This window comes from Rhizobium pisi, from assembly GCF_003938655.1.
Classification (GTDB): domain Bacteria; phylum Pseudomonadota; class Alphaproteobacteria; order Rhizobiales; family Rhizobiaceae; genus Rhizobium; species Rhizobium pisi.
Genome location: NZ_RJJT01000009.1, coordinates 223,740 through 278,337, shown reverse-complemented (window position 1 = coordinate 278,337; position 54,598 = coordinate 223,740). Strand labels below are relative to the sequence as shown.

General features: G+C 61.8%; 58 protein-coding genes and 1 pseudogene (2 of these 59 only partly in view). 30 read left to right on the top strand and 29 right to left on the bottom strand.

Translation table 11 applies throughout. The features are described from left to right. From ssuD to EFD55_RS15130, 6 genes are all read left to right on the top strand, one after another. Positions 1–23, top strand: the 3' end of a protein-coding gene (gene ssuD, locus EFD55_RS15155) for an FMNH2-dependent alkanesulfonate monooxygenase (RefSeq protein WP_125845867.1). The gene continues 1,153 nt to the left of window position 1, outside the view; only the last 23 of its 1,176 coding nucleotides appear in the window; the start codon falls outside the window, past its left edge; its stop codon occupies positions 21–23. A 384-nt stretch (positions 24–407) separates the two neighbouring features. Further along, positions 408–731 (top strand): ArsR/SmtB family transcription factor, encoded by a 324-nt coding sequence (locus tag EFD55_RS15150; protein WP_125845866.1) that lies wholly within the window; start codon positions 408–410, stop codon positions 729–731. Further along, positions 728–1,138, top strand: a complete 411-nt coding sequence (locus tag EFD55_RS15145) for an SRPBCC family protein (RefSeq protein ID WP_125845865.1) — start codon at positions 728–730, stop codon at positions 1,136–1,138. Before EFD55_RS15150 ends, EFD55_RS15145 begins: the two co-directional genes overlap by 4 nt. 55 nt (positions 1,139–1,193) lie before the next feature. Further along, positions 1,194–1,415 carry a hypothetical protein gene (locus tag EFD55_RS15140; RefSeq protein ID WP_125845864.1) on the top strand — a complete coding sequence of 74 codons (222 nt, stop codon included), beginning with the start codon at positions 1,194–1,196 and terminating at the stop codon, positions 1,413–1,415. Positions 1,416–1,426: 11 nt separating this feature from the next. Continuing rightward, on the top strand, positions 1,427–1,912 hold the full coding sequence (locus EFD55_RS15135) for a DUF1801 domain-containing protein (RefSeq protein ID WP_125845863.1): 486 nt from the start codon (positions 1,427–1,429) through the stop codon (positions 1,910–1,912). 14 nt (positions 1,913–1,926) lie between these two features. Further along, on the top strand, positions 1,927–2,382 hold the full coding sequence (locus EFD55_RS15130) for a DUF1801 domain-containing protein (protein WP_125845878.1): 456 nt from the start codon (positions 1,927–1,929) through the stop codon (positions 2,380–2,382). A gap of 15 nt (positions 2,383–2,397) precedes the next feature. Here the strand turns inward: EFD55_RS15130 and EFD55_RS15125 are convergent, their stop codons facing one another. The 4 genes from EFD55_RS15125 to EFD55_RS15110 form a co-directional block, all read right to left on the bottom strand. Further along, positions 2,398–2,877 (bottom strand): SRPBCC family protein, encoded by a 480-nt coding sequence (locus EFD55_RS15125; protein WP_125845862.1) that lies wholly within the window; start codon positions 2,875–2,877, stop codon positions 2,398–2,400. Further along, entirely contained in the window at positions 2,874–3,215 is a 342-nt protein-coding gene (locus EFD55_RS15120) for an ArsR/SmtB family transcription factor (protein ID WP_125845861.1), read from the bottom strand. Before EFD55_RS15120 ends, EFD55_RS15125 begins: the two co-directional genes overlap by 4 nt. Continuing rightward, on the bottom strand, positions 3,212–3,898 hold the full coding sequence (locus tag EFD55_RS15115; protein WP_125845860.1) for a glutathione S-transferase family protein: 687 nt from the start codon (positions 3,896–3,898) through the stop codon (positions 3,212–3,214). The genes EFD55_RS15120 and EFD55_RS15115 overlap by 4 nt, the downstream gene beginning before the upstream one ends. Before the next feature lie 103 nt (positions 3,899–4,001). Then, positions 4,002–4,820, bottom strand: coding sequence for a class I SAM-dependent DNA methyltransferase (locus EFD55_RS15110; protein WP_125845859.1), 819 nt, complete (start codon positions 4,818–4,820; stop codon positions 4,002–4,004). Positions 4,821–4,935: 115 nt separating this feature from the next. Between EFD55_RS15110 and EFD55_RS15105 the strand changes: the two genes are divergently transcribed. Next, positions 4,936–5,661: a DUF2270 domain-containing protein gene (locus EFD55_RS15105; protein WP_125845858.1), complete on the top strand. Its 726-nt coding sequence runs from the start codon at positions 4,936–4,938 to the stop codon at positions 5,659–5,661. A 56-nt stretch (positions 5,662–5,717) separates the two neighbouring features. Here the strand turns inward: EFD55_RS15105 and EFD55_RS15100 are convergent, their stop codons facing one another. The 4 genes from EFD55_RS15100 to EFD55_RS15085 form a co-directional block, all read right to left on the bottom strand. Further along, positions 5,718–5,984: an usg protein gene (locus EFD55_RS15100; protein WP_125845857.1), complete on the bottom strand. Its 267-nt coding sequence runs from the start codon at positions 5,982–5,984 to the stop codon at positions 5,718–5,720. Between the two features lie 210 nt (positions 5,985–6,194). Next, complete coding sequence (locus tag EFD55_RS15095; RefSeq protein WP_125845856.1) at positions 6,195–7,025, bottom strand: ABC transporter permease; 831 nt, start codon at positions 7,023–7,025, stop codon at positions 6,195–6,197. Next, the gene (locus EFD55_RS15090) at positions 7,022–7,828 is read right to left on the bottom strand and encodes an ABC transporter permease (protein ID WP_125845855.1); all 807 of its coding nucleotides are present in this window, start codon (positions 7,826–7,828) and stop codon (positions 7,022–7,024) included. Before EFD55_RS15090 ends, EFD55_RS15095 begins: the two co-directional genes overlap by 4 nt. Before the next feature lie 113 nt (positions 7,829–7,941). Further along, complete coding sequence (locus tag EFD55_RS15085) at positions 7,942–8,715, bottom strand: transporter substrate-binding domain-containing protein (RefSeq protein WP_125845854.1); 774 nt, start codon at positions 8,713–8,715, stop codon at positions 7,942–7,944. A 331-nt stretch (positions 8,716–9,046) separates the two neighbouring features. Between EFD55_RS15085 and EFD55_RS15080 the strand changes: the two genes are divergently transcribed. Then, complete coding sequence (locus EFD55_RS15080; RefSeq protein WP_125845853.1) at positions 9,047–11,329, top strand: OmpA family protein; 2,283 nt, start codon at positions 9,047–9,049, stop codon at positions 11,327–11,329. A gap of 120 nt (positions 11,330–11,449) precedes the next feature. Here the strand turns inward: EFD55_RS15080 and EFD55_RS15075 are convergent, their stop codons facing one another. Beyond that, complete coding sequence (locus EFD55_RS15075; RefSeq protein ID WP_125845852.1) at positions 11,450–12,208, bottom strand: alpha/beta fold hydrolase; 759 nt, start codon at positions 12,206–12,208, stop codon at positions 11,450–11,452. 44 nt (positions 12,209–12,252) lie between these two features. After that, positions 12,253–14,028, bottom strand: a complete 1,776-nt coding sequence (locus EFD55_RS15070; protein ID WP_125845851.1) for a cytochrome c biogenesis protein DipZ — start codon at positions 14,026–14,028, stop codon at positions 12,253–12,255. Positions 14,029–14,388: 360 nt separating this feature from the next. Here EFD55_RS15070 and EFD55_RS15065 point away from each other — a divergent pair, with 360 nt between their 5' ends. The 6 genes from EFD55_RS15065 (at position 14,389) to maiA (ending at position 19,071) form a co-directional block, all read left to right on the top strand. Continuing rightward, positions 14,389–15,435 (top strand): alpha/beta fold hydrolase, encoded by a 1,047-nt coding sequence (locus tag EFD55_RS15065; RefSeq protein WP_125845850.1) that lies wholly within the window; start codon positions 14,389–14,391, stop codon positions 15,433–15,435. 122 nt (positions 15,436–15,557) lie between these two features. After that, positions 15,558–16,298 carry a response regulator gene (locus EFD55_RS15060; RefSeq protein WP_125845849.1) on the top strand — a complete coding sequence of 247 codons (741 nt, stop codon included), beginning with the start codon at positions 15,558–15,560 and terminating at the stop codon, positions 16,296–16,298. Then, positions 16,295–17,617 carry an ATP-binding protein gene (locus EFD55_RS15055; RefSeq protein WP_125845848.1) on the top strand — a complete coding sequence of 441 codons (1,323 nt, stop codon included), beginning with the start codon at positions 16,295–16,297 and terminating at the stop codon, positions 17,615–17,617. The genes EFD55_RS15060 and EFD55_RS15055 overlap by 4 nt, the downstream gene beginning before the upstream one ends. Before the next feature lie 191 nt (positions 17,618–17,808). After that, positions 17,809–18,225 carry an organic hydroperoxide resistance protein gene (locus EFD55_RS15050; protein WP_125845847.1) on the top strand — a complete coding sequence of 139 codons (417 nt, stop codon included), beginning with the start codon at positions 17,809–17,811 and terminating at the stop codon, positions 18,223–18,225. Between the two features lie 40 nt (positions 18,226–18,265). Beyond that, complete coding sequence (locus EFD55_RS33170; protein ID WP_165504825.1) at positions 18,266–18,439, top strand: hypothetical protein; 174 nt, start codon at positions 18,266–18,268, stop codon at positions 18,437–18,439. After that, on the top strand, positions 18,436–19,071 hold the full coding sequence (gene maiA / locus EFD55_RS15045; RefSeq protein WP_125845846.1) for a maleylacetoacetate isomerase: 636 nt from the start codon (positions 18,436–18,438) through the stop codon (positions 19,069–19,071). Before EFD55_RS33170 ends, maiA begins: the two co-directional genes overlap by 4 nt. 48 nt (positions 19,072–19,119) lie before the next feature. Here maiA and EFD55_RS15040 read toward each other — a convergent pair. Together EFD55_RS15040 and EFD55_RS15035 are read right to left on the bottom strand one after the other, a co-directional pair. Continuing rightward, a pseudogene (locus EFD55_RS15040) lies at positions 19,120–20,099 on the bottom strand (aldo/keto reductase). Between the two features lie 14 nt (positions 20,100–20,113). Further along, positions 20,114–20,509, bottom strand: coding sequence for a (R)-mandelonitrile lyase (locus tag EFD55_RS15035; protein WP_125845845.1), 396 nt, complete (start codon positions 20,507–20,509; stop codon positions 20,114–20,116). A 161-nt stretch (positions 20,510–20,670) separates the two neighbouring features. Here EFD55_RS15035 and EFD55_RS15030 point away from each other — a divergent pair, with 161 nt between their 5' ends. After that, positions 20,671–21,564: a LysR family transcriptional regulator gene (locus EFD55_RS15030; protein ID WP_125845844.1), complete on the top strand. Its 894-nt coding sequence runs from the start codon at positions 20,671–20,673 to the stop codon at positions 21,562–21,564. Here EFD55_RS15030 and EFD55_RS15025 read toward each other — a convergent pair. From EFD55_RS15025 to EFD55_RS15010, 4 genes are all read right to left on the bottom strand, one after another. Next, complete coding sequence (locus EFD55_RS15025) at positions 21,552–22,793, bottom strand: multidrug effflux MFS transporter (protein ID WP_245438470.1); 1,242 nt, start codon at positions 22,791–22,793, stop codon at positions 21,552–21,554. The two genes, EFD55_RS15030 and EFD55_RS15025, sit on opposite strands and share 13 nt — an antisense overlap. 321 nt (positions 22,794–23,114) lie before the next feature. Continuing rightward, a complete protein-coding gene (gene mobB, locus EFD55_RS15020) occupies positions 23,115–23,633 on the bottom strand; it encodes a molybdopterin-guanine dinucleotide biosynthesis protein B (RefSeq protein ID WP_125845843.1) in 519 nt (172 codons plus the stop codon). Continuing rightward, positions 23,630–24,259 (bottom strand): molybdenum cofactor guanylyltransferase MobA, encoded by a 630-nt coding sequence (gene mobA, locus EFD55_RS15015; protein ID WP_125845842.1) that lies wholly within the window; start codon positions 24,257–24,259, stop codon positions 23,630–23,632. Before mobA ends, mobB begins: the two co-directional genes overlap by 4 nt. A gap of 21 nt (positions 24,260–24,280) precedes the next feature. After that, positions 24,281–25,189: a DMT family transporter gene (locus EFD55_RS15010; RefSeq protein WP_125845841.1), complete on the bottom strand. Its 909-nt coding sequence runs from the start codon at positions 25,187–25,189 to the stop codon at positions 24,281–24,283. A gap of 341 nt (positions 25,190–25,530) precedes the next feature. Here EFD55_RS15010 and EFD55_RS15005 point away from each other — a divergent pair, with 341 nt between their 5' ends. Then, entirely contained in the window at positions 25,531–26,298 is a 768-nt protein-coding gene (locus tag EFD55_RS15005) for an SDR family oxidoreductase (RefSeq protein WP_125845840.1), read from the top strand. A 42-nt stretch (positions 26,299–26,340) separates the two neighbouring features. Here EFD55_RS15005 and EFD55_RS15000 read toward each other — a convergent pair whose 3' ends face one another. From EFD55_RS15000 to EFD55_RS14990, 3 genes are read right to left on the bottom strand one after another with little or no spacing between them, the layout of a single operon-like run. After that, positions 26,341–27,093 (bottom strand): ABC transporter ATP-binding protein, encoded by a 753-nt coding sequence (locus EFD55_RS15000; RefSeq protein WP_125845839.1) that lies wholly within the window; start codon positions 27,091–27,093, stop codon positions 26,341–26,343. Beyond that, positions 27,087–28,157, bottom strand: a complete 1,071-nt coding sequence (locus tag EFD55_RS14995; protein WP_125845838.1) for a FecCD family ABC transporter permease — start codon at positions 28,155–28,157, stop codon at positions 27,087–27,089. The genes EFD55_RS15000 and EFD55_RS14995 overlap by 7 nt, the downstream gene beginning before the upstream one ends. Before the next feature lie 7 nt (positions 28,158–28,164). Beyond that, positions 28,165–29,301, bottom strand: coding sequence for an ABC transporter substrate-binding protein (locus EFD55_RS14990; RefSeq protein WP_125845837.1), 1,137 nt, complete (start codon positions 29,299–29,301; stop codon positions 28,165–28,167). Between the two features lie 115 nt (positions 29,302–29,416). On the opposite strand from EFD55_RS14990, the gene EFD55_RS14985 reads away from it, so the two are divergent. Further along, positions 29,417–30,202: a class I SAM-dependent methyltransferase gene (locus EFD55_RS14985; RefSeq protein ID WP_125845836.1), complete on the top strand. Its 786-nt coding sequence runs from the start codon at positions 29,417–29,419 to the stop codon at positions 30,200–30,202. Positions 30,203–30,560: 358 nt separating this feature from the next. Here EFD55_RS14985 and moaA read toward each other — a convergent pair whose 3' ends face one another. Then, positions 30,561–31,607 (bottom strand): GTP 3',8-cyclase MoaA, encoded by a 1,047-nt coding sequence (moaA, locus tag EFD55_RS14980; RefSeq protein ID WP_125845835.1) that lies wholly within the window; start codon positions 31,605–31,607, stop codon positions 30,561–30,563. A 136-nt stretch (positions 31,608–31,743) separates the two neighbouring features. Between moaA and EFD55_RS14975 the strand changes: the two genes are divergently transcribed. Both EFD55_RS14975 and EFD55_RS14970 read left to right on the top strand, forming a co-directional pair. Further along, on the top strand, positions 31,744–32,118 hold the full coding sequence (locus EFD55_RS14975) for a gamma-butyrobetaine hydroxylase family protein (protein WP_125845834.1): 375 nt from the start codon (positions 31,744–31,746) through the stop codon (positions 32,116–32,118). Between the two features lie 29 nt (positions 32,119–32,147). Next, entirely contained in the window at positions 32,148–33,338 is a 1,191-nt protein-coding gene (locus EFD55_RS14970) for a low temperature requirement protein A (RefSeq protein ID WP_125845833.1), read from the top strand. Positions 33,339–33,341: 3 nt separating this feature from the next. Here the strand turns inward: EFD55_RS14970 and EFD55_RS14965 are convergent, their stop codons facing one another. Continuing rightward, positions 33,342–33,809, bottom strand: a complete 468-nt coding sequence (locus tag EFD55_RS14965) for a MarR family winged helix-turn-helix transcriptional regulator (protein ID WP_125845832.1) — start codon at positions 33,807–33,809, stop codon at positions 33,342–33,344. 46 nt (positions 33,810–33,855) lie between these two features. On the opposite strand from EFD55_RS14965, the gene EFD55_RS14960 reads away from it, so the two are divergent. Together EFD55_RS14960 and EFD55_RS14955 are read left to right on the top strand one after the other, a co-directional pair. Next, entirely contained in the window at positions 33,856–34,836 is a 981-nt protein-coding gene (locus tag EFD55_RS14960; RefSeq protein WP_125845831.1) for an alpha/beta hydrolase, read from the top strand. A 37-nt stretch (positions 34,837–34,873) separates the two neighbouring features. Further along, positions 34,874–35,485 carry a pyridoxamine 5'-phosphate oxidase family protein gene (locus EFD55_RS14955; protein WP_125845830.1) on the top strand — a complete coding sequence of 204 codons (612 nt, stop codon included), beginning with the start codon at positions 34,874–34,876 and terminating at the stop codon, positions 35,483–35,485. A gap of 53 nt (positions 35,486–35,538) precedes the next feature. Here EFD55_RS14955 and EFD55_RS14950 read toward each other — a convergent pair whose 3' ends face one another. Then, positions 35,539–36,606, bottom strand: coding sequence for a GGDEF domain-containing protein (locus EFD55_RS14950; RefSeq protein WP_125845829.1), 1,068 nt, complete (start codon positions 36,604–36,606; stop codon positions 35,539–35,541). A 229-nt stretch (positions 36,607–36,835) separates the two neighbouring features. Here EFD55_RS14950 and EFD55_RS14945 point away from each other — a divergent pair, with 229 nt between their 5' ends. Beyond that, positions 36,836–37,045, top strand: coding sequence for a hypothetical protein (locus EFD55_RS14945; protein ID WP_125845876.1), 210 nt, complete (start codon positions 36,836–36,838; stop codon positions 37,043–37,045). A gap of 113 nt (positions 37,046–37,158) precedes the next feature. On the opposite strand, the gene EFD55_RS14940 is transcribed toward EFD55_RS14945, so the two are convergent. Further along, positions 37,159–38,766, bottom strand: a complete 1,608-nt coding sequence (locus tag EFD55_RS14940) for a fumarate hydratase (protein WP_125845828.1) — start codon at positions 38,764–38,766, stop codon at positions 37,159–37,161. A gap of 260 nt (positions 38,767–39,026) precedes the next feature. Between EFD55_RS14940 and EFD55_RS14935 the strand changes: the two genes are divergently transcribed. Continuing rightward, the gene (locus tag EFD55_RS14935; RefSeq protein WP_125845827.1) at positions 39,027–39,854 is read left to right on the top strand and encodes a cadherin-like domain-containing protein; all 828 of its coding nucleotides are present in this window, start codon (positions 39,027–39,029) and stop codon (positions 39,852–39,854) included. Positions 39,855–40,181: 327 nt separating this feature from the next. Here the strand turns inward: EFD55_RS14935 and fumC are convergent, their stop codons facing one another. After that, positions 40,182–41,573 carry a class II fumarate hydratase gene (gene fumC, locus EFD55_RS14930; RefSeq protein ID WP_125845826.1) on the bottom strand — a complete coding sequence of 464 codons (1,392 nt, stop codon included), beginning with the start codon at positions 41,571–41,573 and terminating at the stop codon, positions 40,182–40,184. On the opposite strand from fumC, the gene EFD55_RS14925 reads away from it, so the two are divergent. Then, positions 41,572–41,901 carry a hypothetical protein gene (locus tag EFD55_RS14925; protein ID WP_125845825.1) on the top strand — a complete coding sequence of 110 codons (330 nt, stop codon included), beginning with the start codon at positions 41,572–41,574 and terminating at the stop codon, positions 41,899–41,901. The two genes, fumC and EFD55_RS14925, sit on opposite strands and share 2 nt — an antisense overlap. 91 nt (positions 41,902–41,992) lie before the next feature. After that, positions 41,993–43,903, top strand: a complete 1,911-nt coding sequence (locus EFD55_RS14920; protein ID WP_125845824.1) for a L,D-transpeptidase family protein — start codon at positions 41,993–41,995, stop codon at positions 43,901–43,903. Between the two features lie 114 nt (positions 43,904–44,017). Here the strand turns inward: EFD55_RS14920 and EFD55_RS14915 are convergent, their stop codons facing one another. Next, complete coding sequence (locus EFD55_RS14915; protein WP_125845823.1) at positions 44,018–44,722, bottom strand: HAD family hydrolase; 705 nt, start codon at positions 44,720–44,722, stop codon at positions 44,018–44,020. A 247-nt stretch (positions 44,723–44,969) separates the two neighbouring features. Between EFD55_RS14915 and rpiA the strand changes: the two genes are divergently transcribed. From rpiA to EFD55_RS14900, 3 genes are all read left to right on the top strand, one after another. Then, on the top strand, positions 44,970–45,668 hold the full coding sequence (gene rpiA / locus EFD55_RS14910; RefSeq protein ID WP_125845822.1) for a ribose-5-phosphate isomerase RpiA: 699 nt from the start codon (positions 44,970–44,972) through the stop codon (positions 45,666–45,668). 15 nt (positions 45,669–45,683) lie between these two features. Next, complete coding sequence (locus EFD55_RS14905; protein WP_125845821.1) at positions 45,684–46,247, top strand: DUF2059 domain-containing protein; 564 nt, start codon at positions 45,684–45,686, stop codon at positions 46,245–46,247. Between the two features lie 93 nt (positions 46,248–46,340). Then, entirely contained in the window at positions 46,341–46,625 is a 285-nt protein-coding gene (locus tag EFD55_RS14900; protein ID WP_125845820.1) for an acylphosphatase, read from the top strand. A gap of 15 nt (positions 46,626–46,640) precedes the next feature. Here EFD55_RS14900 and EFD55_RS14895 read toward each other — a convergent pair whose 3' ends face one another. Continuing rightward, positions 46,641–46,859 carry a hypothetical protein gene (locus EFD55_RS14895; RefSeq protein WP_125845819.1) on the bottom strand — a complete coding sequence of 73 codons (219 nt, stop codon included), beginning with the start codon at positions 46,857–46,859 and terminating at the stop codon, positions 46,641–46,643. A 177-nt stretch (positions 46,860–47,036) separates the two neighbouring features. On the opposite strand from EFD55_RS14895, the gene gor reads away from it, so the two are divergent. Continuing rightward, entirely contained in the window at positions 47,037–48,422 is a 1,386-nt protein-coding gene (gene gor / locus EFD55_RS14890) for a glutathione-disulfide reductase (RefSeq protein WP_125845818.1), read from the top strand. A gap of 10 nt (positions 48,423–48,432) precedes the next feature. Here gor and EFD55_RS14885 read toward each other — a convergent pair whose 3' ends face one another. Beyond that, complete coding sequence (locus tag EFD55_RS14885) at positions 48,433–49,722, bottom strand: VWA domain-containing protein (protein WP_125845817.1); 1,290 nt, start codon at positions 49,720–49,722, stop codon at positions 48,433–48,435. Between the two features lie 222 nt (positions 49,723–49,944). Between EFD55_RS14885 and EFD55_RS14875 the strand changes: the two genes are divergently transcribed. Beyond that, positions 49,945–51,318 carry a class II 3-deoxy-7-phosphoheptulonate synthase gene (locus EFD55_RS14875; RefSeq protein ID WP_125845816.1) on the top strand — a complete coding sequence of 458 codons (1,374 nt, stop codon included), beginning with the start codon at positions 49,945–49,947 and terminating at the stop codon, positions 51,316–51,318. 90 nt (positions 51,319–51,408) lie between these two features. On the opposite strand, the gene EFD55_RS14870 is transcribed toward EFD55_RS14875, so the two are convergent. Then, positions 51,409–53,247, bottom strand: coding sequence for an ABC transporter ATP-binding protein (locus EFD55_RS14870; protein ID WP_125845815.1), 1,839 nt, complete (start codon positions 53,245–53,247; stop codon positions 51,409–51,411). 211 nt (positions 53,248–53,458) lie between these two features. Next, positions 53,459–54,598 carry the 3' portion of a pilus assembly protein TadG-related protein gene (locus EFD55_RS14865; protein WP_125845814.1) on the bottom strand. The gene runs 597 nt beyond the window's last position, so 1,140 of the gene's 1,737 nt are visible here — the last part of the coding sequence; its start codon lies beyond the right edge, outside the window — the gene reads right to left on this strand; it ends in the stop codon at positions 53,459–53,461.

Sequence of the window (54,598 nt, the reverse complement as noted above, 5' to 3'; positions counted from 1 at the left end):
TGAAAGTCGTCTCCGGCTCCTGAGTTCGAGCAAAGGCGCAGAGCCCGATATCGCCGGAAGCCGCTTACGGCTTCCGGCGTTGTGGTGTTGCATGAGCAGATGGTGAGGTATCTTGCTGAGAATGCTCCCGGGTAGGGAGATAACTTCCCTATTCCCCAATATTCGATTTTAGATTCCCAGAAGATGAGCCGGCTATCTTTATGTGTTGAGAGGCCGTGAACCCACGGAGGCGAGAGCGCATCGATGCATAGCCGATGAGCTATACTCAATCCTAAGATCGTGTCTCGCAATCAGCGCATATTTCCTGTTCGGCAATGCTCCGACCAAGGTCAGAACGTTTCTCGGCTTGACTTACTCATAGCTCGATGGCTATAGATTAACCCATAGTTGGATGGCTATGGATTTCGATGTCGAACGCTCAAGATATGCTCTTCAGAACGCTTGCCGATCCCACGCGGCGAGCCCTTTTCGAGCGGCTGTGCCGGGAAGGGGAGAAGACGGTCGGGGCGCTGACGGAGCGAGCCGGGGTTTCGCAGCCTGTTGTCTCGAAGCATCTCGGGATCCTGAAGCAGGCCGGGTTGGTGCGTGACCGACATGAAGGACGCCAGACGCATTATAGCGCGCAGCTCGGTGCGCTTGCGCCGCTCGTCGACTGGACAAGCGAGATGGCGAGCTTTTGGCAAAGCCGTTTCGACGCTCTCGAAGATTTGCTGAAGAGGATGGATCAATGAGCGATATCTCGACCGAAACACGTTCCGTCGTCATCGAACGGGAGATGCCTTTTCCCGCCGAGAAGATCTGGCGGGCGCTTACCCAGCCGCACCTGATCCAGGAGTGGCTGATGAAGAGCGACTTCAAATCGGCTGTCGACCACCGCTTCCATTTTAACGCCGATTGGGGCTCGGTCGACTGCCGCGTTCTGGAGGTCGAGCCGAACAAGACCCTTGCCTACAGCTGGGGTGCCTATGGTCTCGAAACCGTCGTCACCTGGACGCTCACTCCGACGGGCACAGGAACGCATCTGCGCATGGAGCAGGCGGGCTTCCGGGCGGATCAGCGGCAGGCTTATGGCGGCGCAAGGACCGGTTGGCCGCAATTCTTCGACAAGCTGGAACAGGTGCTGGCGCGGACAGAGTGAGAGTGCTCCGCGCACTCAGCCCGTCGTCGGGGCTCATTTTGAGGAGGAGGTCGCATTGAACTGGAACAACTGGTTTCGGCAGGTCCACCGTTGGCTGTCCATTGCCTTTACCGTGGCCGTTATAGTCAATATCATCGCCATGGTGCAGGAGAAATCGGCCGTCTGGGTAGGGCTCTTGGCGCTGCTGCCGCTCGGCCTGCTTCTCGTTACCGGTCTCTATATGTTCGTGCTGCCCTATGTAACGAAGCGGCGCGATGCGGGACGCACCGGCGGATAGGAGGAAACGCTATGGCGGGCGGAACGTCGACGACCGCGGGGAAGGTTACAAAGAAGACTGCCGCCAAACCGACCGCTGCGGAGCCAACCCTTCTTTCGGGAGGCAACCCTCAGATAGCCAAGGGTTACGGCGACGCTCCCGTGCAGGCCTATATCTCCGCCATGCCGGGCTGGAAAAGCGATATCGGACGCCGACTGGATGCGCTGATTACCCACGCCGTGCCCGGCGTCTCCAAGGCGGTCAAATGGAACTCGCCCTTCTATGGCATGGAAGGGCAGGGCTGGTTCCTCGGCATCCATTGCTTCACGAACTACGTCAAGGTGGCTTTCTTCAAGGGATCAGCACTCAATCCTCTGCCGCCGGGTGCGTCCAAACAGAAGGAGGTGCGCTATCTCGATATCCGCGAGGACGACCCGATCGACGAGGCGCAGATAGCCTCCTGGGTGGAGCAGGCGAGCCAGTTTGCGAACGGATGTGAGAGAGTCGAGGCCGAGTGATGGGAGAGATAATGATGAAGAAGGCGACGGCAACCATGAAGAAGAACGATACTGGGGAAGAAAACGAGGAGGCCTCACCTTCTCGGTTGATCGATGCGAGGATCGAAGAACTCAGCGATTGGCGCGGCGAAATGCTCGCGCGTGTCCGAGCGCTCATCAAGCAGGCCGAACCTGATGTCGTCGAGGAATGGAAGTGGCGAGGGGTTCCGGTGTGGGAGCGCGGCGGCATCATTTGTACCGGCGAAACCTACAAGAGTGCGGTAAAGCTGACCTTCGCCAAGGGAGCATCGCTGGAGGATCCCGCAGGCCTTTTCAACGCCAGCCTCGAAGGCAACACCCGGCGTGCCATTGACTTCCATGAGGGTGATAAAATCGACGAAGAGGCGCTGAAAGTACTTGTTCGCGCCGCCGTTGCGCTGAACATGTCTGTGCGGAGCGCCGGCTCTCGGAAGAAATCAGGCGGTACTTGAGGCGATCCAGATCGCCTAGTGAATCGGGCTCGTCTCGCGCTCAAGAAAAAGTTCGAGATTGTTCAGGCCGATCTCGGTGCCTTGAAGGCGGGCGCCGTTGTCGGCGTAGCCGTCGAGGAAAACCACCTGCTCGGTGAAGACCATCCTGGTGCCGCCGCCGGGTTGGGCTTTGAAGGCGACGGTGGCGAGCGAGGCGGATATGCGGGTTTCGCCGAGCTTCATCTCATAGGCATAGATGATGCGGGAATCGGGCACGATATCGATGTAATGCGCGTCATAGGCATGCAGCAGTCCATCGGTATCGGCGACATAGTTCTTCTCCGCGCCGCCGGGACGAAAATCGAGCGCATATTCCAGCGACGCCCAGTCGCCGTGGCAGGCGAACCATTGGCGCTTGGATTCGGGGCTCGACCATGCGCGGAAAACGCGGGCGACCGGCACCTTCAAGCGGCGCTCGATGACGAAGGTCGTATGTTCGGCGGATCGTATCGTCATTCGGGAAGGGCCTCCGTTTCATCGGCGAGAAGTTGGTCCATTCTGTCGAAGGCGGCGGTCCAGCGGGTCTTTCGCTGCTCCACCCAGCGTTCGACGGCGGCAAGCGCGTCCTGCTGCAGGCGGTAGGTTCGCACCCGCCCGGATTTTTCCGACAGCACGAGGCCGCTCTCCTCCAGTACCTGCAGATGTTTCATGACCGTCGGCAGGGCAACGGCGAGGGGCGCGGCAAGCTCGGTGACGGAGGCCGGGCCGCGGCCGAGCCGATCGATCATGCCGCGGCGGCTACGATCGGAAAGCGCGTGGAACATACGGTCGAGATGCACCTGGCTTTCGATCATTCCGCTGCATCCCGGAAGCGGGCAGGGAGCTTTTCATGGTAGGGAAAGAACTTGAAATAGGGGCGGGCCTCATCCAGCACCCTTGCAAAGGATGGACGCGCTAGCAGCCTGTTGTAATAGGCGCGAAGCTTCGGCTGATCTGGAGAAAACGGAACAAGCGTCTCGGCATAGAAGAGGGCGGGAGCCGCGGCGCAATCAGCCATGGTGAAGTCCTCGCCCGTTATGTAAGGGCTATCGCCCAGCTGCTTTTCGATCATCGCATAGGCGGTGGCGAGCGTCGTTCTGGAGGCCGCTATTTCGATCTCGTCCGCGGTGCCGTCAGCGCGCCGACGATTGCTGACGAGCGCCTGCATCGGCACCTGGACATAATGGTCGAAGAAGCGGTCCCAGAGGCGAACCTGGAGGGCCCGGTCGATTTCCAGCGGCAGAAGACACACGGGGCCGGGATAATAATGATCGAGATATTCGATGATGATCGACGTCTCGGGAATGGTGCTGTCGCGCACCTCGTCCCTGAGCAGCGGCATCTTGCCGACCGGCCAGAAGCGGAAGAGATCGGCGCGCGACGTCTCATCTGAAAGATCGACGATGCGGTTTTCGAAAGGGGTCGCGTTTTCATAAAGCGCGATCAGCACCTTGTGGCAGAAAGAGGCAAGCGGATGCCCATAGAACACGAGCGACATCAGGCGACCTTTCTATCGTTGCGAAAAACTTTACCGATCAACTAAGTATCAGGTCCGCCGACATTACGCAACAAATACTTCGCCGAATGCGCAAGTATCGCCGTCAGCCGATATGTCGAGCAAACACCAAATGGCCGGGCGTCGGCTGGCCGTCTTCCATGCGCACGTTGATATCCGATATTTCGACAAGTTCGAAACCTGTGGCCGTCAGGCGCTCCCTCACATAGGCGTCGGCATGGGCGAAACGCTGGTGCGGACCGACCATGTAGGCGCGACCGGCGAAACTTTCCTCAGGCAGGGTTTCGGAGGAGAAGATGAAGAGGCCGCCCGGCGTCAGATTCTCGGCCGCACCGAAGAACAGCGGTTCGAGCGCGCCGAGATAGGGCAGCACGTCGGTTGCGGTGATGATATGAAAGGCTTCTTCGTCGTTGTCCTCAAGGAAATCCTCGACTTCGGCGACGAAGAGCGTCTCATAGAGGTCCTTTTCATGGGCGATCTCGACCATCTTCTCCGAAATATCGATGCCGGTCATATCAGCACAGATATCGCGCAATGCGCCGCCAGTGAGGCCCGTACCGCAGCCGAGATCGAGCAGGCGCTTGAACGGCCCGAGCTTCAACGCCTGCAGGCGCTGGCGCACCAGCATCGGCACGTGATAGCCGAGCTGCTCGACGAGCACATCCTCAAAGACCTCGGCATGCTGGTCGAACAGGGTTTCAACATAGGCGTCGGGGGCCTTGGCCGGGGTTTCGCCGCGGCCCATTGCGGCGATGCGCACGGCGGCACCGCCGTGATCTTCGGGATCGATCGCCAGGACTTCCTCATAGGCTGCCACCGCCGCGTCGACATCGCCGGCCTTTTCCAGCGCCAGCGCCCGGTTATAGGCTTCGCCAAGGGCTTCTTCGTCGATCTTCTTTGCCATCGCCGTCCATTGTCCTTCTGTTTCAGGGCATGGCTCTAAGGCGGCTTTCGATGTTTTGCAATGGCGTGGCGACAGGCGCAGAATGGCTGAAAAGAAGACGAAGGGAGGAAAAGCCATGAAAATGGAACAAGATGGAATGCTATCGGCAAGGGAAAGCGAGGGCGCGCGAACCTCGCTGCTACCCGGTACGCCAAGCGAGGTCACCAATACGCTCATTCATTATTACCGCGGCGAACTCGGACGGATGACGAGCTGGCGCGACCGCATCGACCGGACGTCCAACTGGGCGATCACTGTGGTGGCGGCCTTGCTTTCAGTATCGTTGTCGACGCCGACCTCGCATCACGGCGTGCTCTTGTTCGGGATGATGCTGGTGACGCTGCTTTTGATGATCGAGGCACGACGCTACCGCTTCTTCGATATCTACCGCGCCCGCATCCGGCAGATCGAGCGCTGCTATTTCGCACAGATCCTGGCGCCCGATGCCGCCGCCGGCAATGAATGGGCCGGCGTGATCGCCAACAGTCTGCGTCATCCGCGCTTTCTGCTCAGCTACTCAGAAGCGATGCACCGGCGCCTCAAACGCAATTACGGCTGGATGTATTTCATCCTGTTTCTTGCCTGGTGCCTGAAGATCTCAACGCCGAAACTGCAGACGGAGGGCGTGCTGGCGCTGCAAGCGCACTCATGGAGCTATGTCATCGACAATGCGGTGCTCGGGCCGCTTCCCGGCCTTGCAGTCATCGCAATCGTCGTCGCCTTCTATCTCGGCATGCTCGGTTTCGCGTTGCGTCCGGATCGCGACGAAGGCGAATTCGGCCATGGCGAGGCGCATGTCTGATCAGAGCCTGATGCCGAAAAGTGTGAGCGGCTTTCGGACGACATCTCCAGCTCTTTCTAGTGCAAGATGAATTCGCCCTTCAGCGCCCGCCACTCGCTTGCCGAGATCAGCTTGCGGTGGACGTAGCGCACCGAATGCAGCGGCCCGTCGAGCTTTTCCTGCCAGAACTTCAGGAAGCCGCGCATTTCGGGAAAGTCCGGGGCGAGGTCGTAATCCTGCCAAACGTAGGTCTGCAGAATCGCCGGATGGTCCGGCAGGTGGTAGAGGATCTGGGCGGTCGTCAGACCATAGCCCTGCAATTGCTTTTCCATGTCCTTGTGCATCGTATTCAGCTTCTTCTCGTTCCCACTCGCGCTTTTATTAGCGCTACATGAAATGAAACCATGTGAGTGGTTAACGGAAGCTTAACAGATAGGTTGCAAAGGATATATTCTTTTTGTTTTCAATGGCTTGGCAGCATCGCTAGGCGAGTGCTGCCAGCCGGAATGCATGCCATTATCCCAAAACCGTGACACACTTTTGGGCGTCGTGCATCAGCGTTTCAGGTGCCGGGTCAGGCGGCGCTCGATCCAGGCCCAGAGATGACGAAGCGCCTCGACGATCGAGAGGTAGAAGATCGCCGCCCAGAGATAGGTCTGGTAGTCGAAGGTGCGGGAGAAGGCGTAGCGCGTCTCGCCCATCAGGTCGAGCACGGTGATGATGGCAACGACCGCCGAGCCCTTGATGAGCAGGATGATTTCGTTGCCATAGGGGCGTAGCGCCACGATGAAGGCCTGCGGCAGGATGATCTTGCGGAAAGCGATGATCCTGTGGATGCCGAGTGAATCGGCCGCCTCGCGCTGGCCATACGGCACGCTTTCGATGGCGCCGCGCAGGATTTCCGCCTGATAGGCCGCGGTATTGATGGTCATGGCGAAGACGCCGCAAAACCAGGCATCGCGGAAGAACCACCAGACACCGACCGATTCCAGCTGCGGCCGGAACGCACCGAGGCCGTAATAGACCAGAAAGAGCTGCGCCAGCAGCGGCGTGCCGCGGAAGAAATAGATGTAGCCGTAGGCCAGCCAGTTCAGCAGGCGATTTTTCGACATGCGCGCCATGGCGAGCGGCAGAGACAGCACGGCGCCGCAGACGACCGAAATGCCCACAATGCTGAGCGTCATCCACAGGCCGTGCAGATAACGCGGCCCGTAGCGGGTGAACTTCTCCGGATCCCAGCCATTGATGACGGTGTAGATTAAGAGCGCGGCAAGCAGCGCCCAGAAGGTGACGAATGTATAGCCGGCGAGGCGTGTGGCCGTCATCGGCTTTGCCACCGCGCGGGGTGCCGGCTGCGGGGGGATCAATGTTTCAGCGTAGCTCATCGACGGACCTCCGAGCGCTTGGCCCAGCGGTCGACATAGACGAGCAGGAAAGAGGAAAGGATGGCCAGCGCCAGGTAGAGACAGCAGGCAATGCCGTAGAAGAAGAACGGCTCCTTGGTCACGCGCACGGCGACACTCGTCTGGCGCAGGATATCGGCAAGGCTGATGATCGACACATAGGACGTATCCTTCAGCAGCACCATCCAGAGGTTCGTGAGGCCAGGCAGGGCAATTCGCACGAGCTGGGGCAGAACGATGAGGCGCAGCGTGCGGCCACGATGCAGGCCAAGTGCATCTCCGGCTTCATATTGTCCCTTGGGAATGGCCCGGAAGGCCGAGAGCAGCACTTCCGAGCAATAGGCGGAAAAGACGACCGACAGTGCGATGACACCGGCGAGGAAGGCGTTGATTTCGACCGGCGGACCGCTATAGCCGGCGAAATCCAGCAGATTCTGGATGAGGATCTGAATGCCGTAATAGATGATGAAGAGCGTCAGAAGCTCCGGCAGCCCGCGAAAGATCGTGGTGTAGACGCCGGCCGCCAGCCGCAGCGACTTTTCCTCCGATTGCTGGCCAAGTGCCACCAGAAATCCAATGATGAGGCCGATCGGCAGGGTGACGATCGCGACCGATACAGTGATCTGAAGGCCGACCGCGATCTCGTCGCCCCAGCCGGTATCGCCACAGGCAAGAATCGTCGACTGACCCAACCAGGTGAAGATGCCGACGGGTCCGCATAGCGGATCGAATATGTGCACAAGTGAGCTCCAGAAGGAGCCAAGCGCGGAAAATAATCCGCCCATGCGAGAATTCCCCTCACGGCTTTTGCCGTTTTGATCTTGCCACCTTTGTCAAACAAAAATGGCGGAAGAGCAAGCCTCCCGCCATTACGTTCATCGGCCAGATACCGAATTTCTCATTCGCCGTAAACGTCGAAGTCGAAGTACTTGTCCTGGATCTTCTTGTACTCGCCGCTGGCGCGGATCGCGGCGATCGCCGTGTTGAGCTTTTCCTTCAGCGGGTCGCCCTTGCGGATGGCGATGCCTGCGCCGTTGCCGTTGATTTCCTTGTCGACCGGCAGGGTCGTCAGGATCTTGCAGCAGGCGCCGGCATCGGACTTGACCCATTCGGAGAGAACGACGACGTCGTCGATGACGGCATCGACACGGCCGCTGGAAACGTCGAGCTTGTATTCGTCAGCCGTGGGATAGAGCTTCAGTTCGGTGTCGGCGAGGTGCTTTTCGGCGTAGTTGGCATGCGTCGTGGAGGTCTGTGCGCCGATCACCTTGCCCTTCAGGCCGGCAACGTCAGTGATCTTGGAGTCCTTCGGCACGGCGATGGCCGGCGGGGTGTTGTAGTACTTGTTGGAGAAGTCGACGAGCTTGAGACGCTCAGGCGTGATCGACATGGACGAGACGATCATGTCGAATTTCTTGGCGTTGAGCGCCGGGATGATGCCGTCCCAGTCGGTGCTGACGAAAGTGCATTCGGCCTTCATTTCGGCACAGAGCGCCTTGGTGATATCGATGTCGAAGCCCTGGATCGTGCCGCTCGCGTCGACGAATTCGAAGGGCGGATAGGTCGAATCGGTGCCGATCACATATTTTTCGCCGTCGGCCATGGCCGATCCGGCAAAGAGAGACATCGCTGCGAGCGAGGCTGCCGCGAAGATACGGGTGGAGATGTGCATGAGGATCCTCTCTGTTGGTAGCCATCGCGCTTTTTTCTCTTGGGCTGACGGCTGCTGTTCAACGGTGACGAACACCGCCTTGCGGCGATAATCAGACTTTTTTTCATAGAATTGCAACAGAAATTCCCGCGCAATTTGCAGTGCAAACAGCCGGCGAGATGAACGCCGGCAGACTGCAACATTCACGCGAGGTTAATCCCCGAATTCCTAGAACGGGAACAAATCGGCGGTTTGGCGATTGCCATTTCGCCGTTTCGCCTCAATGCGAAGCTAGGGGCGAAACCGGGGCCTATCGGCCTTCAGGAAGCTCAAACAGGATCGAGGATACCCGATGGGCATGAAATCAAGATTGTTCGCAAGTGCGGCTTTTCCGCTGCTTTCCCTCTCGCTGGCCCTGCAGCCGGCAGCGGCGATGGCCGCCATGCGCGGCGTTGAGACGCAGGCTGCTGCCATGCGGCAAATCGAGCAGGGAAGCTTCGAGGTGGCGCAAGATGCGCCAGCCGAAGTGGCGCAGGATGCGCCCTCCGAAGAAGAGCTGCTGAAGAAGAAAAAGCACAAGGAGCAGGAGGAAGCCCCGGCCGAAAAGGCGCCTGCCGCCGAACAGCCGGCGCAGAAGGAAGCGCCCGCGGAAAAGCCCAAGGCCGAGCGGAAGGAGCCCGCTGCGCCTGAGCCCAAGGCAGAGGCGGAAGCGCCGAAGGCCGAGGCACCCAAGGCTGAGGCACCCAAGGTCGAGGCGCCTAAGGCTGAGGCACCCAATGCGGCGCCCGTGGAGCAGCCTGAAAGCAAGCCCGAGCGGAAGGCCAAACAGGAGGCCCAGCCCGAGGCAAAGCCGGAGGCCGCCCCGCAGCAGGAAGAGCAGCCGGTAACGCAGGAAAAGCCGAAGAAGCACAAGAAGCCAGAGGCCCAGCAGGCCGAGCCGGAGGCGCAGCCGCAGCCCGCGCAGCAGCCTGCCGCGAAAGAGGCCCAGCCGCAGCCCGAACAGCAGCCGGCCGCGAAACAGGCCCAGCCGCAGGTCGAGCAGGCTGAACCTGAAACCAAGCCGGAAGGCGGCAAGCAGCGCCTGCGCGACAAAGGCAAGGGCAAGGCCGAGACTGTAGCTCCCGAGGCGGTAACGCCGACCGAAGAACAGGCTAAGCCCGAAGCCAAGCCGGAGGCAAAACCTGCCGCCGAAGCGCCGGCCGAGAAGAAGCCGGTCGCCGGCGAGGCCGTAGCGCCTGCAGACAAGGCGACCCAAGACAAGGCGGCCGCCCCGGAAGCCGCACCCGTAGCGAAACCCAAGGAAGGCACGGCGGCAAAACCTGCCGGCGAGCAGCCCGCCGGCACTCAGCCCGTCGGTGTGCAGCCGGCTGCGCCGGCCACTGACACTGCCCAGCCGCTGCCGAATGCCAGCGGCGGCCAGCAGGTGGAGCAGGCTATTCCTGCGCCCGAGAAGGTTTCGCCCGAAGAGCTTCAGCGCCGCAAGCAGATCGCGGCGGATCCGGCCAAGAGCAGCGAGACCGTCGTGCTGCCGGTCCAGAATGGCGCCGCCGTGCTCGACAGCGACAAGGATGCCGATCGCAGCAAGGGCCGCGAAGGCCGCCGCGACCGCGACAAACAGCGTGCCGACAGCAAGGACTTCAAGGTGCCGACCTCCGACGCCGAGGCGCAGGCCGCCACCGGCGGCGTAGCGGCGCCCGCAGTCAAGATCGAGGCGGTGACCAGCGAGAAGGGTACTAGGCTCGACGAGCGACCGCAATTTACCCGTCCGAACGAGGTGCGCATCGACAACCACACCGAAGACAACCGCGTGATCATCCAGTACAACAATCAGGTCATCGTTCGTAGCGACGACGACAGGCGGTTCCTGCGCGATGGCGAACGGCCGACCTATGAAGAGCTTTCGGGCGACCGTTATCGCGAGACGATCATGCGGCCGGAAGGCTATCGCATCGTCACGATCCGCAACCGTTACGGCGACATCATCCAGCGGTCGCGCGTTGATGCCCGCGGGCGCGAGGATGTGCTCTATTATTCGCCGGAACTCTACGGCGATCCGGACCGTGACTATTTCGAGGATCCGGGCGCCAACCTGCCGCCGATGCGCCTGCGCGTACCGCTCGACGACTATATCATCGACACTCGCAGCGACCCGAACCGGGACTATTACGAGTTCCTGAGCGAGCCGCCCGTCGAGCCGGTGGAGCGCGTCTATTCGCTCGACGAAGTGAAGTATTCTGCCCGTATCCGCGACAAGGTGCGCCGCATCGACCTCGATACGATCACCTTTGCGACCGGCAGTGCCGATATCCCGATGACCCAGGCACGTACGCTGCGCAAGGTCGCCGACGCGATCAGCCAGGTGCTGAAGAAGGATCCGAGCGAGACCTTCCTGATCGAGGGTCATACGGATGCCGTCGGCTCCGAACAGAGCAATCTGGTCCTCTCCGACCAGCGCGCGGAATCGGTCGCCAACGTGCTCACAGACGTCTACGGCATCCCGCCGGAGAACCTGGCGACGCAGGGCTACGGCGAACGCTATCTGAAGGTCAACACGGCAGGTCCCGAACAGGAAAACCGCCGCGTCACCATCCGCCGCGTCACGGCACTTGTCCGGCCGGTGGCTGCGAACCGCTAATGATATGGCGCCCCTCTCCATTCGTGGGGAGGGGCGCCGTTTTGCTTCTAATGGATGCCAGAAGAGGGCGGAACTTTTGCTCCGGGCATCCGGGCCATCGCCCTAGCCATCTTGCCGGTTTTACTCGCCGGCTTTCTTGGCAGCCTTCTCAATGATGTCGGCGACCTTTTCCGGTTGAGAGGCGAAGACGGCGTGGCTGGCCTTGATTTCGGTCACTTGGCTGCCGGCGCGTTTCGCCATGTCGCGCTCCAGGTCGGGGTTGATGGCGCGGTCCTGGGTGGCGACGATCGACCAGCTGGGCTTGGTCCGCCACGCCGGCTCCGTGATCTTGGCGGAGAACGCCTCCTTGGAGGCGAAGACCTGCGATCTTGCCAGGAAGTCTCCATCGGCTTTCGGAAGGTCGGCTGCGAAATCGGCCGCAAAGGCGCCCGGATCGAGATAGAGGTACTTGCCGTCCTTCGTTTCCTTTATGTCCATGCTGCCGGCGGGCTTCGTGCTCGCGAGGCTCAGCAGGCTTTCGCCCTTGTCGGGCTGGAAGGCCGCGACATAGACGAGGCCCGCGACGGCGGGATTGTTACCCGCCTGCGTGATCACCATGCCGCCATAGCTATGCCCGACGAGCAAGCTCGGTCCTTCCTGAAGGTCGAGAACGCGCTTCGTCGCGGCGACATCATCGTCGAGCGAAGTGATGGGCTCCTGAACGATCGTGACCTGGAAACCGCGCTTCTGGAGGATCTCGGTCACCTCACGCCATCCCGAGCCGTCGGCGAGCGCGCCGTGGACGATCACGATGTTCTTGACCGGGGCAGCCTCTGCGGCAAATGCGACGGCGCTGGCGGCAAGGGAAAGGGCTGCGATGAAAATGGGACGTTTGCTCATGGTATCACTCCTTTGGTTGGGATTGGTATGAATGCGTTTCGGGTTCAGCCGAACGTGAAGGCGTAGGCCTGGACGCCGGGATCGAGGAAGCGGATTTCGAAGTTGCGGGCCGCGACGGTGCCGGACTGGCGCACCAGCTGGTAAAGTCTTGTCGCGGTCACCGTACCGTTGCCGTCGGCATCGATGTCTGAGCCGTGGTCAGCGCCTGGAGCCTTGCCGTCAATCTTCACCTGGAAGCGGACCGGTTTGCCGTCTTCGCCAGGCCCGAGAACGAGATGCAGGTCGCGGGCGCTAAAGCGATAGGTGATGCCGCCGCCCGGCTGGTCAAGTGTCGCCTGGTCCCGGCCGACAGTCCAGCTTCCCGACAGGCCCCATCCGTTGAGGCCCGGTTCGCCGATCGAATAGTTCTGGGGCGTATCGGCCTGCAGCCCTTCGGGAGAGGCGAAATTCGCGGCCTGTTCATAGCCGAGATAGGTCTCGCCCGACCGGATATTGCTGAGATCAGGACCGGCTTCTACGCCCTTGGCGTCGGGGGTAACCGTCGCGCTTGCCGACATTTCACTGCCGGCCTCGCGCAACAGATCCTGGATGGCCTTCTCGGTGTTGCCATAGTTGCCTTCGCCGAAATGTTGGTAGCGGATCTGGCCCTTGGCATCGATCAGGTAGGCGGCAGGCCAGTAGCTGTTCTCGAAGGCGCGCCAGATCTTGTAGTCATTGTCGATCGCGACGGGATAGCCGATCCTGAAATCGCCGACCGCCTTCTTGACGTTGTCGATCTTCTTTTCGAAGGCAAATTCCGGAGCGTGCACGCCGATGACGACTAGGCCCTGATCGGCGTATTTCTCCGCCCAAGCCCTGACATAGGGAATGGTGCGAATGCAGTTGATGCAGGAATAGGTCCAGAAATCGACGAGCACGACCTTGCCGCGCAACTGCTCCGTGGTCAGCGGCTTCGAGTTCAGCCACTGGACCGCGCCGTCGAGCGAAGGCGCATAACCCTCGACCGGCAGATCGCTGCGGAACGGCTTCTTCGCATCGGCTGCGGCGATCACGGCATCGTTGCTCGCCACTTCGGACGAGGCGCCGCCGAGGGGCTTTGCATGCAGCCGGTCGAGTACGGCCTGTTCCAGGGATGCCGTGCTGGCATAGGAGAGGCGGGCGAGCAGGCTGGTGTCAAGGCCGAGTGCGATGACGGCAACGCCTGCCAGCACGGCCGCGCCGAGTACCTGGCGGATCCGGTCGCCGAGGCCGAGAGAACGCTTCATGGCGGCGAAAATCTTTCCGCCGACAAGCAGGGCGGCGGCAAGAGAGGTCGCGGCACCCGCGGCATAGGCGATCAACAGGAAGGTCGTTTGCAGGTTGGCGCCCTGCAAAGCGGCGCCTGTGAGAACGAGGCCGAGGATCGGTCCGGCGCAGGGCGCCCAGAGCAGGCCGGTGGCGACGCCGAGGATGAGCGCGCTTTTGACAGTCGGCGCGGTGCGTCCGCCGCCGCTGGCGTTCACCAGATTGTTTCCGAGGTCGACGATCGGCCGGGCAAGCGTACTTGCGAAGCGCGACGACAGCAGGCTTGCGCCGAAGAGCGCAAGCAGGACGATCGCGGCCAGGCGGCCATATTCATTGGCGCGGATCGCCCAGCTGCCGCCCACTGCGGCGAGCGTGGCGACAAGCGCGAAGGTGGCGGCCATGCCCGCCAGCATCGGCAGCGTGCTCTTGAGGAAGGGCTGTCCGGCGCGGGCGAAGGCGAAGGGGAGGATGGGGAGGATGCAGGGGCTGAGGATGGTCAGCGCGCCTCCGAGATAGGCAATGATCAGAAGTGTCATCATCGTTTCCTTTGAAACCGATTGATCGGGCTCCGGACGGCGATGGGCCTGAACCAGGAACGATGGCGATGTAGTCCAGCGGACGTATCCGCGGTGTGTCCGGTTTTGCGGGAAAATGTATCGAACTATTGCGGCCGGAGGCGGCCGATACAAAGCGATACAAACTGCGGCTCTGGCAGCCGGCAATGACGAAAACGGTTGCAGCCGACACGATGCTTTGCCGGGGCAGGGCGATTGTATCAGAATGTATCCCGGCCGCCGAAAGCTACATCCGCATTCAAAAACCGGCCGCGTGCGACATACGGGTGATACAAGCGGAACGTCTTTTAAGCACCGTAAGCCATTCGACAGGAGAGACCGATGTCAGAGCAAATCAACCATCACCGCCGCCGCTTCTTTGGTATGACGGCAATCGCGCTTGCGGCCGTCGAATTCGGCGTCGCGGGCACCGCCGCTGCGCAATCGGCGCCAGCCGCCTCTCTGCCTGATGTGAAGGCCGGAACCAACACGTCATTTGAAGCGCTGAAGCAGATCAAAACCGACGTGCTCGACATCGGTTATGCCGAAGCGGGGAAGGCGGACGGCCCGGTCGTACTGCTGCTTCATGGCTGGCCCTATGACATCTACAGCTTCGTCGATGTCGCGCCTCTGCTTGCTTCGGCCGGCTACAGGGTGATCGTGCCTTATCTTCGCGGCTACGGCACGACGCGGTTTCTCGATGACAACACGCCCCGCAATGGCCAGCCATCAGCGCTTGCCGCCGATATGATCGCCCTGCTCGACGCGCTCGACATCGAGAAGGCCGTGATTGCCGGCTACGACTGGGGCGGGCGGACGGCCAATATCATGGGCGCGCTCTGGCCGGAGCGCTGCAAGGCGATGGTATCGGTGAGCGGCTACCTGATTGGCAGCCAGGAGGCCAACAAGAAGCCGCTTCCGCCGAAGGCCGAACTCGCCTGGTGGTACCAGTTCTATTTCGCCACGGAACGCGGACGTCTCGGCTACGAGGCCAACCGGCATGATTTCGCAAAGCTCATCTGGCAGACGGCTTCGCCGAAGTGGAACTTCGACGACGTGACCTTCGACCGATCTGCCGCCGCCTTCGAAAATCCCGATCACGTGGAGATCGTCATCCATAATTACCGCTGGCGTCTGGGGCTCGTCGAAGGCGAGGCGAAATACGATACCTATGAGAAGACGCTCGCCGCCCTGCCGATGATCTCAGTGCCGACCATCACGATGGAAGGCGACGCAAACGGTGCGCCGCATCCCGAGCCCTCCGCCTATGCCGGAAAGTTCTCCGGCAAGTACGAGCACCGCACCATCGGCGGCGGCATCGGCCATAATCTGCCGCAGGAGGCGCCGCAGGCTTTCGCGCAGGCGGTCATCGACGTCGATCGCTTCTGATCGGGGTACAGGCTGTCGAGCCTCGTTGCCCGGGTCGACAGAATATGCGTAGGTCGCGTCTGACGTCTCAACATCATGAACGAGGCGGTGGGCGCGGCCATATCGTTGAGGAATAAGCAAATATGGATCATGTCGATCACGTCCTGATCGTCGACGACGATCGCGAAATCCGCGAACTTGTCTCGGGCTATCTGCAGAAGAACGGCCTGAGGACAAGCGTTGCCGCGGACGGGCGTCAGATGCGCAGTTTTCTGGATGCCAATGCCGTCGACCTGATCGTGCTCGACGTGATGATGCCCGGCGACGACGGGCTGGTGCTGTGCCGCGAACTGCGCTCCGGCCGGCACAAGGCGATCCCGATCCTGATGCTGACGGCCCGCACCGACGAGATGGACCGGATCCTCGGGCTGGAGATGGGCGCCGACGACTATCTGGCCAAGCCCTTTGCCGCACGCGAGCTTCTCGCCCGCATCAAGGCGGTGCTGCGGCGCACGCGCATGCTGCCGCCCAACCTGCAGATCAGCGAGGCGGGGCAATTGCTGACCTTCGGCGACTGGCGTCTCGATACGGTCGCCCGTCACCTTCTCGACAAGGAAGGGACCGCGATTGCGCTGAGCGGCGCCGAATACCGCCTGCTTCGCGTCTTCATCGATCACCCGCAGCGGGTGCTCAATCGCGACCAGCTTCTGAGCCTGACGCAGGGCCGCGACGCCGAGCTCTTCGATCGCTCGATCGATCTCCTGGTCAGCCGCCTGCGGCAGCGACTGGGGGACGATGCGCGCGAACCGATCTATATCAAGACGGTGCGCAGCGAAGGTTATGTGTTTTCGGTTCCGGTCGAAATCTCGGAGCCGCGGCAATGAGGGCGGCGACCTCCATCTTGTCCGGCCTGATGTGGCCGAGCACGCTGCGATCGCGGATCTTTCTCATCCTTTTGATCGGCCTGGCCTTCGCCTACGGGCTCTCCTTCAGCGTGCTCTACATGGAGCGCTACATGTCGGCCAAGGCTGTGATGCTCGGCACGCTGGAGCATGATGTCGCAACGTCGATCGCCGTTCTCGATCGGCTGGCGCCAGACCAACGCGTCGATCTGGTGGATCGGCTGGGCCGGGGCAATTACAGCTTCGTGCTCGGGCCTGGCCTTCCCGGCGTGCCCGACACGTCGAGCAAGGGGGTGGAGATCCTGGGAAAGATAGAGGAGGCGGTCGGGCATCGCTTTCCAATCCGCATCGAACGGATCCCGGGCGAGGTGAGCCGGTTGCAGGCGCATCTGACGCTGAGCGACGGAAACCCGCTGACGATCGACGTCACGCCGAAAGGCATCATGCCGATCGCCGCATGGCTGCCCTATGTCTTCGCCGTCCAGATGGCGCTGCTCGTGCTCTGCGCCTGGTTTGCGGTTCGCCAGGCGATTAGGCCGCTCGGCGAGCTTGCCGCCGCCGCCGATGCGCTCGATCCCAACAAGGACGGTCCCGCCTTGAGCGAGACCGGGCCGAGCGAGGTCGCGCATGCCGCAAAGGCATTCAACGCCATGCGGGAAAGGATCGCGCACTATCTCGAAGAGCGCGTCCAGATCCTTGCCGCCATTTCTCATGACCTGCAGACGCCCATCACCCGCATGCGGCTGCGCGCCGACATGGCCGAAGATTCGCCCGAGAAGGACAAGCTGGTGCACGATCTGGGCGAGATCCAGCGCCTCGTCCAGGACGGCATAGCCTATGCGCGCAGCGCTCACGGCAGCGGCGAAAAGAACGCCCGCATCGATCTCGCCTCATTCATCGACAGCATATCCTACGACTACCAGGATATCGGAAAGGCGGTCACGGTCGTCGGGCTTGTGCAAGGTGCCGCCTTCACCAAGCCGCATGCCCTTCGCCGCATCCTGTCGAACTTCATTGACAATGCGCTGAAATTTGCCGGCGCCGCCGAGATCAGCGTCGGGCGCGGCGCGGAAGACGAGTTCGTCATCACAGTATTGGATCGCGGGCCGGGAATCCCGGACGACATGCTCGAAGCGGCCATGCAGCCCTTCTTCCGGCTCGAGCAATCCCGCAACCGGGAGACAGGCGGGACGGGCCTCGGTCTGGCGATCGCCCAGCAACTGACAGCCAAGATCGGCGGATCGCTCCGGCTCTACAATCGCGACGGCGGCGGGCTGGCGGCTGAGGTCACCATCCGGTGATAACGGGAGCCGCCGGAAAATTTCGCGATGTTTTGTATGGGAAAATGTCTGGGATATCGGATGCTACGTTTTGTGACATTTCGGCCGATTCCGGAAACATGCCTGAAATATCAGGGGCTCAAACCACACTCCGTCAACCCGGCCGCCGACCGCGGCCAGTCGCCGATAGCGGCGCAAACAAGGAGTGTTCCATGACAAAGATCGACAAGGTTCTCTATACCGGCAAGACCCGCACGACCGGCGGACGCGACGGCGCTTCGCAGAGCGATGACGGCCAGCTCGATATCAAGCTCTCGCCTCCCGGCAGCGCGCGGCCGGGCACCAATCCGGAACAGCTTTTCGCAGCCGGCTGGTCGGCCTGCTTCATCGGCGCGATCGGCATTGCCGCGGGCAAGCTGAAGATCAGGCTTCCGGCGGAGACCGCCGTGAATGCCGAAGTCGATCTCGGGACGACCGACGGCGACTATTTCCTGCAGGCCCGGCTCAAGGTTAGCCTGCCCGGTATCGAAGCCGATGTCGCAAAGGCGCTGGTTGATGAGGCGCACCGGACCTGCCCTTATTCGAAGGCGACGCGCGGCAATATCCAGGTCGAATTGACTGTTGTCTGATGGATGGCGAGGCTGATCTGGCTTCGCGATGGAGGATTTGATGAGATTGATGATCATCTGCATTCTGGGAGCGGCGGTTTTCGCCGCGCCCTGCGCCTACGACATAAGCTCGCAAGAGCCTTCGCCGCTTGCGGGCCTCGTGACAGCGGCCTCGGCAACGTCTTCCCCGGAAGGGCAGCCGCTCTTCCGGGACTATCTGGGAGAAAGATTGTGAAACTCTATCAGAACGAAATTTCCTCGGCGACATCGAGAGTCCGGATCGCGCTTGCCCTGAAGGGACTGACGGCGGAAGCGCTGCCGGTCACCATTCTCGGCGAAGAGGCCGAGAGCCGGCAGGCCGGATATCGCAGCGTCAACCCGCAGGGGCTAGTGCCGGCCTTGCTGACGGATGGCGGCGTGCTCATCACCCAGTCGCTGGCGATCGTCGAATATCTCGATGAGGTTCAGCCTGAGCCGCCGCTGCTGCCCGATACGGCTGAAGACAGGGCGCATGCCCGCTCCATCGCGCTGGCAATCGCCGCCGAGATCCACGCGCTGCTGCCGCCGCGGATCGGCCTGCATCTGCGCGCCGCCTTCCAGGCCGATGCCGATGCCATTGCCGCCTGGAGCCGTCACTGGGTCGGCGAGGGCATGGCCGCGGTCGAGACGATGATCGCCGGCCGCAGGCAAGGGGCTTATGCCGTCGGCGACCGGCCCGGCATTGCCGACATCTTCCTCTTCCCGCAGGCGATCAGCGCCCGGCGGCTGGGCTTCGATCTCGCAAGGTGGCCTCATATCGCGGAGATCGTCGCGAAGCTCGAGACGATACCGGCTTTTCAGGAGAACGCGCCGGCCCCCAGGAAATAATGCGACCGGTGAAGAAGCGGCCGCAAATGACGGCGGCCGCTTCCTTTATCAACGATTGACCCTTGCCTGCAAATGCGCGGGATAACGATCGCCTTCCACCTTGATCGTGGCGAGCGCGCTTTCGATGCTGGCGAGGTCATTGGCCGTCAGTTCGACTTCGGCGGCACGAATGTTCTCCTCCAGGCGATGCAGTTTGGTGGTGCCGGGGATCGGCACGATCCAGGGCTTCTGCGCCAGCAGCCATGCCAGCGCGATCTGGGCGGAGGTGGCCCGCTTGCGCGTGGCGATTTCCGCCAGGAGATCGACGAGGGCTTGGTTGGCCTTTCGCGCTTCTTGCGAAAAGCGCGGCACGATGTTGCGGAAATCCTTGCTGTCGAAGGTGGTCGTCTCGTTGATCGCTCCGGTGAGGAAGCCCTTGCCGAGCGGGCTGAAGGGAACGAAACCGATGCCGAGTTCTTCGAGTACCGGCAGGATTTCCTGTTCCGGTTCGCGCCACCACAGCGAATATTCGCTCTGCAGCGCCGTCACCGGCTGAACGGCATGGGCGCGGCGGATCGTCTGCACGCCTGCTTCCGAGAGACCGAAATGCCGGACCTTGCCTTCTGTGATCAGCGCCTTAACCGTGCCCGCGACGTCCTCGATCGGAACATCCGGATCGACACGGTGCTGATAGAACAGATCGATGACATCGGTCTTCAAGCGCTTCAGCGCCTGATCGGCAACCGCGCGGATCTGTTCCGGCCGGCTATTCATGCCGCTCTGGCATCGAAGTTGAAGCCGAATTTCGTGGCGACCACTACCTCATCACGGAAGGGGGCAAGTGCCAATCCCAGAAGCTCTTCGTTCTTGTAGGGGCCATAGGCCTCGGCCGTGTCGAAGAAAGTGACGCCGCGTTCGAAGGCCTGGCGGATCAGCGCAATGGCTTCCTGAACACCGGTCGCCGGCCCGTAACCGTAACTCAGCCCCATGCAGCCGAGGCCGATGGCCGAGACTTGAAGTCCGCTCCTTCCGAGTTCACGCTTCCGCATTGCCGCTTCCTTTTCTAACCTTGGTATTGAGTGTCGGTGACATGTTCCATCCAGGTGACGACCTTGCCGTCGAGCTGTTCCTGGATGGCGATATGGGTCATCGCCGTCGTCGGCGCTGCGCCGTGCCAATGGCGTTCGCCCGGTTCAAACCGGATGACGTCTCCGGCGCGGATCTCCTCGACGGGGCCGCCTTCGCGCTGGACGCGGCCGCAACCCGATGTGACGATCAGCGTCTGGCCAAGGGGATGGGTGTGCCAGGCGGTGCGGGCGCCGGGCTCGAAGGTGACGCTGGCACCGGCCGCGCGGGCCGGACCGGTCACCTGAAACAGCGGGTCGACACGCACGCTGCCGGTGAACCAGTCTGCCGATCCCTTGGCCGAAGGCTGCGAGCCGCTTCGCTTGATGTCCATGTGTCGTCCTTTCAAATGTCGCGCGGCGCGGACGCGTCCGATTGGGCGGGCATGTCCGCTCGGGCAGGACACGTCCGCCCGTCATGACAGCGTATTTAGCGCGTGGGCTCGATTTCGATTAGATGGTATAAACGGCAAGAACCTATGAGAGGGATTCATGAATGCCGCGTTCGTCCGTCAACGACCTCATTGCCTTCCTTGCCGTTGCGCGCGAGCAGAGTTTCACCAAGGCGGCAGCAAAGCTCGGTGTTTCCCAATCGGCGCTCAGCCACACAATTCGGGGGCTTGAAGAGCGGCTTGGACTGCGCCTCTTGACACGCACGACGCGCAGTGTCTCGCCGACGGAGGCCGGCGAACGCCTGCTCGTCTCGATCGGCCCACGCTTCGACGAGATCGAGAGCGAGCTGGCCGCCTTGAGCGCCTTCCGGGAAAAGCCGGCGGGCACCATCCGCATCAATGCCGGCGAGCATGCGGCCAATTCCGTTCTGTGGCCCGCCCTGGAAAGGCTCCTGCCTGAATATCCCGACGTCAAGGTCGAGATTGTCGTCGATTACGGTCTGACCGATATCGTCGCGGAACGCTACGACGCCGGAGTAAGGCTGGGCGAACAGGTGGCGAAGGATATGATCGCGGTGCGCATCGGCCCCGATATGCGCATGGCGGTGGTCGGCGCTCCCGCCTATTTGGAAAGAAGGCCGAAGCCCCTGACACCCCAGGACCTCACGGATCACAATTGCATCAACCTGCGCCTGCCGACCTATGGCGGCGTCTACGTCTGGGAGTTCGAGAAGGACGGGCGCGAGCTGAATGTTCGCGTCGAAGGACAGTTGGTGTTCAACAATATAGCGCTGCGGCTGAACGCAGTGCTGGCCGGGATGGGGATTGCCTACCTGCCGGAGGATGTGGTGCAGGCGCATCTTGCCGATGGGCGGCTGGTGCGCGTACTCGAAGACTGGTGTCCGCCGTTTCCCGGCTACCACCTCTATTATCCGAGCCGCCGGCATGCCTCGCCGGCCTTCGCCCTCATCGTCAATGCGCTTCGCTATCGGGGATAGCGGCTCGCTGTTTCGGGGTGGTTCCTGATAAGCCGCATGCTCAGCAGGCTTCCGATACCGGAAAGGGCGATGACCCATGCCATCGGCCAGGGTGTACCGTCGGCGAAGGTGCTTGATACGGCCGAGCCGATGATGCCGCTGCCATACTGGATGGCGCCGAGCAATGCCGATACGGCGCCGGCCCGCTTGGGGAAATCCACAAGCGCACCGGAGATGGCGTTGGCGGCGATGAAACCGTTCATGGCGACGTAGAGGCAGAGCGCCGCAGCGAGGCCGAAGAGCCCGGCAAAGTCCGTTGCGCCTACTAGCGCCACGATCACGCCGGCGAGTGCTGCTCCGATCGTTCCGATGAGCAGCAGCCGGTCGCTGCCGAAGCGCGTCACCAGCCGTGCATTGACCGTGTTCGAGACCATGAGCCCGATGATGCCGACCGCAAACAGCACGCCGTAAAGGCGCGGCGAGAGGCGATGATAGTCGATATAGGCGAAGGGCGAGCCGGCGATATAGGCAAAGACGCCGCTGTAGAAGAAGCCGACCGCGCCCGCATAGCCAAGAAGCCGGCGATTTCCAAGCAGCGAGGTACAACCGCGGAATGCACGACTGAGCGGCTCGGTGTTGCGCCTTTCCGGCGGCAGCGTTTCCTTCAGCGTGGAGAGAGCGGCAAGCGTCGCCAGGCCGATCAGCACCAGCGTCCAGAATATGGCCTGCCATGATGCGACTTTCAGGATCTGCGCGCCGACGCTCGGCCCGAGCAGCGGCGCGATCGCCATGATCGTCATCAGGGTCGAAAGCAGCCTGGCGGCGCGATCGCGCTCGAAAAGGTCCCGCACGATCGCCCGGGCGAGCACGACGCTGGCGCAGGCGCCGAGCGCCTGGATGACGCGCCAGCCGATCAATTGCCACGCATCCGTCGACAGGGCGCAACCGGCCGAGCCGATCACGAAGACGACAAGGCCGAGTGCAACCGGTCCGCGACGGCCATAACGATCGCCGACCGGTCCCCAGAACAGCTGGCCGAGGGTGAAGCCGATAAGATATCCGGTGATGGTGAGTTCGAGCGTGCCCTGGCTTGAGCCAAGCGCGGCACTCATCCGTGGCAGTGCCGGCAGATAGAGGTCGGTGGAGATCGCCGCGAAGGCCATCAGCGTACTGAGAACGACCAGAAGCCCAAGATCGGTTTTCATGGCTTCCTGCCGGGGCTGGGAAATGCTGTCGATATTCTGGTCCACGGGTGCTCCGATTGTGTTGGGAGTGAGCAGTCGCGCGCGGCCAGAACGCTCGGTTTTTAGACCAACGCGATGGCCGTTTCCAAGGCGCGCTTTTGCATTCCCGGCCGGTTGCGAGTGCGGTGGAGAGTAGGTTCGTTGCTGTTCTTTGAATAGCGGGTGGAAACGGCATGCACTTATGAGCGGAGTTCACGAATGCTTCTGGAACGTTCGTTATCCCCGGCCGGCGCTCAGTCTCTCATCCGCCTACCGGCAAAGCCGGGAGGAGACATAGGCGGGAACATTTGCTCCCTGTCATGCCAGTGGAGGTTCGTTCGGGGCTGCCTATCCCGTCACATCAAGCCCGACGATATCAGCGATGAAATCGGCGATGGCTTTGGTGTCATCGAGGTCGAAGACCGGCAGGGTGGTGTCCGTAACGGCATGATCGGCGGCGATGGCGGCGATGTGGGGATCGCTTGGTGCCAGCGGTTCGCGATTGGCGGCTTCCAGGCGGCGTGCCTCGATCTTCGGAATCGGCTCGCGTTTGTAGCCCTCGATCAGCACGAGATCGCAGGGGGCGAGGCGGGCGAGGATTTCCTCGAACTCAGGTTCGGGAGCGCCGCGCAGCTCATGCATGATGGCGTAGCGGGTGCCGGAGACGATGGTGACTTCTTGGGCGCCGGCCTGGCGATGGCGGTAGCTGTCGGCCCCGACCTTGTCGATGTCGAAATCATGATGGGCATGCTTGATCGTCGAGATCCTGTAGCCGCGGCTGGTGAACTCGGTCACCAGCCGGACGGCAAGCCCGGTCTTGCCTGAGTTTTTCCAGCCGGCGATGCCGAAGACTTTCGGTGCGGTCATGCGCGTAGGGCCTCCAGCCAGCGTTCCGCCTCGACGAGATCGTCAGGCGTGTTGATGTTGAAAAAAGGGTCGAGCAGGCTGGCGCGGGTCGGATGCAGCGGAAACGACACTTCCGTAACGTCATGCCGTAACAGGAAGTCGCGCACCCGGCGCTTTTCATCGGTGGCGATCCAGGCTTCGAGCTCGGCGGCGAGCGTCACCGGCCAGAGACCGAAGACGGGATGGCTGCGGCCCTCGGAGCTCGCTATAGCGATCTGCGACGGGCGCTCGACCGCCGCCGCCAGCCGGGCGACGAGATCGGCCGGGAAGAACGGGCAATCGACCGAGACGGTGACGACATGGGTGACGGCGGGAAAACCGGCGGCATAGGTCATGGCCGCATGGATGCCGGCCATCGGTCCGGCCTTGCCGGGAATACGGTCGGGAATGACGGGCACGTCCTCGGCGGCGGCATCGGCATTGACGGCAACGGAAAAAACCTGCGGCGAGAGCCGGTCGAGCACATGGCGGAGCAGGCTTTCGGCCCCGAGCATTACGCCGGCCTTGTCGCGGCCCATGCGCTGCGAGCGGCCGCCGGCGAGCACCACGCCTGCTATATCGGACCTGTCGAGCGAGAATTCAGCCATCGTCCTGCCTCGGAACTTTCGTCAGACCGGCGCGCGCGGCGCTGATTCCTGCGCAATCGGCGACACGCGGCGCTTGGCCTCACGATAGAACGTATAGAGGCCGGAGGCGATGACGATTGCGGCGCCGGCGAGCGTCCAGCCGTCCGGCACTTCGGCGAAGAAGAAAAAGCCGAGCAGCGAGGAGAAGATCAGGCTGGTATAGCGGAAGGGTGCCACGAAGGAGATCTCGCCGGTGCGCATGGCGAGGATGACCGACTGATAGCCGACGAGCACCAGCACCGAGGCGAGCAGGAGATGCCCGAGCGAGGTGGTGCTGACCGGCTGCCAGCCGCCGAGCACGGGGATGAGCAAGGCGCCGAAGAAGGAGATGGAGGTCGCGGTGATGACGGTGATCATCAGCGAGGGAATCTCCGGGTCGATCGATCGGGTGGCCAGGTCGCGGCCTGCCGTCGTCAGTACCGCGGCAACGCAGAGGAGGGCGGCGGCGGTGAAACCTTCCGGGCCGGGGCGGATGATGATCATTACGCCGACGAGGCCGACGAGAATCGCCGACCAGCGCCGCCAGCCCACCGGCTCGCGGAAGAACAGCGCAGCGCCAAAGGTGACGACCAGCGGCAGCGACTGCAGGATTGCCGAGGCATTGGCGATCGGCATCATGCCGAGGGCGGTAATGTAAGTGACGGCCGACAGCATCTCGCAGATGATCCTGAGGAGGATGATCGGCTTCAGCATGGTGCGCCAGGAGCGCAGCGCTCCCATCTGCCGGGCGATCAGATAGACAAGCAGGCTGGTGAAGAGACCGCGCAGGAACATGATCTCGCCGGCGTTCATATGGGCGACCACCGATTTGGAAAGAGCGTCGCTCGCGGAAAAGCCGGCCATCGCCATGCTCATATAGATGGCGCCCTCAGTATTGCGTGACCGCGGCATGAAGAGATTCCCGTTACCAGTGCGCCCCTTCTTATTCGGGAAGATACATGAAGGGAATCGAATGAATGTCACACCCGGGATAAATCGATGATGCAACGCACAATGGGGCTGACGTTACGCTAGGTGTGCTAGCCGGGATCATGGCAAGTCACCGTTTTTACAAAGCGAATTCCGATATTCCGGCGTGGCGCTGAAGGCTTTCGATCTCCTTCCGCCGCGGGCTGGTCGGCGGCGGAAATCATTGTCCACGGGTGGATTTTCGTTTGCCGCGCGGGAAACGGGTGGCCGCGCCACGGCTTGTCTGAGATCTGAGATGCCTCCACAACAGAGGAGAAACGGACATGACACTTCTGAACGACAAGATCGCAATCGTCACCGGCGCAAGCTCCGGCATCGGCCGCGCGGCCGCGAAGGTTTTTGCACGGCAGGGCGCAAAGCTCGTGATTAACGGCCGGCGAGAGGACGCGCTCGATGCCGTCGTCGCCGAGATCGAGGCGGAGGGCGGGCAAGCCGTCGCCATATCAGGCGATGTCAAGGACGAGTCACTGCAGGAACGGCTGGTCGAGACGGCAGTCTCGCGCTTCGGCAGACTCGATATCGCCTTCAACAAAGCCGGCGTCCTCGGTGAGATGGGCCCGGTCGCCGGCCTGTCGCTGGAGGGCTGGCGCGAGACGATCGAGATCAATCTGACCGCCGCCTTTCTCGGCGCCAAGCACCAGTCGGCGGCGATGGGAGAGGGCGGCGGATCGCTGATCTTCACCTCCACTTTCGTCGGCTACACCGCCGGCATGCCCGGCATGGGCGCTCATGCGGCCAGCAAGGCAGGATTGATCGGTCTCGTGCAGGTGCTCGCCGTCGAACTCGCCTCCAGGAACATCCGCGTCAACGCCCTGCTGCCCGGCGGCACCGACACACCCGCCAGCATCACCAACGCGCCTGATGCCACGCCGGAAGTACTTGCTTTCGTGAACGGTCTGCATGCGCTGAAACGCATGGCGCAGCCGGAAGAGATCGCCAATGCGGCACTGTTCCTGGCATCCGACCTGTCGAGCTTCGTGACGGGGACGGCGATGCTGGCGGATGGTGGGGTTTCGATCAGCCGAACCTAGGCGGGCGATAGGCTGCGGGCATCGACATGATCAGGCCCAACCTCAATGCGCCGTCCCATCCACAATTACATGGTCGTGGTCCAGCGAGCATTTCTCCACCCGGGCCTCGACCCTGTAGATTTCCCGCAGCATCTCCGCAGTGACCACATCCCCCGGGGCGCCGCAGGCGCGCATGCGGCCGTTGGCGATGATGAGGACTTTGTCGGCGAAGCGCAGCGCCTGGTTGAGGTCGTGGAGGGCGATCAAGACGAGCATGCCTTTGGCGCGGGCCTGGCGGCGCATGAAATCGAGGACTTCGACCTGGCGGTGGAGGTCGAGCGCGCTTGTTGGTTCGTCCATCAGCATGATTTCGGGCTCGCGGACGAGCGCTTGGGCGATCGAGACGAGCTGGCGCTGGCCGCCGGACAACGCGCCGAGATCGCGGAAGGCGATGGCTGATATGTCGAGCGCCCTCATGATCTCGTCGATGAAGCGGAGGTCGCTGTCGCCGACCGCCCAGGATTGGCCCTGCTTGCGGGCGAGAAGGATGGATTCGTAGACGGTCAGCACCGCATTCGCCGACGTATCCTGCGGCATGTAGCTGATGGCGTTCTTCGCCTTCGAACCTTCGACGACGACGTCACCCGGGCCTCTAAGGAGGCCGGTAATGCGCTTGAAGAGCGTCGACTTGCCGGCGGCGTTCGGGCCGATCACCGCCACGACCTCGCCTGAAGTCATGACAGGCGTCGTGACACCTTCGACGAAGAGCTTGCGGCCGTGATAGGCGCCGACCGACTGCAACTGAAGCGCTACCATGACCGGCTCCTGTTCGAGAGGATGAGCGAGAAGAAGAAGGGCACGCCGACCAGCGCCGTGATGATGCCGATCGGGAAGACGACGCCGGGGATGATCGACTTCGAGACGATCGAGGTCAGCGAGAGCAGCAGGGCGCCCGAGAGGATCGAGCCAGGCAGGAAGAAGCGCTGGTCCTCGCCGAGGATCATGCGCGCGATATGCGGCCCGACGAGGCCGACGAAACCGATCGTGCCGACGAAGCTCACGGGGACTGCGGCAAGCAGTGAGATGACGAGCATGGTTTCCAGCCGGATGCGGCGGACGTTGACGCCGAAGCTTGCGGCCTTGTCCTCGCCGAGGCGGATCGCGGTCAGCGCCCAGGCGTTGCGGGCAAAGAGCGGCAGGGCGATCAGGAGAACGGCAAGCGTTACCCAGATCTTCGGCCAGGTGGCCTTGGTAAGGCTGCCCATGGTCCAGAAAACAACCGCCGACAGCGCCTGTTCGGAAGCGAGATATTGGAGGAAGGCGAGAGCCGCATTGAACGTGAAAACAAGCGCGATGCCGAGCAGCACCACCGTCTGCACCGAGACGCCGCGGGCCTGAGAGATGAAATGGATGAAGAGGGTGGCGATCAACGCCATGACGAAGGCGTTGACCGGCACGAGCAGGCCGGCTGCCAGAGGCAAAAGCGGGACGCTGGTGACGATTGCAAGAGCCGCGCCGAAGCTTGCGGCGGCCGAGATGCCGAGCGTGAAGGGGCTGGCGAGCGGATTGGCGAGGATCGTCTGCATCTGCGCGCCGGCGACGGAGAGCGAGGCGCCAACGACGATCGCCATCACGGCGACCGGCATGCGGATGTTCCAGACGACGGCCCGCACCTGATCCGAGACCGAGGACGGATCGAAGAGAGCGGCGACAACATCACCGAGGCTGTAGCGAGCCGGCCCCCAGGCGAGATCGACGGCAAAGGACAGGCAGAGGGCTGCCGTCATGACGGCAAGGATCAGCAGCTTGCGCCGGGCAAGAGCGCGGTAGCGCTCCCTCCCGGCTTCCACTTCGATCGATAGTGCGGCGATCTCGGCCATCGCTAAATTACTCACCCGCCTTGGCGTCGACCCAGTAACCCGGCTGATAGGCGACCGGCAGGAACTTCTCGTGGAATTCCTTGAAGGTGGCATCCGGATCGAGATCGGCAAAGAGGTTCGGATGGAACCACTTGGCCAGCTGCTGCACGGCGACGAACTGGTATGGGCTGGTATAGAACTGGTGCCAGATCGCATGGACATTGCCGCCGGCAACCGCCCTGGAGCCGGTGAAGGCAGGATTTTCCATCAGCGCATTCAGCGCCTTGCGGCTGTCGCCGAAGGTGGCGGCGGCATTCGGGCCGACATTCACGAAGTCCTTGGCGTTCTTGCTCTCGCACCAGTTGGAGCCGGTGACGACGATGACATCGGGATTGGAGGCGACGACCTGCTCGGCATTGATCGAGCCGGTATAACCCGGCAGGAAATCGGAGCCGAGATTGTGGCCGCCGGCCCAATCGACCATCAGGCCGAAATTGTCGGGACCGAAGGTGCCGCAGCATTCGACGAGGCCCGCGGCGCGATACATGAAGACATTCGGCTTCGGCGGATTGGCGGCCTTCAGCTTGTCGGTGACGCGCGCCATCTGCTCTTTCCAGAAGCTTGCTACGGCTTCGGCGCGGTCCTCATGGCCGAAGATCTGGCCGAGGATCTTCAGGCTCGGCTCGGTGTTGGCGAGAATGTGCTCGCGGAAATCGATATAGACGATCTTGACGCCGATGCCGCCGAGCATTTCCTCGAGCTTCACCTCGTCGGCGGCGGCCTTGTTGCCGATCGGCAGCAGCATGACATCGGGATGAAGCTTGACGACCGTTTCGGTCTGCACTGTGCCGTCTGTGAGGTTACCGAGGAAGGGCAGTTCCTTGCCCTTCGGAAACTTCTCGACATAGGCGTTGAAGCCATCCTTGTCGGTGGTCCAGAGGTCGTTGCGCCAGCCGACGATCTTGGCGAAGGGATCTTCCTTCTCGATCGGAGCGACGGCGTAGAGCATGCGGCCTTCCCCAAGGATCACGCGCTCGACCGGCTTGTCGAAGGTTACTTCACGGCCCGCGACGTCCTTGATGGTGAAGGACTGCGCCCAAGCCGAAAGCGGCATGAAGCCGGCAATCGCAGCCGCGGAGACTGCGAGCATTTTCACGAAATTCATCTGGAAATTCCCCCGGGGTCTGAATAATTTCCGCAGGCATAAGAAATATGACTTTATGAATCAAGTTATATGTTTTAGAGCATTTCCAAACTGATGCCATGCCGGGATGCCTGCGATGAATTCCATGAACACGAACTACTCCATCCGCGACGAAATCCGCGACTTCTGGTCGGAAAGAGCCGCAACCTTCGACCAGAGCGTCGGCCATGAAATTTTTTCGGAGGCCGAGCGGAAGGGCTGGCAGCGGCTGATCCGAAAGCATCTCGGCGAGGGGCAGGGGCGCGCTGCCCTGGATCTCGCCTGCGGCACTGCTGTCATCTCGCATCTGATGAACGATGCCGGCTTCAAGGTCACCGGCCTCGACTGGTCGGACGCGATGCTCGCGCGGGCGCGCGCCAAGGCGAAGAAGCGCGGCACCGATATCCGCTTCGTGTCCGGCGATGCCGAAAACACGATGGAGCCGAGGGACAGCTACGACACCATCACCAACCGGCATCTCGTCTGGACACTGGTCGACCCGGCTTCCGCCTTCAAGGAATGGTTCGCGGTGCTGAAGCCGGGTGGCAAGGTGCTGATCCTCGACGGCAACATGGGTAAGGAAACCTGGGTCAAGGGGCTGCAGAAGCTCTGGACTGAGATAACCGGCAAGCCGGCGGCGAGCCACATGTCGCCCGAGATGATGGCGCGGCACCAGAAGATCCGCTCGCGCGTGCATTTCGCCAATGAGATGCCGGCGGAAGCGGTGGTCGATCTTCTGCGCGAGGCCGGCTTTACGGATATTGTCGTTGATCGCAAGCTCGGTGATATACATTGGGCTCAGGCGCGCAAGATGCCGTTTTTGCGCGGGTTGGAGCGGATGGTGCAGGATCGGTTTGCGATTTGTGCGCGTAAGCCGGGGTGAGGGGTTTCCCCTTCTCCCCAGCGGGGAGAAGGTGGCCCGAAGGGTCGGATGAGGGGGCTCCACGGCACGCCATCCATTGCCCTTCGCTTGCGCTCAGTGCATTCGCGGCTTTGCCGCTCACCCCCTCATCGCCTCGCTATCGCTCCGGCACTTCTCCCCGCTGGGGCGAAGAGATTCGTGGCAGCCGCCCGATTCATTTCCTTCCAGATGCCTGAGGATGATGCCCTCTTGGGCGTTGAGGCTGTGGCTATTCTTAGGGAGTCCGCCGCACCGTATCCCGGCCCTTCGCAGGGCTCAGGGCGTTCGAAGCTGCAATCGATTCACTGGATCGATTGCTCCCGCTTTGCGGGACCGCTTCTCACCCACCGGTGACACTCATATGTCTCGCCACGGCCGGTCGGTTATGCGTGCGGTCGATGATGAAGTCGTGACCCTTGGGTTTGCGGGTGATGGCCTCATCGATCGCGGCGTGGAGGAGGGCGTCGTCTTCGGTGGCGCGCAGGGCCGCGCGCAGGTCGGCGGCGTCGTTCTGGCCGAGGCACATATAGAGTGTGCCGGTGCAGGTGAGGCGGACGCGGTTGCAGCTTTCGCAGAAATTATGGGTCATCGGCGTGATGAAGCCGAGGCGGCCGCCGGTTTCTTCGACCTTAACGTAACGCGCCGGGCCGCCTGTGTGGTAATCGATATCAGTGAGCGTGAACTGACGTTCGAGATCGGCGCGCAGCTGGGACAGTGGCAGGTACTGGTCGGTGCGGTCTTCGTCGATCTCGCCCATCGGCATGGTTTCGATGACGGTCAGGTCCATGCCGCGGCCATGGGCGAAGCGCAGCATCTCTGGCGTCTCGGCGTCGTTGAAATCCTTCAGCGCCACGGCATTGAGCTTGATCCTGATGCCGGCCTTCTGGGCTGCGTCGATGCCTTCCATGACCTTGTCGAAATCGCCCCAGCGGGTGATCTTGCGGAACTTGTCGGGATCGAGCGTATCGAGCGAGACGTTGATGCGACGCACACCGCAGTCATAAAGCTCTTCGGCGTGGCGGGAAAGCTGTGAGCCGTTGGTCGTCAGCGTCAGCTCGTCGAGGCCGGAGCCGATCTTTTCGCCGAGCCGGCGCACGAGATACATGATGTTCTTGCGCACCAGGGGCTCGCCGCCGGTTAGCCTGATCTTGTTGACGCCCTTGGCGATGAAGGCGGAACAGAGACGGTCGAGCTCTTCCAGCGTCAGTAGATCCTTCTTTGGCAGGAAGGTCATGTTTTCGGCCATGCAATAGGTGCAGCGAAAATCGCAGCGGTCGGTGACGGAGACGCGGAGATAGGTCACCGCCCGGCCGAAAGGGTCGGTCATCGGATGTGCATCCGCCACTAGCGGCGATGCGTTGCCTATCGTTCCAACTCTGGTGTTCACCTGTATCTCCGTACTCTCATCAATGTGGGCATATGCTATTGTCGCGTCAAGGGAAACAGGCCGCGCACGCCTACCAATTTCAGCTTGCGCTGAAAAAGATCAGCGCCTACTCCTCGCATGAGAAGGGGACAAAATGATGAGCGATATCTGGCCGAGCGAACTTCGCGTTTCGAAAGACCGGCAGCGGCTGGTGGTGACCTTCAACGATGGCCAGAGCTTCGAGCTTTCGGCCGAACTCTTGCGCGTGCTTTCCCCCTCGGCCGAGGTGCAGGGCCACGGGCCGGGGCAGAAGGTAACGGTGCCGGGCAAGCGCAACGTCGCGATCATCTCGATGATACCGACCGGCAATTATGCGGTCCGGATCGGCTTCGACGACATGCACGATACCGGCATCTATACCTGGATCTATCTGCGCGAACTCGGCGAACGCGGCGTTGAGCTATTTTCGGCCTATGAGGACGAGCTGCGCGAAAAGGGCATGAACCGCGACACCGCGGAAAAGCCGCGCTGATTTTCCAGTTCACAGCCATCGGGGGACATATGGCGAAAGCGAATAACAAGAACTGGCTGCGCGGCAAGGGCAGCGCCGCCGGCAGCAAGGTGACCTTCCTCGAGCTGTTCTTCGACCTGGTCTTCGTCTTTTCGATCTCGCAGCTTTCGCATGCGCTCGCCGCCCATTATACGCCGCTGGGTGCGGCCGAAGCGGGACTGATGACCTTCGCCGTCTGGTGGGTGTGGATCTTTACCGCCTGGGTGACGAACTGGCTCGACCCCGACAAGATGCCGGTGCGCGGCATGCTGGTGGTGCTGATGATGCTCGGGCTGGTGCTGTCTGCTTCCATCCCCGAGGCCTTCGGCGACAAGGGATTGCTCTTTGCCGGCGCCTATGTGGCGATGCAGGTCGGGCGCTCGCTATTTACGACCTATGCGATGACGCGGGTCGACCGGGCCAACACGCTGAATTTTATCCGCATCACGACCTGGCTTGTTGTCGCGGCCATCTTCTGGATCGCCGGCGGGCTGCTTGAACACGAAGCCCGGCTGATCGCCTGGGTAATTGCGCTGGCGATCGAGTATGTAGGACCGGCCGCTGGCTTTGCCGTGCCGGGACTCGGCCGTTCCACTCCGAGCGACTGGGACGTGTCGGGCGCTCATATGGCCGAGCGCTGCGCGCTCTTCGTCATCATCTGCCTTGGCGAAGCGATCCTCGTTTCCGGCCGCACCTTTTCCGAGTTGCCGATCTCGGGTCTGACCAGCCTTATCTTCGTGACCGCCTTCATCGGCACGGTCGCCATGTGGTGGCTCTATTTCCGCTTCGGTCACGGGCGTGCCGCTCATCGAATAGAGCATGAGGAGACGCCGGGAGCTTTGGCGCGGCAGGCCTTCACCTATGGGCATATTCCGATCCTGGCCGGCATCATCGTGCATGCGGTGGCGGTGGAATTCATGTTCTCACATCCGCATGAGACGGGCGACGTCGGCATTGCTGCGGCGGTGCTCGGCGGTTCCGGTCTGTTCCTGATCGGCAATCTCTGGTTCAAGGGCGCGACCAGCGGGCAGCTGCCGCTGTCGCACCTCGCCGGCCTCGTGCTTTTGATCCTGCTCGCCTTTGCCGCGCCCTTCATCGAAATCTATCTGATGGGCATTCTCGCGACGCTGGTGCTGATCATCGTCGCCGCCTGGGAATATCGCTCTCTGACCGGCACATCGGCGGCGCCGACGCTGCATTGATCATCAGTCGTCGTCGCGCAGATCCTTGAGTAGCATGGTGATGATCCGCTCCATCGAGGAGGCGGTCGCCATGCATTGCTCGATCGGCTCGTCGGAGAGTGTGCGTTCGATGAGATCGGTCTGGATCGTCATCGCAGATTCGGTCAGCCTGCGGCCTTCTCCGGTGAGGTAGAGGCGCAACACACGCTTGTCGCGCTCGTCGCCGCGCCGCTCGATCAGCCCGCGTTTTTCCATCTGCGGCAAGAGCATGCTCATGTTGGAGCGGCCGACCAGCAGCTTGCGCGCCAGCTCCTGCTGCGAGATGCCTTCGAAGCGGTAAAGGTTGACCAGAATATCGAGATGCGGGGGTTTGATGTCGAGATCGGCAAGCGAGCGGGCCAAGGATTGCTGCATGAGCTGGCAGGCGCGCGCCACTGCGATCCAGCTGCGGAAACGCGGATGATCCCAGGGAAGGGATTGATTTTTGTTCATCGTTGTACTTTATTGTTCAGTGTTGAACAGATTTTGGATTCCCACTATGGCAAATTTCGCGCTCAAGGTCATCCGCCTGGGGTTCTCGGCTCTGCAGGCGGTTTCGCCGCGGCTGGCGGGCCGGGCGGCATTCCTGATGTTCTGCCGCACTCCATCGCCGCGGCCGAAAGGCACGAAAGCGAAGGCGGCGCATGCAGCGGGTGCTGCGCGGCTTGCCGGCGCCGAGCGCTTCGTCCTCAGGCTTGCGGGCGGGGCCAAGGCGCATGCCTACCGGCTGAACGGTGGGGCGATCGGCCGGCGTAAGCGCTATCTCGTCACACATGGCTGGGGTTCCAGCGCCGAATATATGGCCGATCTCGTTTCGATGCTTTCGGCAACGGGTGCGGAGGTCATTGCGCTCGATTTTCCAGGACATGGCCGCGCGGGCGAGCGCTTCCTGCATATGGGGCTTGCGGTCGAGACGATTGCGGCGGCCGGGGAGCGATTCGGCGCGTTCGATGCGGCGATCGGCCATTCCTTCGGCGGTGCGGCGCTGATGGTCTCGATGGCAGGCCTGCTGCCCGGCGTTGCGCCCGCCACCGGCGAGCGACTGGTGCTGATCGGCGCGCCGAGCGAGATGGCCTGGCTGTTTACCGATTTCGGCCGGATGGTCGGCCTTCGCGCCGCTGCACAAGCCGCACTTGAGAATGAGGTCTACAGGGTCGCCGGACGGAGACTCGAGGATTTCGACGTGGGTGGCGCGGCGAGCGGTATCGGCCGGCCGGTGCTCGTCATCCATGCCGAGGACGACAAGGAAGTGTCTCCGGCCCATGCCAGGCGTTATGGCGCAGCGGGCGAGCGCGTCCGGCTGTTCTGGGCGAACGGCTTCGGACACCGGCGCATCATCGGTGCCGCGCCGGTGCTTGCCGCGATCGAGGCATTTCACGAAGGCGATCGCAATAAAGAAGACATCCCTGCCGAAAGCATCAAAAAAGATGCGGAGATCATTCCATTTTTTGAGCTTCCGGCGAGGCGCGCAGCATTGTAGCGTCCGTGGCGAAGATCAAGCCGCGGCGGGGCGCCTCATGAAAATCATCAGCAGTATCGAAGAGCTCAATACGATCTATGGCGCCGGGCTGTCGCAGGCTTCGGTCGACAAGGTGACCAAACGTTTGACGCCGCTCTATCGTGAGATGATCGAGATTTCGCCTTTCGCGGCGCTTGCGACCGTCGGGCCGGAGGGGCTCGACTGCTCCCCACGCGGCGATCTTGGCGGCGTGGTGCGCGTCGTCGACGACGAAACGCTGCATCTGCCGGACTGGCGCGGCAACAATCGCGTCGATTCGCTCTCCAACATCGTGCGCGATCCGAGGCTTGCCCTGATGTTCCTGATCCCGGGCTCGAATACGACGATGCGCATCAACGGCCGCGGCGTCGTCTCCGACGACGAGGCGTTGCTTTCAAGCTTCGAGATGGACGGCAAGCACCCCCGCACCGTCATCGTCATCTCGATCGACGAGGTCTATTTCCAGTGCGCCCGCGCCGTGATGCGGGCCGAGCTTTGGAATGCCGAGCATTTCGCCGATCCGGCAGGCCTGCCGACGCCCGGGCAGTTGCTGAAGGCGGCCGTCAGTGATTTCGACCAGGAAACTTACGACCGGGAATGGCCCGGACGCGCGGCGAAGACGATGTGGTAAGCCGCCGTCACCTTGTGGTGACAGCGGTGGAGACGTGACAGGGCGGGCAGCCGTCAAGCCTTGTAGATCAGCCAGCTCTTGGTGAAGTCCTTCTGCATGCCGTCCTCATAGAGAATGGTGCAGTTGCGTCCGGCGTTCTTGGCGCCGTAGAGTGCAATGTCGGTCTTGCTGTAGAGTTCGCCGGCATCCTCGGCACTGGAGGCCATGCAGACGCCGATCGAGACGGTGACCGGGCCGTAGTTCACCCGTGTGCGGGAATTCTTGAAGGGCGTTGTCTCAAGCGTGCGGCGGATGCGCTCGGCGATTGCCATCACTTCCTCAGGCGTATTGCCTTCGATGATCAGCGCGAATTCCTCGCCGCCGGCGCGGGCGACGAAGACATCGCGCCGGACGTTGCTGCGGATGACGGAGGCGACGGTGGCAAGGATCTTGTCGCCGACCGGATGGCCGTAGGTATCGTTGATCTTCTTGAAATTGTCGATGTCGGCGAGCAGCAGCGCCGTCACCGGCCGCATGCCGGGACTGTTGAAGACAGCGGCGAGGCGATCGTCGAAGGCGCGGCGGTTGGAAAGGCGCGTCAGCGAGTCCGTATTGGCGATACGCTTGTATTCGTCGAGTTCCTTGCGGACCTCATCCATCTCCTGCGAGCGCTGGACGACGTCTTCGACGGTGCGTTCGCCGTGCGCCATGGTGTCGCCGGTCGCCTTGCTCAGGAGCTCGATGGCATTTTCGATCAGTTCGACGCTGGCATTGCTTTTGGAGGTGATGCGCTTGTGGGTTTCGCCGAGCAGCCTGGTATAGCTTTCGAGCGAGTTCTGCTCCTGTCTCAGGATCCGTAGCAGTCCGTCGAGTTCGCCTGAAATGCGCGAATGGGCGTCATCAAAGACGCGGGCAGGGCTGTTGGTGAAATATTGCGAGCCGAGCGCGTCGAGTTCGGCCTGGGTCGCCTGGCTGCCGAGGGCCGCAAGCTCACGGGTCAGTGCCGGATTGGAGCCGATATAGGCTTCATAGAAGAGTTCGTAGTTTCGAGGTATCGGCGCAACGCCCATCGAGCGCATGGCATAGGTGATTTGGCCCGCTACGTCGGGAACCTGCACCTTAGGCGCGACAGCCGTATTCATCCGGCGAACTCCTCATATATTCGAAGGCAATAATTTATCTGTTAGCTTAAATTTCTTGGGAAAAGATTAAAGCGACATATACCAAAGATTACATACGACAACTTCCTATCCGAGCAATACTTCGATCAGGCCTATGATTCTGCATCAGAAAACGTATCTTTGCCAGGACAGTGCATACCCGTTGAACGGGAATGGCGTCAGAAAAACTTACAGTTCTTTTCGTGATTTCATGCAAACATCTCGTCATATTTCTTTCGCTATCCTCGCCGTCACCCTGATCGCCGGCAGCGCCTTACTGTCTGAGCACGCTGGTCTCTTCGCCGGAGCTTTCCACACGGAGATCCTTGCGAGGGTGGAGAACGGGGATGTGGTGAGTGCTGTGGATATTGCGGTCATGGCGCAAAATGCCGGTTCCTTGGACAGGGCGCCGGCGCGGTAGGCAGTTTACCGACTTCGTTTCGCATGCCTGAAAGAGTTCCGCTGGGGAGAAGAGGGAGCAAGCGGCCGGCTCGCCCACCCCCTCGGACCTGCATTGGCGCGGCCCCGCCATAATCACCCCAAATTCAATTCCTGGAAGAAATCGTTGCCCTTGTCATCGATGACGATGAAGGCCGGGAAGTCTTCCACTTCGATCTTCCAGACCGCTTCCATGCCGAGTTCGGGATATTCGAAGACCTCGACCTTGCGGATGCAGTCCTGCGCGAGGCGGGCGGCGGGGCCGCCGATCGAGCCGAGATAGAAGCCGCCATGCTTCTTGCAGGCCTCGCGCACGGCGCGTGAGCGGTTGCCCTTGGCAAGCATCACCATCGAGCCGCCGAAGGACTGGAACTGGTCGACGTAACTATCCATGCGGCCGGCCGTCGTCGGACCGAAGGAGCCGGAGGTATAACCCGCCGGCGTCTTGGCAGGGCCGGCATAATAGACCGGGTGGTTCTTGAGGTAATCGGGCATGCCTTCGCCCTTTTCCAGCCGCTCGCGGATCTTGGCGTGGGCGAGGTCGCGGGCGACGATGATGGTGCCGGTCAAGGAGAGCCGCGTCTTGACGGGATGCCTGGAAAGCTCGGCAAGCACCTCGGCCATCGGCCGGTTGAGATCGATATGAACAGTCGATTCCGACAGTTTCGCCTCGTCGATCTCGGGCATGTACTTGGACGGGTCGGTTTCGAGCTGCTCGATAAAGATGCCGTCGCGGGTGATGCGGCCCTTGGCCTGGCGGTCGGCGGAACACGAGACGCCGAGGCCGATCGGCAGCGAGGCGCCGTGACGGGGCAGGCGGATGACGCGCACGTCATGGCAGAAATACTTGCCGCCGAACTGGGCGCCGACGCCCATCTGTTGCGTCAGCTTGTGAATTTCCTTCTCCATTTCGACGTCGCGGAAGGCATGGCCGCTCTCGGAGCCCTCGGTCGGCAGTTCGTCGAGATAGCGGGTCGAGGCGAGCTTGACCGTTTTCAGGTTCATCTCGGCAGAGGTGCCGCCGATGACGATCGCCAGATGATAGGGAGGACAGGCTGCCGTCCCTAACGTCAGGATCTTCTCCTTGAGGAAGTCTATCATCCGGTCATGCGTCAAAAGCGACGGTGTGCCCTGGTAGAGGAAGGTCTTGTTTGCCGAGCCGCCGCCCTTGACGACGAAGAGGAATTCATAGGCGTCGGTGCCTTCCTCATAGATATCGATCTGGGCCGGCAGGTTGTTCTTGGTGTTTTTCTCCTCGAACATTTTGATCGGCGCCAGCTGCGAATAACGCAGGTTCTTCTCCTCATAGGCATCCATGACGCCGCGGGCGAGGGCGGCGCTATCCCCGCCTTCGGTCCAGACCCTGCGGCCCTTCTTGCCCATGATGATCGCCGTGCCGGTATCCTGGCACATGGGCAGCACGCCGCCGGCGGCGATGTTGGCGTTCTTCAACAGGTCGTAGGCGACGAAGCGGTCGTTGTCGGTCGCCTCGGGATCGTCGAGGATCGAGGCGAGCTGCTTCAGATGGCCGGGGCGCAGGAGATGGTTGATGTCGGCAAAGGCGGTTTCGGCGAGCAGGCGGATGCCTTCCGGCTCGACGGTCAGGATCTCCTGGCCCTTGAACGTATCGATCGACACATGGTCGCCGCTGATCTTGCGGTAAGGGGTGGCATCCTTGCCGAGGGGGAAGAGATCGTCAGCCATCGAAGTGACCTTTCTGCTGGGCGTGCGTCGCTAGATTGGAACCGGTCTAAATCCGCCGCGGGGCAAAAGCAATCGGGATGCGGCCGGAGTTCGGCCGGTTGAGACCATGGTCGCATGTGCTTTCGCAACCGGCGCGTCACGCGCAGCGGATGAGGTGAAATAGCGAAATCGGCACGAGTCTCGATAAAAGACGACTCAAAGTTGCCTTCGGTTCGAGGCCAGTCCATATTCCCGGCCGCGTTAACTTGCTGGAGCTTCCGATGACGAATGCAAAGCCAACTGCTAACGACGACCTTTTCATTTCTTTCGAACATGATCCGATCCGAGGGAATCTGCTTGAGAACGACAGCGATCCCGAGGGGGCGACCCTGTATCTCCGCTTTTTCGACGGTGTCCGGGTCGATGCGAAACAGGGCCTGACGCAGGAAACGATCATACAAGGGAAGTACGGGACTTTCACCGTGCAGCCCGACGGTCATTTCATCTACGAGCTGGATTACACGCTCGACGTGGTGAAGAATCTCAGGGCGCACGAACAGCTGATCGAAGAGATCCGCTACAAGATCTCCGATGGCGCAGGGGGAACGGATGTCGGCGTTTTTACCCAGGCGATCGACGGCGTCAATGAAGAGGACAAGTACCACGAAGTCCTGGATTTCGACGATATGGGCGTCTTATCGAGGGAAGATAATTTCTCCCTCCCCAATTACCGGGGCTTTGCTCTCTCGGTGAACGGCAGCCACGAGCTGACGCTTCTGAACGGTTTCGTCTACGATACCATCCCGGGCGTCGACGCCATCACCGAGGACGGTTTCAGCGACACCGTTCTATCGCCGGGTTCGGCGCCCGTGAGCTTGAAAATGGTCGATGGCGGGGATTTCACCTTTCAGGGCGTTTCAATCGCCGAATTGTCGGCATCGTCATTTCACCTGACGCTTACCGCGCTGAACGACGGGCAGATCGTCTATCAGCAGGAGCTTGAGGTCACTGGTCCCAATCTCGAGGTTGATATCGAAGACATCGATGAGATTCGTTTTGATTTCATGGGCAATTCTGTCGTGATGGACAATTTTTCGTTGTTGGTTTGAGGCTTGCCGGGTGTGTGATGGGTTGCCCCGGCCGGTGCCGGCAGGCGGGTGGCTTTATTCGTGTCGGTTGGAAGTTTCGCGAGACGGCTACCGCAATCTCCCTCATTCCTGTGCTCGTCACAGGAATCCAGTGCGCCCAAGTCCTTGGGCGCAAAAGACTCTTTTCTTGAGGTATTGTTTCATTCACGGCGCGGACGCGCCGTGGCTGGATTCCTGTGACAGGCACAGGAATGAGGGAGCAAGTGGCCAGCTCGTCCGTTTCCTCTTGCTCCGAACGTGGAGAAGAGGGAACAAGTGGAGAAGCGGGGCAGCGCGCCCACGACCGTCCTACTTCGGCCCGATCATCGTCTCAGGCCGCACGATCTCGTCATACTCCTCCGACGTCACCAGGCCGCTGGCGAGCGCCTCTTCCTTCAGCGTCGTGCCGTTCTTGTGCGCTGTCTTGGCGATCTTGGCAGCCGCGTCGTAGCCGATCTTGGGGGCGAGTGCTGTCACTAGCATCAGCGAGCGTTCGAGGCCGGCCTTGATGTTGTCCTCGCGCGCCTCGATGCCGACGACGCAATTGTCGGTGAAGGAGATGGCGGCGTCGGCAAGCAGTTGCACCGACTGCAGGAAATTATAGGCCATCATCGGATTGTAGACGTTGAGTTCGAAATGGCCTTGGCTGTCGGCGAAGGTGAGAGCCGCGTGGTTGCCGAAGATGTGGATGCAGACCTGTGTGAGGGCTTCGCACTGGGTGGGGTTCACCTTGCCGGGCATGATCGACGAGCCGGGTTCGTTTTCCGGCAGCGCCAGTTCGCCGAGGCCAGAGCGCGGGCCGGAGCCGAGCAGGCGGATGTCGTTGGCGATCTTGAAGAGGGCGGCGGCGGCGGCATTGATGGCGCCGTGGCTGAACACCATGCTGTCATGCGAGGCGAGCGCCTCGAATTTGTTCGGCGCGGTGACGAAGGGCAGGCCAGTGATGTTGGCGATCTCCTGGGCGACCTTTTCGGCAAAACCAACCGGCGCGTTGAGGCCGGTGCCGACGGCGGTGCCGCCCTGGGCGAGTTCGCAGAGGCCGGGCAGCGTCATCTCGATGCGCTTGATGGCCGAGCCGACCTGGGCGGCATAACCCGAAAATTCCTGGCCGAGGGTGAGGGGCGTTGCATCCTGGGTGTGGGTGCGGCCGATCTTGATGATGTGGCTGAACTCGGTGACCTTCATGTCGAGGGCGGCATGCAGGTGCTTCAGCGACGGCAGCAGGTGATGGGCGATCCGTTCGGCGCAGGCGATGTGCATGGCCGTCGGATAGGTATCGTTCGACGACTGGCTCATATTGACGTGATCGTTCGGGTGAACCGGCTTCTTGGAACCCATGACGCCACCGAGCATTTCTATTGCACGATTGGAGATCACTTCGTTGGCATTCATGTTGGACTGCGTACCGGAACCGGTCTGCCAGACCACCAGCGGGAAATGGTCGTTAAGCTTGCCGTCGATCACTTCCTGGGCGGCGTCGACGATGGCTTTGCCGAGGGCTGGATCGAGCTGGCCGAGAGACATGTTGGCGCGGGCGGCGGCTTGTTTGACGATGCCGAGCGCACGCACGATCGACAGCGGCTGCTTTTCCCAACCGATCTTGAAGTTGCCGAGCGAACGCTCGGCCTGGGCGCCCCAATATCGGTCGGCGGCAACGTCGATGGGGCCAAAAGTGTCTGTTTCGGTGCGGGTTGCGGTCATGAGCTTTGCCTTCCCTTTACATGCTGTTTCCTGGCATCTTCCAAAGATGGGGTTTTATAGGTCGGAAACCCCGACAAGAAAACCATATGCCGCGTTAAATATTGAGAGATTATGTCATGTTTTTACCGGCCCCGCGGCGTGCTTTTTCGGCCACTTTCGAAATTTTATGTGCCGGGACGTTTTTGCCGCACTGGTCCGCCGGCGAAAATTCGGTAAAAAATTAACTAATAATTTCATAATTTTGTGTGAACTGCTGCGCGGCGCCGTGCAGGCTTTCCCTCACATAAAAATGAGTCCGCCGGCGCTGGCGGCGAAGGCCGGTTTCTGATGAATGAGCCGGACGCTCTTGAGCTTCGCGGATTTGAGTTTGAGCCTTGCGCTCGTGACAAGAACAGCATGACACCGGGACTGGAAGATATATGACGTTCGTTTTGAAAAGCGCGGTATCCGCATTGGCACTTTCCTGCGGCCTGGCAGTGATGAGTGCCGCGCCCGCGCATGCCTATACGCTGATGGATATGCTGCGCGGCGACAGGCAGCGGACCCAGAGCACCATCTTCATGGACCAGGCGCCCGGCCGGCCGGTGCCGCGCGGCGGTATCGGCGGGTCGCTCGGCGGGCTGGATCCGGAGGCGCCGCTGCCGAAGGTGAGCGGTCCGCGTTATTACACTTATAAGACCGAGGCGCTGCAGTTCGTCGACACCAGCAAGTTCGCCGACCCAGTTGTCACCGGCGCGGTCGCCGATGTTTCGTCGAGCGGCGATGCCGGCGCCGAACCTGCGGTGCAGCGCCGGTTCCTGGCGCAGGCCAAGGTTCGCGCCAATGCCGACGTTGCCAAGGCGCTCGAGGCCTATTACGGCGACAGCCGCAATCCGCTCGTCTGGATCGACGGTAGCCAGATCAACGAACGCGCCAAGTCGGCAATGGCCGCACTTGCCGATGCGGCTTCGGTCGGCCTCGATCCGGCCGACTACGCCCTGCAGGCGCCTAATATCGATCCGGCCAATCCCGATCCCGCCGTCCGAGACCGGGCGTTGACCCAGTTCGAGCTTGATCTTTCGGCCAAGGTGCTTGCCTTCGTGCAGGACACCGTGCGCGGCCGCATCGATCCGAACAAGATTTCGGGCTATCACGACTTCCAGCGCAAGGCGGTCAACTTGGCGCCGGTGCTGAAGCTTGCTCGAATGAGCCCTGACGTCGGGTCCTACCTTGCCAACCGCTCGCCCGACGGCCCGCAGTTCCTGGCGTTGAAGGCCGAGCTTGCCAAGCTTCGCGCCGCCGATGGTGGCAGCGACGAGCGAATCGTCATTTCGCTCGACCGGTCGCTGAAACCCGGCGACAGCTCGCCGGAGGTCGCCAATATCGTCAAGGCGCTGCAGAAGCACGGTTCCGAGACGCTGCGGACCGATCATGCGGCAACGCTTTCCGCCTATGCCGGCAGCAGCGATTATTCGCCTGACATCGTCTCGCTGGTCGAGGATTTCCAGAAGGAGCGCGGCCTGAAGTCCGACGGCGTCATCGGCCAGGCGACGGTGCGCGCCATGATCGGCGGCGATACCAACGCCTCGAAGATCGACAAGCTCGTCGTCGCCATGGAGCAGGCGCGCTGGCTGCCGGAAGATCTTGGCTCCCGTTACGTGATGATCAACCAGCCGGCCTTCATGGCCTACTACCACAATGACGGCAAGGAACAGCTGTCGATGCGCGTGGTGGTCGGCGGCAAGAACAACCAGACCTTCTTCTTCGACGACGAGATCGAGACGGTTGAGTTCAACCCGTTCTGGGGCGTGCCGCAGTCGATCATCATCAACGAGATGCTGCCGAAGCTGCGTTCGGACCCGAACTATCTCGACCAGCTCGGCTACGAGGTCGAAGTCAACGGCCACGCCGTCGCCTCATCCAGCGTCGACTGGTACGGCTCGACCGAGAATGTCTCGGTGCGCCAGCCGCCGAGCAGCGACAATGCGCTCGGCGAACTGAAGATCCTGTTCCCGAACAGCCACGCGATCTACATGCACGACACGCCGTCGAAGAGCTTCTTCAAGCGTGACATGCGGGCGCTCAGCCACGGCTGCGTGCGCCTTGCCGAGCCGCGTGCCATGGCGGCTGCGGTGCTCGGCACGACCGTCGACGACGTTGCCAAGCAGATCGCCACCGGCCAGAACCATGCCGTGAAGGTGCCGCAGAAGATCCCGGTCTACGTCTCCTATTTCACCGCCTGGCCGAACAAGGACGGCGTGGTGGAATATTTCGACGACGTCTATGGCCGCGACGCTTACGTGGACAAGGCTTTCGACGCGACGACCAAGGCGCGTGGGGCGCAGATCTGATTTAGGTTTTCATAGGTATTTTGGCGGGCGGTCTTCGGGCCGCCCGTTTTGTTTTATGGGGTGGCGAGCACGGTACGCCGGTATAGGAATGCCAGAGGAGGGTATCCGGTTACGTCAGACCGCCACTTTCGCCGCATAGTCGCGCATCAGCGTCTCCACCAGTTCCGGCGTCAGCTCATTGAAATGCGTGATGATATGATCCGGGCTAAGCGCGCTTACCGGCACATCCGAATAACCGAAGGGCACGGCAATCGATGGCACGGCAGCATTTCTCGCCACGGCGATGTCGTTGACGCTGTCGCCGATCATCACGGTGCGGGAGATATCGCCGCCGGCGCGGGTGATGGTGCCGGTGAGGTGGCGGGCGTCGGGCTTGCGGTATTCGAAGGTATCACCGCCGGTGACAGCGTCGAAATATCCGGTGAGGTCGAGCTTTTCGAGGAGGCCGAGCGCCAGCTTCTCCATCTTGTTGGTGCAGACGGCAAGGCGATAGCCCTTCGATTTCAGCCGGTCCATTGCGGCGACCACGCCGGGATAGGGCTGTGTGTGGCCGGGCATGCCGGCGGCATAGTGGGCGACGAAGCGCTCGACCAGTGCAGGCAGGGCCTCGCCTTCGAGCGGATGGCCGCGCAGACGGCAGGCGCGCTCGATCATCACGCGTGCGCCCTGGCCGACGAGATGGGTCAAGTCGTCATAGCTGACCGGTTCGAGGCCGAGTATCGCGATCGTATGGTTCAAGCTTTCGACCAGATCGGCATGCGTATCGAGAAGGGTGCCGTCGAGATCGAAGACGACGAGCGGAGCGGGGGCAGGGATCAAGGGCTTGCCTCTTTGAGCGATGGGTCGTCTGGCGGGCGACGTTCAGGGGAATGACTGCGTCGTCCCGGGAGCGGCTGCGTCGTTCCTGAGGTAGGCGATCGCACGGCGGAAAGCAACGCCCTGCGATGGCAGGGAAGGTCGCAGGCATTTGTTTCGGCTTTTCATTTTGCGTGATGATTTTGACTTTCGTTTGCCAGGCGAGCCGTGTAAACAGCACATCCAACGCAATATCAGGAGCTGGCGGCGCATGGATGCCCGCGAAATGAAGATCAAGGCCGCCGAGGCTGCACTCGCCCATGTCGAAAGCGGCATGCGTCTTGGGATCGGTACCGGAAGCACGGCGGAAGAATTCGTCCGGCTGCTGGCGGAGAAGGTGGCCGGCGGCTTGAAGGTCGAGGGTGTTCCGACGTCCGAAAGGACGGCGCGGCTCTGCGTCGAACTCGGCGTGCCGTTGAAATCGCTCGACGAACTGCCGGCGCTCGATCTGACGATCGACGGCGCCGACGAGGTCGATGCGGCTCTCCGGCTCATCAAGGGCGGTGGCGGCGCGCTGCTGCGCGAAAAGATCGTCGCGGCCGCCTCCGAGCGGATGATCGTCATCGCCGACGAGAGCAAGCTGGTGGATACGCTCGGCGCCTTTGCGCTGCCGATCGAGGTCAATCCATTCGGTCTCGTCTCGACACGGATCGCGATCGAAAAGGTTGCTGCTCGGCTCGGCCTTTCAGGCGAACTTCGTCTGCGCCAGTCCGGTGACGGAGACTTTACCACGGATGGCGGCCATCACATCATCGATGCATCTTTTGGCCGCATTCCTGATGCAGAGGCGCTTTCGAGCGAGCTGAATTCCATACCCGGCGTCGTCGAACACGGGCTCTTTATCAACATGGCGGCACTTGCGATCATTGCCGGTCCTGCGGGTGCGCGCACGCTGCAGGCAAACAGATAACAGGAGCATACACTCATGATGAACATTGCAGGTCTTGGCCGTTTCGCCGCTGCGACCATCGTCCTTTCCGGGCTTGCCTTCGGCTCCGCCGTCAAGGCGCAGGAAGTTTCCGAGGAGCAGCTGAAGGCTTCTCGCGCGGCGATCGACGCCATCGGCGCTACGGCCCAGTTCGACAACATCCTGCCTGGCCTCGCCGAGCGCCTGAAGGCCGGCCTCATCCAGGATTCGCCGAACTACCAGGACATCATCTCCTCGACGGTCGACGCGCAGGCACTGGCGCTGGCGCCGCGCCGCGGCGATCTGGAGAAGGAAGCAGCACTCACATATGCCAAGACCTTCACGGTCGACGAACTGAAGGCGATCGCTGCCTTTTACAGCTCCGACATCGGCAAGAAGCTGCTGCGCGACGGCCCGGTTGCCTCACGCGAGACGGCGAAGGCTGCCGACATCTGGGCGCAGGGCATTTCCCGCGATCTAGAAAAGCAGAGCAACGCCATCCTTTCCAAGGTCATCAAGGCGCCGCCGGCTGCACCCGAGACCCCCGCTGCTCCGGCTCCGGCTCCGACCGCCCAGCAGTAAGGCCTACCCGTCAAATTTCGCGAAAGCCCGGCATTGTCCGGGCTTTTTTGCTATGATGCAGCAAAAGGCGACGAGATTTTGGATGAGGCAGACATGTCTGATCGTTACGAGGCTGTACACGTCCTGATATCAGGTAGGGTCCAGGGCGTCGGTTTTCGCGTCTGGACGCGCAATGAGGCGATGCGGCTCGGGTTGACGGGCTGGGTTCGCAACCAGGAGGACGGGTCTGTCGCCGCTTTGATCGCCGGGTCTGATGACGCGATCTCGACGATGATCGAGCGTTTGAAACGCGGGCCTGCGGGGGCGTCGGTTTCACGCGTCGCGACGGAAACGACCCTGCTTGAGAGGGTGCCGACGGATTTTCGCATCACCGGCTGATGACAGCGCTGATGCTCAGCCCCAGTCCTTCAAGCTTTTTGCCAGTTGCCACACGCCCGTCTCGTCCGGCTCTACGCGCTTGTTGCCACGGTAGAAGATCGGCAGTCCTGTTTTCTTGTCCATCGCAAAACGGCTCGGTGTGAACTTCTCGTCCTCATGGCCCTGGATGGCGAGATTGAGCGCTTCCTTGAACTTGCCGGCCTTACACAGGTTGGCGAAGAGAGTTTGATCCATCTTTTGCTCCGGCATCTTTTATCCCGCGGATTGCCTGCCAGTCTCAGCCGGCCGGGTCAACCGTCAATGAAGATTCGGCAAAAGAGAACGGCATGATGCAGGAGCGGGCTTTTGTTTTCATGACGATCGCTCCTATATCAGGAGCGTCCTTCCTGCGATTCCCTTCCGGAGCTCATGATGTCTTCCTATGATTACGACCTCTTCGTCATTGGCGGCGGTTCCGGAGGCGTGCGCGGCGCGCGCGTCGCTGCCTCGCTCGGCAAGAAGGTGGCGATCGCCGAGGAATATCGCTATGGCGGAACATGCGTCATCCGCGGCTGCGTGCCGAAGAAGCTCTTCGTCTACGCCTCGCAGTTCCATGAGCATTTCGAGGATGCCGCGGGGTTCGGCTGGACGGTCGGCGAAAGCAGCTTCGACTGGAAAAAGCTGGTGGCGGCTAAGGATATCGAGATTGCCCGGTTGGAAGGCCTCTACAAGAAGGGGCTCGCCGGCGCCAATGCCGAAATCCTGGAAACGCGCGCCGAGCTCGTCGATGCCCATACGGTGCGCTTGGTGAAAACAGGACAGACGGTGACGGCAAAGACGATCGTGATCGCTACCGGCGGACGGCCGAACCCGCATGCCGCACTTCCCGGTCACGAGCTTTGCATCTCCTCCAACGAAGCCTTTCATCTCGAAGAACTGCCAAAATCGATCGTGATTGCGGGCGGCGGCTATATCGCCGTCGAATTCGCCAATATCTTCCACGGCCTCGGCGTCGAGACGACGCTGATCTATCGCGGCGCCGAAATCCTGTCGCGCTTCGACGAGGACCTCCGGCGCGGGCTGCATGAGGCGATGGTCGCCAAGGGCATCCGCATTCTCTGCCACGACACGCTCCAGAAGGTCTCGAAGGGCGAAGACGGGCTTGTCGTGGAGACGCTGAAGAGCGGAACGCTCCATGCCGGCGTCGTGATGCTGGCGCTCGGGCGCGATCCGAACACTGAGGGCCTCGGCCTCGAGACGGCGGGCGTCGCCGTCGACGAGCGTGGCGCGATCATCGTCGACGATTATTCCCGCACCAATGTGGAAAATATCTACGCGCTCGGCGATGTCACCAACCGGGTACAGCTGACGCCGGTGGCGATCCACGAGGCGATGTGCTTCATCGAGACCGAGTATAAGAACAACCCGACCCGGCCGGATTACGAGCTGATCCCGACCGCCGTCTTCTCGCAGCCGGAGATCGGCACCGTCGGTCTCTCGGAAGAAGAGGCGGGCAGGCGCTACAGTGAGCTCGAAGTCTACCGTGCTCAGTTCCGGCCGCTGAAAGCGACCCTTTCGGGCCGGTCCGAACGGATGATCATGAAGCTGATCGTCGATGCTGCTAGCCGCAAGGTGGTCGGCGCCCATATCCTCGGCCATGATGCCGGCGAGATGGCGCAGCTGCTCGGCATCACGCTGAAGGCCGGCTGCACCAAGGACGATTTCGACCGGACGATGGCGTTGCACCCGACAGCAGCCGAAGAGCTCGTCACCATGTATGCGCCGAGCTATCGCATCCGCGACGGCAAGCGTATCTGAGTGATATTCTTCAGCTGGTGATGCGCGGCGAGCGGATGACCTTGAGGAAAAGCGCCTTCATCGCCTCGGCAATGCCGTCGGTCGGCGTCACCTCGAAGTAGAGGCCGGGCGAGGCGCATGCCTGCATCTTCGTCGGGATCTCGCTCTGGAAGGGTTTGATCCAGGTATTGTACCAGCTGTTCTTCGGCAGCGGCAGATAGGTGGTGTAGAGCACTGCGACCCTGATGCCCTTGTCCTTCAGCGGCTGGCAGAAAGAGGTATCGATCGGCTCCTGGCAGCGGTTGCCGGTGAGTTTCTTGGTGCAGCCCTTCGGCTTCTCGCTATCGCCGACGCCGTCCGAAACGAAAAACAGGATCTTCTGCGGAGTCGCGGACGTGCTGCCGTCGCCGGGGGTGGTGATGATGGTTTTCATCTGCGTCAGCGCGCTGTCGAAACTCGTCTGCTGATCGTTATTGTAGCCCTGATACGGAATGGTCATCAGATCGACGGCATCGGTATAGCTGCGCACCTTGTCGAGGTCGGTGGTCGGGTCGGAGATGGTGGTCAGCTTGGCATCCTCGGCCTTGGTGCCGAAGGTATAGACGCCCATGCGAAATTGGTTGTCGGAGGCGCGTGTTGTCTTGGCTGTCTGCGTCAGTTCCTTAGTCGCCTGGCGCACGACGTCGATGCGCATACTGACGCCGAGTTTCTTGGCAAGATTGTAATAATTGTTGTTGTTCTGGGTTTCATGGCAGGCAAATGCACAGCTGTCGCTGGTGTTTTTTTCCATCGTCGAGACGTCTGTCGCGGTGGCGCCGACGCCCATGGAGGGTGTGTTGTCGAGCAGGATGTAGAAATCCATGAAGGAGGCGGTCTGGTATTCGGCCGTCGCCGTGCCGGAGATGGAGATCGAATCCCGGCCGAGAACGCGCATGAAGGTGGTCGGCACGGTCGCGGTGAAGGAAACCTGCGAATTCAGCTTGTTGGCGGCCTTGGTGACGTCGATGCCGAGATCGACCGGAACATCGGACAGCTCTCCCGAGATCTGGGACATGAAGATGCTGCGGGCATCGGCCTTGCCGAGCGAGATCGTGCCATCGCCAGTCATGCTCATCGCGGCAGCGACCGCGCCGGATTTTTCGGAGATCGAACCGACGGCGGCAGCGTCAGCGGCGGCGTAAAGCTGCGTCCTCAGGCTCAGCGCATGGGCGAAATCCACTGCCATGCCCGCCGCGCCAACAAGCGGCACCAGCAGCAGCGCCGTCATGATGCCGAAATTGCCCGAGCGGTCCGATATAAAGCCGGGCGGAAGGATCGCCATTGCATGTCCCCGATGTTGAAACTCCTTCCGCTTCTACCTTCAAAGTATAAAATATGGGGAAATCGAAATGGTATATGCCGGTTTAACACCAGGATGGCGGTGACGCCGCCGGGGCGGAAGCTTCGGGCGATTGGCCTTTGCAAGCTTGATCTAAAAGTCTATAAGCCGCCGGATATCGAGATAGGGCATCCTGGTAAACGGATGTGAGAACAGGTGAGTGAGATGGCAGAGAATTGGACCCCGAGCAGCTGGCGGCAGAAACCGATCCTGCAGGTTCCCGAATATCCCGACGCAGCCGCTTTGGCGGCAACGGAAGCCACGCTTGCCAGCTATCCGCCACTCGTCTTCGCAGGCGAGGCGCGCCGCCTGAAGAAGCATCTCGCCAATGTCGCCGAAGGCAACGGCTTCCTCTTGCAGGGCGGTGATTGCGCCGAGAGCTTCGCCGAACACGGCGCCGACAACATCCGCGACTTCTTCCGCGCCTTCCTGCAGATGGCCGTGGTGCTGACTTTTGGCGCGCAGTTGCCGGTCGTCAAGGTTGGCCGCATCGCCGGCCAGTTCGCCAAGCCGCGTTCGTCGAACGTCGAGAAGCAGGGCGACGTAACGCTGCCGGCCTATCGCGGCGACATCATCAACGGCATCGAGTTCACCGAGGAGTCGCGCATTCCGAACCCGGAACGCCAGGCCATGGCCTACCGCCAGTCGGCCGCGACGCTGAACCTTCTGCGCGCCTTTGCGATGGGCGGTTACGCCAATCTCGAAAACGTGCATCAGTGGATGCTCGGCTTCGTCAAGGACAGCCCGCAGGGCGAGCGCTACCGCAAGCTTGCCGACCGCATCAGCGAAACCATGGATTTCATGAAGGCGATTGGGATCACTTCGGAAAACCATCCGAGCCTGCGCGAGACCGATTTCTTCACCAGCCACGAGGCACTGCTGCTCGGCTACGAGGAGGCGCTGACCCGCGTCGATTCCACCTCAGGCGACTGGTATGCCACGTCAGGCCACATGATCTGGATCGGCGACCGCACGCGCCAGGCCGACCATGCGCATGTCGAATATTGCCGCGGCATCAAGAACCCGATCGGCCTGAAATGCGGCCCGTCGCTGCAGGCTGACGATCTGCTTCAACTGATCGACATCCTGAACCCCGCCAACGAAGCCGGGCGCCTGACGCTGATCTGCCGCTTCGGTAATGAGAAGGTTGCCGAAAACCTGCCGCGCCTCATCCGCGCCGTCGAGCGCGAGGGCCGCAAGGTCGTCTGGTCCTGCGACCCGATGCATGGCAACACGATCACGCTCAACAACTACAAGACCCGTCCTTTCGAGCGGATCCTGTCGGAAGTCGAAAGCTTCTTCCAGATCCATCGCGCCGAAGGCACGCATCCCGGCGGCATCCATGTCGAAATGACCGGCAAGGATGTGACCGAGTGCACCGGCGGCGCCCGCGCCGTCACCGCCGAAGACCTGCAAGACCGCTACCACACCCATTGCGATCCGCGTCTCAACTCGGACCAGGCGCTCGAGCTCGCCTTCCTGCTCGCCGAGCGCATGAAGGGCGGCCGCGACGAAAAGCGCATGGTCGCCAACGGCTGAGACTGAGCCAAACAGATGATGAAAAGCCCGGTTCGCCCGGGCTTTTTGTTTATGGGCCCTACGTCATAAGCAGCTTCGGCATCCAACCCCTCATATGCTCGCCTGAACACTGTGCAGGTTGGCGTAGACGCCGCCTTGGGCCATCAGGTCGTCGTGCGTGCCCTGTTCGACGATGCCGTCGGCCGTCAGGACCAGGATGCGGTCGGCATGGCGGACGGTCGACAGGCGGTGGGCGATGACCAGTGTGGTCCTGCCGTTCGCCAGGGTCAGCAGCGCCTGCTGTACGGCCCGTTCGCTCTCGTTGTCGAGCGCGCTCGTCGCCTCGTCGAAGATCAGGATCTCCGGATCTTTCAGGAAGGCGCGGGCGATGGTGATGCGCTGGCGTTGGCCGCCCGAGAGCTTGACGCCGCGCTGGCCGATATCGGTGTCATAGCCATTGGGAAGAGCCATGATGAAGTCATGCGCATTGGCGGCGCGGGCGGCCGATTCCAACTCGGCATCGGTGGCGTCCGGTCTGCCGTAGCGCAGGTTTTGCGCCACGGTGCCGGCAAAGAGATAGACATCCTGCTGGACCACGCCGACGTGGCGCCGGAGCGAGGCAAGCGTGACATCGCGGATATCGGCGCCGTCGATGTGGATCGAGCCGGCGTCGATATCGTAGAAGCGCGGGATGAGCGCGCAGAGCGTGCTCTTGCCGACCCCGGACGGCCCGACCAGGGCGACGAACTCTCCGGGAGCAATGGTGAGGGAAAGCCGCTGCAGCACCCGCGGACCATCGGCCTCATAAGCGAAGGCGACGTCGGAAAAACGGATCTCGCCCCTTGGCGCCGGCATCGGACGGGCGGCCGGCCGGTCGGTAATATCGGGCGCGATCTCCAGGATTTCCATGGCCCTGACGAAGCCGGTATAGCCCTCCTGCCAGAGCCGCACGAAATTGGCGAGCCGCTGCACCGGATCGACCAGCACGCCGACGCAGAGCAGGAAGGTCAGCATGTCGGGCACCGTCAGTTCCGCCGCCAGGATACGCAAGGCCCCGACGATGATCACCAATATGGTGACAAGTTGGGCGAAGGTTTCGGTGCCGACCGAAAACCAGGCCTCGCTGCGGTAGCCTTCGGCGCGGCTTTGCAGGAAGCGGTGGTTCTGCTCGGCAAAACGCTCCCTTTCCAGCGCCTCGTTGGCGAAGGACTGCACGACGCGGATGCCCGCAAGGGCATCCTCGACACGCTCGTTGACGGCGGCGATCTGCCGCTTGCTGGCTTCGAGCGCGCGGTTCATGCACCGGTTGAAATAAAGGGCATAGGCCAAGGCCACGGGAGTGAGCAGCAGAATGAGGCCGGCGAGCGGCGGATCGATGAAGAATAGCACCAGCATGGCGCCGCCGAATTTCAGCACGGCGATGGAAAGATCCTCAGGGCCATGGTGAAAGAGCTCTCCCAGCCAGAGAGAGTCATTGGTGATGCGGCTCATCAGCTGCCCGGTACGCTGCCGGTCGTAGAAGCTGAAAGACAGCTTCTGGCAATGCTCGAAGAGTTCCTGCCGTACCGTCGCCTCGATGCGGGCGCCCATGACGTGGCCGCGATAGTCGACGAAGAAGATCGCGCCGATCTGGATCGCCAGAACGGCCAGCATGATGCCGCCCATCGCAAGAATCTCAGCAAAGGCCAGCGGCGCGTCCGATAGAGCCAGAAGGCGGCTCGTGACGATATTGGCGCAGAGCGGCAGGGCGATCGCCGTGCCGGCGACGAGGAACGCGCACAGTAAATCCGCCAGCAGCAAAGGCAGGTGTGGGTGGTAGTAGGAGAGGAACTTGCGCATGCGCGACCGACGCCGGCCGCGGTCGGCGGCATTCGAATGGTCGCGGAAGAAGTTCAGGAAAGGGTTATGGCGTCGCGAGTTTTTCCTCGCACGGGAGAACGGAATGTTCATGAAGCTGAATGTCCTTGTGGGGGATGTTTCCTTTCTGTTTGGACAGGGTCGCTCTCATGTCAGTCTCCCGAGGATCGGATGGATTGAGCCCCCAGTATCGCCGAGAACCGCGTCCGATACAACATGGTGACGGGAGGAGGTCGGTAGCTGTTGTCGTCAGGCAACAGATCTCAGGCGCAATTGTTGGCATAGAGAATGGGCGATGGCAGGTCTATTGCACCAGCACCGATTGCTGGCAGCGCACGTCGGTGACGCGGATGTCCGCCTCGCCGATCTTGATGCCGAGCAGGGTCAGGAGGTTGAAGAGTAGCTCGTCGAGCGGCTTAGCCAGTCCCGTCAGCGTATCGGCGACGGCGCCCTGTATCTGGGTTTTCGGCAGGCCGATGCCGAGGCCGAGGATTGAGACCTGAATGTCGGTCTCCTTCATCAGCGATCCGACGGCCGAGGTCAGCGTATCCTTGGTGGAGACGTTCTTGACGGTCTTTGCGGCGATGTCGGCCGGCTGGAAGGTCACCTTGCTCTTGCTGAGATTGGTGAGGTTGATATGCGCCATGCCGGTGACGGTGAGCAGCGGCGCGTCGATCAGCGTGGCGCGGGTGACGCGCGGCGGGCTGTCGAAATTGACGAAAGCTTTGGTGTCGACCTCACCGAGCGACAGTTCCGCCACACCGGGAACGACATCGACGCCGACGCTGGCATTCGTGACGCCGCCGCCGAGACAGGAGATGCTCGCAAGCCTGGCCTCGGCATGGGCGACCTCGAGATAGAGAGGCACGTGCAGCTTCAGCCCGGCGAGGGAATTGGCGCCGAGCAGCGATATGTCGAGTGCCAGCCGCACCTGTGCGGTGCGGACGGTCGCGCCTGTGGCGCCGATCCCGTTCGAGGCGGCCCCCTTCGGCATTTCGCCGATCGCAAGCGTCAACTTGACCGTGGCAAGTCCCGGTACAGAGCCGCCGAGATTGGCGGCGACCTCCTTTTCCTGGTTTGCCGCCAAGGCTGCGGCCGAGACGATATCCATCACGCTCGCCTCGGCCGCCAGATGGGAACCGCTACCGATGACGCGCTCGTCGGTCGTGCCGAGATCAAAGAGATCCTCGAGTTTGATCTTGATCTGTGTCGTGCCGAGCGCCTTCTCGATCGCTTCCAACGCCCTGGTGACGGTGGGTGTGAGACCATCCGTCTTGCCGAGCGTCTTCAAGAGTCTGGGATAGGAGATGTCGGTCGCCAGCAGGTCGTCATAAGTGCCGGCGGTAAGCTTGAGATCGGTCGCCAGCATGTCGAGGAAGGGGAGCAGCTTGATATCGGCGGAGGCGAGCGCTTCGTAATCGACGGCTTTCAGCGAGATGTTGGT

What these genes read in the sequence shown, in the direction of transcription:
- EFD55_RS15000 (WP_125845839.1), bottom strand. Translation starts at nt 27,093, where the DNA reads ATGGTAGCGCTTCAGTTGCAGTCGGTCGGCGCCTATCACGGCCGCAAG.
- EFD55_RS15050 (WP_125845847.1), top strand. Translation starts at nt 17,809, where the DNA reads ATGACAAAGATCGACAAGGTTCTCTATACCGGCAAGACCCGCACGACC.
- EFD55_RS14955 (WP_125845830.1), top strand. Translation starts at nt 34,874, where the DNA reads ATGAAAATCATCAGCAGTATCGAAGAGCTCAATACGATCTATGGCGCC.
- gor (WP_125845818.1), top strand. Translation starts at nt 47,037, where the DNA reads ATGTCTTCCTATGATTACGACCTCTTCGTCATTGGCGGCGGTTCCGGA.
- EFD55_RS15095 (WP_125845856.1), bottom strand. Translation starts at nt 7,025, where the DNA reads ATGAGCTACGCTGAAACATTGATCCCCCCGCAGCCGGCACCCCGCGCG.
- EFD55_RS14895 (WP_125845819.1), bottom strand. Translation starts at nt 46,859, where the DNA reads ATGGATCAAACTCTCTTCGCCAACCTGTGTAAGGCCGGCAAGTTCAAG.
- EFD55_RS14920 (WP_125845824.1), top strand. Translation starts at nt 41,993, where the DNA reads ATGACGTTCGTTTTGAAAAGCGCGGTATCCGCATTGGCACTTTCCTGC.
- EFD55_RS15085 (WP_125845854.1), bottom strand. Translation starts at nt 8,715, where the DNA reads ATGCACATCTCCACCCGTATCTTCGCGGCAGCCTCGCTCGCAGCGATG.
- EFD55_RS14905 (WP_125845821.1), top strand. Translation starts at nt 45,684, where the DNA reads ATGATGAACATTGCAGGTCTTGGCCGTTTCGCCGCTGCGACCATCGTC.
- EFD55_RS14995 (WP_125845838.1), bottom strand. Translation starts at nt 28,157, where the DNA reads ATGGCCGAGATCGCCGCACTATCGATCGAAGTGGAAGCCGGGAGGGAG.
- rpiA (WP_125845822.1), top strand. Translation starts at nt 44,970, where the DNA reads ATGGATGCCCGCGAAATGAAGATCAAGGCCGCCGAGGCTGCACTCGCC.
- EFD55_RS14965 (WP_125845832.1), bottom strand. Translation starts at nt 33,809, where the DNA reads ATGAACAAAAATCAATCCCTTCCCTGGGATCATCCGCGTTTCCGCAGC.
- EFD55_RS15120 (WP_125845861.1), bottom strand. Translation starts at nt 3,215, where the DNA reads ATGATCGAAAGCCAGGTGCATCTCGACCGTATGTTCCACGCGCTTTCC.
- EFD55_RS15145 (WP_125845865.1), top strand. Translation starts at nt 728, where the DNA reads ATGAGCGATATCTCGACCGAAACACGTTCCGTCGTCATCGAACGGGAG.
- EFD55_RS14885 (WP_125845817.1), bottom strand. Translation starts at nt 49,722, where the DNA reads ATGGCGATCCTTCCGCCCGGCTTTATATCGGACCGCTCGGGCAATTTC.
- EFD55_RS14945 (WP_125845876.1), top strand. Translation starts at nt 36,836, where the DNA reads ATGCAAACATCTCGTCATATTTCTTTCGCTATCCTCGCCGTCACCCTG.
- EFD55_RS14900 (WP_125845820.1), top strand. Translation starts at nt 46,341, where the DNA reads ATGTCTGATCGTTACGAGGCTGTACACGTCCTGATATCAGGTAGGGTC.
- EFD55_RS15130 (WP_125845878.1), top strand. Translation starts at nt 1,927, where the DNA reads ATGAAGAAGGCGACGGCAACCATGAAGAAGAACGATACTGGGGAAGAA.
- EFD55_RS15010 (WP_125845841.1), bottom strand. Translation starts at nt 25,189, where the DNA reads ATGCCGCGGTCACGCAATACTGAGGGCGCCATCTATATGAGCATGGCG.
- EFD55_RS15080 (WP_125845853.1), top strand. Translation starts at nt 9,047, where the DNA reads ATGGGCATGAAATCAAGATTGTTCGCAAGTGCGGCTTTTCCGCTGCTT.
- mobB (WP_125845843.1), bottom strand. Translation starts at nt 23,633, where the DNA reads ATGACCGCACCGAAAGTCTTCGGCATCGCCGGCTGGAAAAACTCAGGC.
- EFD55_RS15090 (WP_125845855.1), bottom strand. Translation starts at nt 7,828, where the DNA reads ATGGGCGGATTATTTTCCGCGCTTGGCTCCTTCTGGAGCTCACTTGTG.
- EFD55_RS14925 (WP_125845825.1), top strand. Translation starts at nt 41,572, where the DNA reads ATGAGCTTTGCCTTCCCTTTACATGCTGTTTCCTGGCATCTTCCAAAG.
- EFD55_RS33170 (WP_165504825.1), top strand. Translation starts at nt 18,266, where the DNA reads ATGAGATTGATGATCATCTGCATTCTGGGAGCGGCGGTTTTCGCCGCG.
- fumC (WP_125845826.1), bottom strand. Translation starts at nt 41,573, where the DNA reads ATGACCGCAACCCGCACCGAAACAGACACTTTTGGCCCCATCGACGTT.
- EFD55_RS15035 (WP_125845845.1), bottom strand. Translation starts at nt 20,509, where the DNA reads ATGGACATCAAGCGAAGCGGCTCGCAGCCTTCGGCCAAGGGATCGGCA.
- EFD55_RS15005 (WP_125845840.1), top strand. Translation starts at nt 25,531, where the DNA reads ATGACACTTCTGAACGACAAGATCGCAATCGTCACCGGCGCAAGCTCC.
- EFD55_RS15135 (WP_125845863.1), top strand. Translation starts at nt 1,427, where the DNA reads ATGGCGGGCGGAACGTCGACGACCGCGGGGAAGGTTACAAAGAAGACT.
- mobA (WP_125845842.1), bottom strand. Translation starts at nt 24,259, where the DNA reads ATGGCTGAATTCTCGCTCGACAGGTCCGATATAGCAGGCGTGGTGCTC.
- EFD55_RS15055 (WP_125845848.1), top strand. Translation starts at nt 16,295, where the DNA reads ATGAGGGCGGCGACCTCCATCTTGTCCGGCCTGATGTGGCCGAGCACG.
- EFD55_RS14950 (WP_125845829.1), bottom strand. Translation starts at nt 36,606, where the DNA reads ATGAATACGGCTGTCGCGCCTAAGGTGCAGGTTCCCGACGTAGCGGGC.
- EFD55_RS14990 (WP_125845837.1), bottom strand. Translation starts at nt 29,301, where the DNA reads ATGAATTTCGTGAAAATGCTCGCAGTCTCCGCGGCTGCGATTGCCGGC.
- EFD55_RS15100 (WP_125845857.1), bottom strand. Translation starts at nt 5,984, where the DNA reads ATGCACAAGGACATGGAAAAGCAATTGCAGGGCTATGGTCTGACGACC.
- EFD55_RS14970 (WP_125845833.1), top strand. Translation starts at nt 32,148, where the DNA reads ATGGCGAAAGCGAATAACAAGAACTGGCTGCGCGGCAAGGGCAGCGCC.
- EFD55_RS15150 (WP_125845866.1), top strand. Translation starts at nt 408, where the DNA reads ATGTCGAACGCTCAAGATATGCTCTTCAGAACGCTTGCCGATCCCACG.
- EFD55_RS14960 (WP_125845831.1), top strand. Translation starts at nt 33,856, where the DNA reads ATGGCAAATTTCGCGCTCAAGGTCATCCGCCTGGGGTTCTCGGCTCTG.
- EFD55_RS14985 (WP_125845836.1), top strand. Translation starts at nt 29,417, where the DNA reads ATGAATTCCATGAACACGAACTACTCCATCCGCGACGAAATCCGCGAC.
- EFD55_RS15075 (WP_125845852.1), bottom strand. Translation starts at nt 12,208, where the DNA reads ATGAGCAAACGTCCCATTTTCATCGCAGCCCTTTCCCTTGCCGCCAGC.
- EFD55_RS15115 (WP_125845860.1), bottom strand. Translation starts at nt 3,898, where the DNA reads ATGTCGCTCGTGTTCTATGGGCATCCGCTTGCCTCTTTCTGCCACAAG.
- EFD55_RS14875 (WP_125845816.1), top strand. Translation starts at nt 49,945, where the DNA reads ATGGCAGAGAATTGGACCCCGAGCAGCTGGCGGCAGAAACCGATCCTG.
- EFD55_RS15070 (WP_125845851.1), bottom strand. Translation starts at nt 14,028, where the DNA reads ATGACACTTCTGATCATTGCCTATCTCGGAGGCGCGCTGACCATCCTC.
- EFD55_RS15060 (WP_125845849.1), top strand. Translation starts at nt 15,558, where the DNA reads ATGGATCATGTCGATCACGTCCTGATCGTCGACGACGATCGCGAAATC.
- EFD55_RS14940 (WP_125845828.1), bottom strand. Translation starts at nt 38,766, where the DNA reads ATGGCTGACGATCTCTTCCCCCTCGGCAAGGATGCCACCCCTTACCGC.
- EFD55_RS15110 (WP_125845859.1), bottom strand. Translation starts at nt 4,820, where the DNA reads ATGGCAAAGAAGATCGACGAAGAAGCCCTTGGCGAAGCCTATAACCGG.
- EFD55_RS14870 (WP_125845815.1), bottom strand. Translation starts at nt 53,247, where the DNA reads ATGAACATTCCGTTCTCCCGTGCGAGGAAAAACTCGCGACGCCATAAC.
- EFD55_RS15125 (WP_125845862.1), bottom strand. Translation starts at nt 2,877, where the DNA reads ATGACGATACGATCCGCCGAACATACGACCTTCGTCATCGAGCGCCGC.
- EFD55_RS15065 (WP_125845850.1), top strand. Translation starts at nt 14,389, where the DNA reads ATGTCAGAGCAAATCAACCATCACCGCCGCCGCTTCTTTGGTATGACG.
- EFD55_RS15105 (WP_125845858.1), top strand. Translation starts at nt 4,936, where the DNA reads ATGAAAATGGAACAAGATGGAATGCTATCGGCAAGGGAAAGCGAGGGC.
- EFD55_RS14975 (WP_125845834.1), top strand. Translation starts at nt 31,744, where the DNA reads ATGAGCGATATCTGGCCGAGCGAACTTCGCGTTTCGAAAGACCGGCAG.
- EFD55_RS15030 (WP_125845844.1), top strand. Translation starts at nt 20,671, where the DNA reads ATGCCGCGTTCGTCCGTCAACGACCTCATTGCCTTCCTTGCCGTTGCG.
- EFD55_RS14935 (WP_125845827.1), top strand. Translation starts at nt 39,027, where the DNA reads ATGACGAATGCAAAGCCAACTGCTAACGACGACCTTTTCATTTCTTTC.